Origin of the sequence: Methylovorus sp. MM2 (genome assembly GCF_001648895.1) — a bacterium.
Taxonomy (GTDB): Bacteria; Pseudomonadota; Gammaproteobacteria; order Burkholderiales; family Methylophilaceae; genus MM1.
Genome location: NZ_LXUF01000001.1, coordinates 1150650 through 1207067 on the forward strand (window position 1 = coordinate 1150650; position 56418 = coordinate 1207067).

At 46.3% G+C, this 56418-nt stretch carries 66 protein-coding genes and 2 tRNA genes (1 of these 68 cut by a window edge); 63 read left to right on the forward strand and 5 right to left on the reverse strand.

Annotated elements, in window-relative coordinates:
- The 8 genes from A7981_RS05435 to fae all read left to right on the forward strand — a co-directional run.
- A protein-coding gene (locus A7981_RS05435; RefSeq protein ID WP_067265084.1) for an ATP-grasp domain-containing protein crosses the window boundary here: on the forward strand, positions 1–107 show its 3' portion. The gene continues 970 nt to the left of window position 1, outside the view; only the last 107 of its 1077 coding nucleotides appear in the window; its start codon lies beyond the left edge, outside the window; the stop codon is at positions 105–107.
- On the forward strand, positions 100–1089 hold the full coding sequence (gene mch / locus A7981_RS05440) for a methenyltetrahydromethanopterin cyclohydrolase (protein ID WP_067265086.1): 990 nt from the start codon (positions 100–102) through the stop codon (positions 1087–1089). The genes A7981_RS05435 and mch overlap by 8 nt, the downstream gene beginning before the upstream one ends.
- A 34-nt stretch (positions 1090–1123) precedes the next feature.
- Positions 1124–2026 carry a RimK family alpha-L-glutamate ligase gene (locus A7981_RS05445; protein ID WP_088178024.1) on the forward strand — a complete coding sequence of 301 codons (903 nt, stop codon included), beginning with the start codon at positions 1124–1126 and terminating at the stop codon, positions 2024–2026.
- Positions 2023–2859 (forward strand): triphosphoribosyl-dephospho-CoA synthase, encoded by an 837-nt coding sequence (locus A7981_RS05450; protein ID WP_067265088.1) that lies wholly within the window; start codon positions 2023–2025, stop codon positions 2857–2859. The genes A7981_RS05445 and A7981_RS05450 overlap by 4 nt, the downstream gene beginning before the upstream one ends.
- Before the next feature lie 269 nt (positions 2860–3128).
- Positions 3129–4082 (forward strand): transaldolase, encoded by a 954-nt coding sequence (gene tal / locus A7981_RS05455; protein WP_067265090.1) that lies wholly within the window; start codon positions 3129–3131, stop codon positions 4080–4082.
- A 177-nt stretch (positions 4083–4259) separates the two neighbouring features.
- Positions 4260–4898 (forward strand): 3-hexulose-6-phosphate synthase, encoded by a 639-nt coding sequence (hxlA, locus tag A7981_RS05460; RefSeq protein WP_067265093.1) that lies wholly within the window; start codon positions 4260–4262, stop codon positions 4896–4898.
- Positions 4899–5028: 130 nt separating this feature from the next.
- Complete coding sequence (gene hxlB, locus A7981_RS05465; RefSeq protein ID WP_067265095.1) at positions 5029–5571, forward strand: 6-phospho-3-hexuloisomerase; 543 nt, start codon at positions 5029–5031, stop codon at positions 5569–5571.
- A 377-nt stretch (positions 5572–5948) separates the two neighbouring features.
- Entirely contained in the window at positions 5949–6485 is a 537-nt protein-coding gene (gene fae, locus A7981_RS05470; protein WP_067265098.1) for a formaldehyde-activating enzyme, read from the forward strand.
- Between the two features lie 100 nt (positions 6486–6585).
- Here the strand turns inward: fae and A7981_RS05475 are convergent, their stop codons facing one another.
- On the reverse strand, positions 6586–7293 hold the full coding sequence (locus tag A7981_RS05475) for a HisA/HisF-related TIM barrel protein (RefSeq protein ID WP_067265102.1): 708 nt from the start codon (positions 7291–7293) through the stop codon (positions 6586–6588).
- Positions 7294–7328: 35 nt separating this feature from the next.
- Between A7981_RS05475 and A7981_RS05480 the strand changes: the two genes are divergently transcribed.
- The 5 genes from A7981_RS05480 to A7981_RS05500 are packed head-to-tail and all read left to right on the forward strand — an operon-like array spanning position 7329 to position 11836.
- A complete protein-coding gene (locus A7981_RS05480; protein WP_067265104.1) occupies positions 7329–8336 on the forward strand; it encodes an ATP-grasp domain-containing protein in 1008 nt (335 codons plus the stop codon).
- Complete coding sequence (locus tag A7981_RS05485; protein WP_067265107.1) at positions 8329–9372, forward strand: hydantoinase/oxoprolinase family protein; 1044 nt, start codon at positions 8329–8331, stop codon at positions 9370–9372. Before A7981_RS05480 ends, A7981_RS05485 begins: the two co-directional genes overlap by 8 nt.
- A 10-nt stretch (positions 9373–9382) precedes the next feature.
- Positions 9383–10777 carry an aminodeoxychorismate synthase component I gene (gene pabB, locus A7981_RS05490; protein ID WP_067265110.1) on the forward strand — a complete coding sequence of 465 codons (1395 nt, stop codon included), beginning with the start codon at positions 9383–9385 and terminating at the stop codon, positions 10775–10777.
- Positions 10778–10805: 28 nt separating this feature from the next.
- Positions 10806–11432 carry a uridylate kinase gene (locus A7981_RS05495; RefSeq protein WP_067265114.1) on the forward strand — a complete coding sequence of 209 codons (627 nt, stop codon included), beginning with the start codon at positions 10806–10808 and terminating at the stop codon, positions 11430–11432.
- Positions 11433–11443: 11 nt separating this feature from the next.
- Positions 11444–11836, forward strand: a complete 393-nt coding sequence (locus A7981_RS05500; RefSeq protein ID WP_067265116.1) for a 4a-hydroxytetrahydrobiopterin dehydratase — start codon at positions 11444–11446, stop codon at positions 11834–11836.
- Here A7981_RS05500 and A7981_RS05505 read toward each other — a convergent pair.
- The 4 genes from A7981_RS05505 to A7981_RS05520 all read right to left on the reverse strand — a co-directional run bounded on the left by A7981_RS05505 (position 11833) and on the right by A7981_RS05520 (position 17953).
- On the reverse strand, positions 11833–14952 hold the full coding sequence (locus tag A7981_RS05505; RefSeq protein WP_067265119.1) for an efflux RND transporter permease subunit: 3120 nt from the start codon (positions 14950–14952) through the stop codon (positions 11833–11835). The two genes, A7981_RS05500 and A7981_RS05505, sit on opposite strands and share 4 nt — an antisense overlap.
- A 6-nt stretch (positions 14953–14958) precedes the next feature.
- Positions 14959–16023 carry an efflux RND transporter periplasmic adaptor subunit gene (locus A7981_RS05510; protein WP_067265121.1) on the reverse strand — a complete coding sequence of 355 codons (1065 nt, stop codon included), beginning with the start codon at positions 16021–16023 and terminating at the stop codon, positions 14959–14961.
- A 9-nt stretch (positions 16024–16032) separates the two neighbouring features.
- Complete coding sequence (locus A7981_RS05515) at positions 16033–17493, reverse strand: TolC family protein (protein WP_088178025.1); 1461 nt, start codon at positions 17491–17493, stop codon at positions 16033–16035.
- Positions 17494–17704: 211 nt separating this feature from the next.
- Entirely contained in the window at positions 17705–17953 is a 249-nt protein-coding gene (locus tag A7981_RS05520; RefSeq protein WP_067265126.1) for a hypothetical protein, read from the reverse strand.
- Positions 17954–18234: 281 nt separating this feature from the next.
- On the opposite strand from A7981_RS05520, the gene A7981_RS05525 reads away from it, so the two are divergent.
- The 50 genes from A7981_RS05525 (at position 18235) to A7981_RS05760 (ending at position 55882) form a co-directional block, all read left to right on the forward strand.
- Positions 18235–18319, forward strand: a tRNA-Leu gene (locus A7981_RS05525).
- Between the two features lie 209 nt (positions 18320–18528).
- The gene (locus A7981_RS05530; RefSeq protein WP_067265129.1) at positions 18529–20943 is read left to right on the forward strand and encodes a DNA-directed RNA polymerase; all 2415 of its coding nucleotides are present in this window, start codon (positions 18529–18531) and stop codon (positions 20941–20943) included.
- 114 nt (positions 20944–21057) lie between these two features.
- The gene (locus tag A7981_RS05535) at positions 21058–21327 is read left to right on the forward strand and encodes a hypothetical protein (protein ID WP_067265132.1); all 270 of its coding nucleotides are present in this window, start codon (positions 21058–21060) and stop codon (positions 21325–21327) included.
- Positions 21327–21545 (forward strand): hypothetical protein, encoded by a 219-nt coding sequence (locus A7981_RS05540; protein WP_067265134.1) that lies wholly within the window; start codon positions 21327–21329, stop codon positions 21543–21545. The genes A7981_RS05535 and A7981_RS05540 overlap by 1 nt, the downstream gene beginning before the upstream one ends.
- Positions 21542–21691, forward strand: a complete 150-nt coding sequence (locus tag A7981_RS12060; protein ID WP_165595540.1) for a hypothetical protein — start codon at positions 21542–21544, stop codon at positions 21689–21691. Before A7981_RS05540 ends, A7981_RS12060 begins: the two co-directional genes overlap by 4 nt.
- 11 nt (positions 21692–21702) lie before the next feature.
- Positions 21703–22383 (forward strand): ssDNA-binding protein, encoded by a 681-nt coding sequence (locus tag A7981_RS05545; protein WP_067265138.1) that lies wholly within the window; start codon positions 21703–21705, stop codon positions 22381–22383.
- A complete protein-coding gene (locus A7981_RS05550) occupies positions 22355–22792 on the forward strand; it encodes an endodeoxyribonuclease (RefSeq protein ID WP_067265141.1) in 438 nt (145 codons plus the stop codon). Before A7981_RS05545 ends, A7981_RS05550 begins: the two co-directional genes overlap by 29 nt.
- Positions 22789–22986 (forward strand): hypothetical protein, encoded by a 198-nt coding sequence (locus A7981_RS05555; RefSeq protein ID WP_067265143.1) that lies wholly within the window; start codon positions 22789–22791, stop codon positions 22984–22986. Before A7981_RS05550 ends, A7981_RS05555 begins: the two co-directional genes overlap by 4 nt.
- Entirely contained in the window at positions 22986–23426 is a 441-nt protein-coding gene (locus A7981_RS05560; RefSeq protein ID WP_067265145.1) for an N-acetylmuramoyl-L-alanine amidase, read from the forward strand. The genes A7981_RS05555 and A7981_RS05560 overlap by 1 nt, the downstream gene beginning before the upstream one ends.
- Positions 23427–23434: 8 nt before the next feature.
- A complete protein-coding gene (locus A7981_RS05565; protein WP_067265147.1) occupies positions 23435–23911 on the forward strand; it encodes a hypothetical protein in 477 nt (158 codons plus the stop codon).
- Positions 23908–24228: a hypothetical protein gene (locus A7981_RS05570; protein ID WP_131800939.1), complete on the forward strand. Its 321-nt coding sequence runs from the start codon at positions 23908–23910 to the stop codon at positions 24226–24228. Before A7981_RS05565 ends, A7981_RS05570 begins: the two co-directional genes overlap by 4 nt.
- A gap of 88 nt (positions 24229–24316) precedes the next feature.
- Positions 24317–24784, forward strand: coding sequence for a helix-turn-helix domain-containing protein (locus A7981_RS05575; RefSeq protein ID WP_067265153.1), 468 nt, complete (start codon positions 24317–24319; stop codon positions 24782–24784).
- Positions 24784–24984 carry a hypothetical protein gene (locus A7981_RS05580; protein WP_067265156.1) on the forward strand — a complete coding sequence of 67 codons (201 nt, stop codon included), beginning with the start codon at positions 24784–24786 and terminating at the stop codon, positions 24982–24984. Before A7981_RS05575 ends, A7981_RS05580 begins: the two co-directional genes overlap by 1 nt.
- Positions 24984–26618, forward strand: coding sequence for a toprim domain-containing protein (locus A7981_RS05585; RefSeq protein WP_082889215.1), 1635 nt, complete (start codon positions 24984–24986; stop codon positions 26616–26618). The genes A7981_RS05580 and A7981_RS05585 overlap by 1 nt, the downstream gene beginning before the upstream one ends.
- On the forward strand, positions 26619–27125 hold the full coding sequence (locus A7981_RS05590; protein ID WP_067265159.1) for an RNA ligase family protein: 507 nt from the start codon (positions 26619–26621) through the stop codon (positions 27123–27125).
- A 147-nt stretch (positions 27126–27272) separates the two neighbouring features.
- Entirely contained in the window at positions 27273–29156 is a 1884-nt protein-coding gene (locus tag A7981_RS05595; protein WP_165595541.1) for a DNA polymerase, read from the forward strand.
- Positions 29156–29380, forward strand: coding sequence for a hypothetical protein (locus A7981_RS12065; protein WP_067265162.1), 225 nt, complete (start codon positions 29156–29158; stop codon positions 29378–29380). The genes A7981_RS05595 and A7981_RS12065 overlap by 1 nt, the downstream gene beginning before the upstream one ends.
- A 2-nt stretch (positions 29381–29382) precedes the next feature.
- Positions 29383–29715, forward strand: coding sequence for a hypothetical protein (locus A7981_RS05605; protein WP_067265164.1), 333 nt, complete (start codon positions 29383–29385; stop codon positions 29713–29715).
- A 121-nt stretch (positions 29716–29836) separates the two neighbouring features.
- On the forward strand, positions 29837–30433 hold the full coding sequence (locus A7981_RS05610) for a hypothetical protein (RefSeq protein WP_067265168.1): 597 nt from the start codon (positions 29837–29839) through the stop codon (positions 30431–30433).
- On the forward strand, positions 30427–30684 hold the full coding sequence (locus A7981_RS05615) for a hypothetical protein (RefSeq protein ID WP_067265171.1): 258 nt from the start codon (positions 30427–30429) through the stop codon (positions 30682–30684). Before A7981_RS05610 ends, A7981_RS05615 begins: the two co-directional genes overlap by 7 nt.
- Positions 30681–30911, forward strand: a complete 231-nt coding sequence (locus tag A7981_RS05620; protein ID WP_067265173.1) for a hypothetical protein — start codon at positions 30681–30683, stop codon at positions 30909–30911. Before A7981_RS05615 ends, A7981_RS05620 begins: the two co-directional genes overlap by 4 nt.
- Positions 30912–31108: 197 nt before the next feature.
- Positions 31109–31945, forward strand: coding sequence for a hypothetical protein (locus A7981_RS05625; RefSeq protein WP_256365548.1), 837 nt, complete (start codon positions 31109–31111; stop codon positions 31943–31945).
- Entirely contained in the window at positions 31912–32334 is a 423-nt protein-coding gene (locus A7981_RS05630; protein ID WP_217234059.1) for a DUF3310 domain-containing protein, read from the forward strand. The genes A7981_RS05625 and A7981_RS05630 overlap by 34 nt, the downstream gene beginning before the upstream one ends.
- Positions 32335–32610: 276 nt before the next feature.
- Positions 32611–32961, forward strand: a complete 351-nt coding sequence (locus A7981_RS05635) for a hypothetical protein (protein WP_067265179.1) — start codon at positions 32611–32613, stop codon at positions 32959–32961.
- Positions 32945–33355, forward strand: a complete 411-nt coding sequence (locus A7981_RS05640; protein WP_131800940.1) for a hypothetical protein — start codon at positions 32945–32947, stop codon at positions 33353–33355. Before A7981_RS05635 ends, A7981_RS05640 begins: the two co-directional genes overlap by 17 nt.
- On the forward strand, positions 33339–33650 hold the full coding sequence (locus tag A7981_RS05645) for a hypothetical protein (protein ID WP_067265186.1): 312 nt from the start codon (positions 33339–33341) through the stop codon (positions 33648–33650). Before A7981_RS05640 ends, A7981_RS05645 begins: the two co-directional genes overlap by 17 nt.
- 108 nt (positions 33651–33758) lie before the next feature.
- A complete protein-coding gene (locus tag A7981_RS05650; RefSeq protein WP_067265189.1) occupies positions 33759–33959 on the forward strand; it encodes a hypothetical protein in 201 nt (66 codons plus the stop codon).
- Between the two features lie 9 nt (positions 33960–33968).
- Complete coding sequence (locus A7981_RS05655) at positions 33969–34172, forward strand: hypothetical protein (protein ID WP_067265191.1); 204 nt, start codon at positions 33969–33971, stop codon at positions 34170–34172.
- Complete coding sequence (locus A7981_RS05660) at positions 34173–35741, forward strand: portal protein (protein WP_082889217.1); 1569 nt, start codon at positions 34173–34175, stop codon at positions 35739–35741.
- Positions 35734–35859 (forward strand): hypothetical protein, encoded by a 126-nt coding sequence (locus tag A7981_RS12350; protein WP_256365543.1) that lies wholly within the window; start codon positions 35734–35736, stop codon positions 35857–35859. The genes A7981_RS05660 and A7981_RS12350 overlap by 8 nt, the downstream gene beginning before the upstream one ends.
- Complete coding sequence (locus A7981_RS05665; protein WP_082889218.1) at positions 35860–36672, forward strand: hypothetical protein; 813 nt, start codon at positions 35860–35862, stop codon at positions 36670–36672.
- A gap of 10 nt (positions 36673–36682) precedes the next feature.
- Positions 36683–36757: transfer RNA gene (locus tag A7981_RS05670), tRNA-Asn, on the forward strand.
- Between the two features lie 214 nt (positions 36758–36971).
- Positions 36972–37940 (forward strand): capsid protein, encoded by a 969-nt coding sequence (locus tag A7981_RS05675; RefSeq protein WP_067265193.1) that lies wholly within the window; start codon positions 36972–36974, stop codon positions 37938–37940.
- A gap of 59 nt (positions 37941–37999) precedes the next feature.
- A complete protein-coding gene (locus A7981_RS05680) occupies positions 38000–38782 on the forward strand; it encodes a hypothetical protein (RefSeq protein WP_067265195.1) in 783 nt (260 codons plus the stop codon).
- Positions 38783–38895: 113 nt separating this feature from the next.
- A complete protein-coding gene (locus tag A7981_RS05685; protein WP_067265199.1) occupies positions 38896–39864 on the forward strand; it encodes a hypothetical protein in 969 nt (322 codons plus the stop codon).
- 9 nt (positions 39865–39873) lie between these two features.
- Entirely contained in the window at positions 39874–40455 is a 582-nt protein-coding gene (locus tag A7981_RS05690) for a hypothetical protein (RefSeq protein WP_256365544.1), read from the forward strand.
- Positions 40455–43079 (forward strand): hypothetical protein, encoded by a 2625-nt coding sequence (locus A7981_RS05695; RefSeq protein WP_067265202.1) that lies wholly within the window; start codon positions 40455–40457, stop codon positions 43077–43079. The genes A7981_RS05690 and A7981_RS05695 overlap by 1 nt, the downstream gene beginning before the upstream one ends.
- 448 nt (positions 43080–43527) lie before the next feature.
- Positions 43528–44022: a hypothetical protein gene (locus A7981_RS05705; RefSeq protein WP_067265208.1), complete on the forward strand. Its 495-nt coding sequence runs from the start codon at positions 43528–43530 to the stop codon at positions 44020–44022.
- Positions 44023–44035: 13 nt separating this feature from the next.
- Positions 44036–45658: a hypothetical protein gene (locus tag A7981_RS05710; RefSeq protein WP_067265212.1), complete on the forward strand. Its 1623-nt coding sequence runs from the start codon at positions 44036–44038 to the stop codon at positions 45656–45658.
- A complete protein-coding gene (locus A7981_RS05715; protein ID WP_067265215.1) occupies positions 45658–49428 on the forward strand; it encodes a hypothetical protein in 3771 nt (1256 codons plus the stop codon). Before A7981_RS05710 ends, A7981_RS05715 begins: the two co-directional genes overlap by 1 nt.
- Before the next feature lie 64 nt (positions 49429–49492).
- Entirely contained in the window at positions 49493–50542 is a 1050-nt protein-coding gene (locus A7981_RS05720) for a phage tail fiber protein (protein ID WP_067265218.1), read from the forward strand.
- On the forward strand, positions 50539–50745 hold the full coding sequence (locus tag A7981_RS11995) for a hypothetical protein (RefSeq protein WP_131800941.1): 207 nt from the start codon (positions 50539–50541) through the stop codon (positions 50743–50745). Before A7981_RS05720 ends, A7981_RS11995 begins: the two co-directional genes overlap by 4 nt.
- A 7-nt stretch (positions 50746–50752) precedes the next feature.
- A complete protein-coding gene (locus A7981_RS05725; protein ID WP_067265221.1) occupies positions 50753–51028 on the forward strand; it encodes a hypothetical protein in 276 nt (91 codons plus the stop codon).
- Positions 51028–51309, forward strand: a complete 282-nt coding sequence (locus A7981_RS05730; RefSeq protein WP_067265224.1) for a hypothetical protein — start codon at positions 51028–51030, stop codon at positions 51307–51309. The genes A7981_RS05725 and A7981_RS05730 overlap by 1 nt, the downstream gene beginning before the upstream one ends.
- Before the next feature lie 120 nt (positions 51310–51429).
- A complete protein-coding gene (gene terL / locus A7981_RS05735) occupies positions 51430–53082 on the forward strand; it encodes a phage terminase large subunit (RefSeq protein ID WP_256365549.1) in 1653 nt (550 codons plus the stop codon).
- Positions 53083–54242: 1160 nt separating this feature from the next.
- Positions 54243–54365, forward strand: coding sequence for a hypothetical protein (locus A7981_RS12355; RefSeq protein ID WP_256365545.1), 123 nt, complete (start codon positions 54243–54245; stop codon positions 54363–54365).
- 2 nt (positions 54366–54367) lie between these two features.
- Positions 54368–54580: a hypothetical protein gene (locus A7981_RS05740; protein WP_067265230.1), complete on the forward strand. Its 213-nt coding sequence runs from the start codon at positions 54368–54370 to the stop codon at positions 54578–54580.
- Between the two features lie 123 nt (positions 54581–54703).
- Positions 54704–54943, forward strand: a complete 240-nt coding sequence (locus tag A7981_RS05745; protein WP_067265232.1) for a hypothetical protein — start codon at positions 54704–54706, stop codon at positions 54941–54943.
- A 568-nt stretch (positions 54944–55511) separates the two neighbouring features.
- Positions 55512–55655, forward strand: a complete 144-nt coding sequence (locus A7981_RS12070) for a hypothetical protein (protein WP_165595542.1) — start codon at positions 55512–55514, stop codon at positions 55653–55655.
- On the forward strand, positions 55652–55882 hold the full coding sequence (locus A7981_RS05760; RefSeq protein WP_067265241.1) for a hypothetical protein: 231 nt from the start codon (positions 55652–55654) through the stop codon (positions 55880–55882). The genes A7981_RS12070 and A7981_RS05760 overlap by 4 nt, the downstream gene beginning before the upstream one ends.
- Positions 55883–56418: the final 536 nt, after the last annotated feature.

Sequence of the window (56418 nt, forward strand, 5' to 3'; positions counted from 1 at the left end):
TGCTTGCGTATGCCGCAAGTGCTGAAGCAGCAAAAACACTGGCTTCTGCGCGAGTTGAAAGTTTAGAAAACGTCATAAAAGTAAAAAAGGTAGAACAAAATGAGTGAGACAGTAACGCAGTTGGATACCAGCAATTGGCCTAGCGTCAATGCATTGACTAACCCTTTGGTTAAATACCTTGTGGATAACGCTAAAGAGTTGCGCGTTGGTGTAGAAAAGCTTGCCAATGGTACGACGATTGTTGATGCCGGTATCAAATTCCCCGGTGGTCTTGAAGCTGGGCGTCTTATTTCCGAGATATGTATGGGTGGTTTAGGCCACGTTAGTCTACATAACTCAGCGACATTCAAGCATTGGCCATGGATGCTTTCGGTACACTCTAATAATCCGATCCTTTCGTGCCTTGGTAGCCAATATGCTGGTTGGAGTCTGGCGCATGAGAAGTTCTTCTCATTAGGTTCTGGCCCTGGCCGTGCATTGGCTGGCCGTGAAGAGCTATATAAAGAGTTGGGCTATAAAGATCAGGCCAATACAACCGCTTTGGTACTTGAGAGTGAAAAAGCGCCACCTATCGAAGTGATCGAAAAAGTATCGCGTGATACTGGGGTGCCAGCAGAAAACCTGACATTTATCTTGACACCTACTCGGAGTATTGCTGGTTCAATACAGATCGTAGCGCGCGTGCTTGAAGTGGCGATGCACAAGATTCACACTCTCCATTTTCCGTTAGATCACGTGGTTGATGGCATGGCGAGTGCGCCTGTGCCTCCACCTGCGCCTGATTTCCTGATCGGTATGGGGCGTACCAATGATGCGATTCTCTTTGGGGGTCATGCTCACTTGTTCGTTAAAGGTAGTGATGACGCAGCGGCTAAGCTTGCGAAAGAATTACCAAGCAGTTCATCACGTGACTATGGTCGTCCGTTCGCTGAAGTTTTCAAAAGCGTTAATATGGATTTCTACAAGATCGATCCGATGTTATTCAGCCCTGCTGCAGTCACCGTTACTGCACTTGATTCTGGTAAGAGCTTTGTTGGCGGTAAATTGGATGAAGCGTTATTGGATCAATCTTTCGGTTATAGCGCGTAAGGTTTAATAAGCGATCTAGGCTGGCGGTCTTGTTTTGATTGAACGCATTCCGGTATTTACGGATGACCCAGGCTGGCATGGAAGGCGCCTTGCACAGGCGTTTTCTGCACGTGGTTATGAGGCAGTCTTCATCTCACTTAAAGACTGCCATATAGCACTAACAGGCGATCAGCCATCCGTCGTTATTCCCGGGTTTGAAAATGCGTTGCCCGATTACGCTTTTGTGCGTGGCGTGCCTGGTGGCACATTGCAGCAAGTCATCGTTCGCCTTGATATCCTGCATGCACTTGAGATGCTAGGCGTAAAAGTCTATAACGATGGCCGTGCAGTTGAGCGTACTGTCGATAAGGCCATGACCAGCTTCCTGTTGCATCACCAAGGTGTTGCTACCCCCGCAACATGGGTTTGCGAGTCAAGACATCGCGCAAAGAAAATCATCGATACTGAGTTATCTTCTGGGCATACATTAGTCATCAAGCCTTTATTCGGGTCGCAAGGGCAGGGTGTCCGTAAGCTGGAGCATGGCTCCCCATTTCCGGTACCCATGGAGGATCATGTAGATGGCCTCTATTACTTGCAACGATACATCGATAGCGGTGAGGGGGCGTGGCACGATCACCGTGTTTTCATCATTAACGGCAAAGCTATCGGGGCTATGGTGCGTCATGGCAGTAGCTGGATCAATAATGTCGCACAAGGCGGACGCTGTGAACCGATCTCACATTTAGGCGATATCGCCCAAATCGCTGAAAGAGCAGCAGATGCTGTCAATATCGACTATTGTGGCGTGGACGTGATTCGCGATAAGCAGGGTAAGTTGTATGTGTTAGAGGTTAATAGTATTCCCGCATGGCGAGGCTTGCAAAGCGTACTCGATATGGATATTGCACAAATGCTGGTTGATGATCTGCTTACCAAATCAAGTATTGTTGAATGACGAGAGTGTCTATATCTGAGGCCTATAAAAATGCCTGTCTTGCAGAACTATCAGCCCTTAAACCCGGCAATGTGCATATTTTTGCTGATGGTCATGGCATGGTTGTGCAGGACTTTGTAAAAAGTGCGGAAGCTTCTTCTATTGCTATATCAATACCTGAGTTAAGTGTAGGTGCGCGCATCAAGTCTGCCATTGATGCCACTTGGGATGCTGTCAGCTGTAATACTAACCTTGGTATCGTTCTACTTGCCGCGCCATTAATTCAAGCCTATTCATCAAATACTCAGAGCACCCTGCGAATCACCCTTCAATCAGTCCTCAGCGGCTTGACTGTGGAAGATGCCTCTTTGGCTTATGAGGCGATTCTACGAGCATCCCCTGCAGGGCTGGGGGGTAGTGATCAACATGATGTTCGCGAACTGCCCCAAGTGACATTGCTAGAAGCGATGCGAGCAGCAAAAGACCGAGACCTTATTGCTATGCAGTATGCAAATGGCTATCAGGATATATTCGAGTTCGGGGTCACCCATTACCAGCGTGCGCTTCAGCAATGGGGTCAGCCAGTTTGGGCTGTTACGGCGGTTTATTTAGCTTTCCTATCGCATTTTCCAGATAGCCATATTGCAAGAAAATATGGGTTAGATGCAGCCAAGCAAGTCATGGCAGAGGCAGCGCAGCAAGCTAAAGCTTTTGCTGGCTTTGAAAACCCCAAAAAATATCAACGTGAGCTATTAAGGTTCGATGCCGATCTTAAACAGCGGAAATTGAACCCTGGTACCAGTGCGGATATGACAGTGGCTACTATCTTTGCTTTGGAGTTAGTCGCAATCTAAAGTGGCTATATGCAAACCATGTAAATGATGTGGCAGAGGGTGTAGTAATCTGAATTTTTGGGTTATACTCAAAGGCTGATTGAATTTAGACTTTATGCATGCCGAGTAATCTCTGAGTGTGCATTAAGCGTAGTTGCTTATTTTGCAACGAATTAGCTGGCTGTATCCATATTAATCTCCCAAAAGGAGATTGCCTGTCAGCGCTAAAGACGTCGTAATTCAGGCGCATTCCAAAATTTTGATTACATGATTTGTTAGAGGAGAAGTTTATGTCTAGCTTGCTAGAACAACTAAAAGCGATGACCACAATCGTTGCAGATACAGGTGATGTTGAAGCGATCAAAGCTGTTAAGCCTGTTGATGCTACAACCAACCCATCCCTATTACTGAAGGCTAGTACTTTGCCACAGTATGCACACCTGATCGAAGAATCGATTGCTTATGCAAAAGCACAAGGTGGTGATAAAGCCGCTCAAATTGAAAACGCAGCAGACAAGCTAGCTGTTTTGATCGGTATCGAAATCTCTAAAGCTGTACCAGGCCGCATTTCTACTGAAGTAGATGCACGTCTATCATTCAACATCGACAAAATGGTGACTAAAGGCCGTAAGCTGATTAAGCTGTATCAAGATGCTGGTGTTGGTAAAGAGCGTGTACTGATCAAGCTGGCTTCTACTTGGGAAGGTATCAAGGCTGGTGAGATTCTGGAAAAAGAAGGCATTCAGTGTAATCTGACATTGTTATTCGGTTTTGGCCAAGCGCGTGCATGTGCTGAAGCTGGCGTATTCCTTATCTCTCCATTCGTTGGCCGTATCCTTGACTGGTACAAGGCTAAGAACCCAGGTACAGAATACACACAAGAAACAGACCCAGGTGTGGTTTCAGTTCGTGCTATCTATGCTTATTACAAAGAGCATGGTTATAAAACAGTGGTTATGGGTGCTTCATTCCGTAACACAGGTGAGTTGATCGCTCTGGCGGGTTGTGACCGTCTGACTGTATCTCCAAACCTATTGCAAGATCTGGCAGCTACTGAAGGTACGCTAGTTCAAGTATTAAAAGATGGCGGCGCAAAATCTGCACCTCCAGCTCCATTGACAGAGGAAGAGTTCCGCTTCCAATTAAACGAAGATGCTATGGCAACTGAAAAATTGTCTGAAGGTATCCGCGGTTTCGTTGTTGACCAAACCAAGCTTGAAAAGGCTTTGGCAGAAAAGCTGTAATATTGCTGACGTAATTAGCGCTATATAATCAATTGACTATAGCGCTATTTGTTTTTTTTAGTAGTACCTGTGTACTTTATGATTGCTACACTTAACGTTGACATAACATTCCGTTACAACTTAAGATAGATTTCCAAACATAAAGTAACTAACTTTTTAACCAACTGGAGAAGTATCATGGCAAAACCATTAGTTCAAATGGCATTAGACTCATTAGATTTCGACGCAACTGTAGCACTTGCTACTACTGTTGCTCCACACGTAGACATCCTTGAAATCGGTACACCATGCATCAAGCATAACGGTATCAAATTGCTGGAAACTCTTCGTGCAAAATTCCCAAACAACAAGATCCTTGTTGACTTGAAGACAGCAGATGCTGGTTACTACGAAGCTGAGCCATTCTTCAAGGCTGGTGCTGACATCGTGACAGTACTTGGTATCTCTGACATCGGCACTATCAAAGGTGTAGTTGATGTTGCTAACAAGTACGGTAAAGAAGCACAAGTTGACTTGATCAACGTACCTGACAAAGCTGCTGTTGTTAAGGCTGCTGCTGCTGCTGGCGCGCACATCATTGGTGTGCACACTGGTCTTGACCAACAAGCTGCTGGTCAAACACCGTTCACTGACTTAGCTTTGGTTGCGGGCCTGAACACTGGTCTTAAGATCTCTGTTGCTGGTGGTGTTAAGCCTGCTACAGTTCGCCAAGTAGTTGATGCTGGTGCAACGATTGTTGTTGCTGGTGCTGCTATCTACGGTGCTGCTGATCCTGCTGCTGCTGCTGCAGAAATCACATCATTGGCACGTGCTTAATTTTTAAGCGCATGTAGTGAATTCAAAACCGACCCTTCTGGGTCGGTTTTGTTTTGTGCTTCACATATTGTTAAAATAAGCGTTTAGTTACACCGTCAATCATCCATTATTTCATTAGAGGTTTTCTATTATGTCTTCTCAACAACTTATCTTAGATAAAATCACCAACGTACTTAAAGCTACTCCAACGAATCTGGAAGCCGATCTGCTGAAGATTGTTGATGAGGCTGGCCGTATTTTTATCGGTGGCGCAGGGCGTTCAGGTCTGGTTTCAAGATTCTTCGCTATGAGATTAGTGCATAGTGGTTATAAAGTGAGCATGGTTGGCGAGATCGTCACGCCAAGCATTCAGAGCGGTGATTTGTTCATTGTTATTTCTGGATCAGGCGAAACAGAAACTTTGTTGCCACTGGTTAGAAAAGCAAAATCACAAGGTGCAAAGCTTGTTGTTATCTCAATGAAGGCTAAATCAACCATGGCTGATCTGGCTGACCTCGTTATCCCTGTTGGCGCTAATGATACTGATCTGTTTGCCAAGACGCATGGTATGCCAATGGGCACCACATTCGAGTTATCTACTTTGGTTTTCCTTGAAGCGACCATTGCCACTTTAGTTGATAAAAAAGGCCTGACTGAGGAAGGCATGCGCGCTATTCACGCAAATCTTGAGTAGTCTGCTGGTCATTAAATAGTCATATTCGTTTGCTATAGTTCTTATGCAAATGAATATGATGTGTAAACCGTAATTCACATTGTGTATTTAGTTATGTGAACTACGGTTTACTTTTGTGTACTAACCCGTACAATGAGAATACATCCTCGTAACTGTATTTTAAAAGCATTAGCGTTCGAACTAATTATCTTGCCTGCAAATCCCTATTTAGACCCCATGTATTTACCGCTTACCTTACAAAATTAGTCGGGTTTATGTATAATATATGCAAATTTTTTACAGATTAACGTTAAACAGACGGTGATCTAACTTACGGCACTGCTAACCAAGCTGTGCTACTTTTTGTTTCTACGGAAACTTTATATTTGGAGAATGAAATGGCTGTTATTGATCGCGTTTTAGTGGGTGAAGCTCTTGTTATTGACAATCGTCCTGACGGCAGTGGTCTTGACCTCTTGAATGTAGCTCACATTGACTTGATCATCGGGCCACGTGGTAGCGCTGCAGAAGATGCTTTTGTGCGCACACTGACCGACCAAAAGGAAGGCGTAAACGGTCTATTGGCTGTTGTTGCACCTAACCTGATGACCAAACCTGCTACTGTGATGTTCAACAAAGTTACCATCAAAAATGGTAAACAAGCAGTTCAAATGTTTGGCCCAGCACAACGCGGTGTTGCACTGGCTGTGATGGATTGTGTTGCTGATGGTACGATTCCAGAAGATGAAGCAGAAGACGTATTCATCTGCGTTGGCGTATTTATCGATCACAAAGCTGACATCGATGAGCGTATCCAAGAGTGGAACTATCAAGCAACTAAGCAAGCTATCAAGAGCGCTGTAGCTCGTGAGCCTAAGGTTGCTGATGTGTTGAAGGCATACAAGAACTCAGCACACCCGTTCCAAGCTAAGTAATTCAATAATTCGCCTCGTTTTAACGGGGCGTTATTATTTGAAAAAGCGCATACCATGTATTTGGTATGCGCTTTTTCTTTTGGTTTTAAAGTATTTAGTTTTACTGATTGGCGAAAACGGCCTCTAATTGTTTGGCTGATAAATCACCAGAATGCAGAGCGCTTGCGATTAATGCCCCTTGTATGCCCATCGACGTTAATGTCGAGATATCCGTAGCATCGCGCACACCACCCGCTGCATAGATTGCGCTGTGGGTGGATGCACTTAGTATCTCATTCAGTTTCTTCATATCAGGTCCTAGGCCACTACCGACATGATTAAGTGTCATGGCGATGACTTTTTCGGGCCAACTCGAACTATCTTCCAGTAGCTCTGGAGGTCCTTTGTAGCCAGTAGGCGTAAAGTCCAGCGATAATATCAATTGGTGTTGATAGACGCGCTTAATAGCAAGGTAGTTATCCATGCTTCTGAGGCTTTCAGTACCTATGACAAATTTGATCGGCAGGTCATGCCATTCATACAGGTCCGAGACTTCGCTAAAACCACTATCCAGCCATAACTCGATATGGGGAAAGCGCCGATTGATTGTTTTAATGGTGTCGTAATGGTGACCATTGCGCTGAATGCTATTCAGGTCGGCGATGTAGAGTTCTTTAAATGGGTATAATTCAATTAAGGATTGGGTGATATGCATAGGATCACTTGATGTACAAAGGGGGGAATTGATAGGTTGATAGTTTTTCCGGTCACCGCGTTTTGCGTGTACAACCTTGCCATCTAATAGATCTATAACAGGAATAATATTCAATTTATTTCGCTTAAAGCTGCCCAGGAAAGTATTGCTTGAAGATATTCGTTTGTGAATTCATCACCGGTGGGGGATTATACCGCGAGCCTCTGTCAACCTCTCTTGTAAAAGAGGGAGAGTTGATGCGCAATGCGCTTTTACGTGATCTGTCTGATATTCCAGAGGTCTATTTGACAACGACATTCGATTACCGATTATCGCCTCCGAGTTTTGTGCATAAAACCGTTCAGGTAGGCCTGCATGAAGATATCTGGGATATATGGGTAAGCATGACTGCCGAGTGTGATGCTGCTTGGCTGATTGCGCCTGAGACTGATGGCCTGTTATTAAAATTGACGCAGATGGTTGAAGAGCAGGGAAAAGTTCTACTCGGTTGTCATGCATATGCTGTTGAGGTGGCGAGTAGTAAATATAAAACCTGGCAAGTGCTTTCAAATGCGGGCGTGGAAGTGATTCCTACCGATGACGTCAATCATTGGCAACCAAATATAGAGGGTAGTTGGGTGGTTAAGCCTGATGACGGTACTGATTGTGAGGGAAGCCTATATTTTGAAACCTCTGCGTATTTGACTAGCTGGCTTAGTCAGAAAGATGATGAAGCCTTATCTGTTGTACAACCTTATCAACGAGGCCGTGCAGCCAGTATCTCGATGGTATGCAAAGATGGTGATGGCTGGCTGCTAAGCTGTAATAGTCAGAAAATCAACCTTGAGGTTTCTCAAGGGATAGGCAAGTTTTCATATTCCGGCAGTATCGTGAATGGGTTGGCAGAACATTGGACGCTATTTGAAGATTTGGCAAAGCGAATCGCAAAAGTGATACCGAGTTTGCGTGGCTATGTTGGCGTTGATGTGATTATGGATGAGCTGAGTCGCGATCTGCATGTGCTGGAGATTAACCCGCGTTTAACGACTTCTTATGTTGGTTTGAGGCAGGCGATTGACTACAACCCAGCACGCTTGGTTGTAGACTTGCTCTATAATGATGCTTTCTCACTCCCGCCAATCTCGCGAAATATCGTGGAAATCTCCTTAAATGCATGATCAAAATTCAGCATTGATTACCTTAGGCTGGGATGTCGGTGGCGCACACCTTAAAGTTGCATTGGTGAACACTGATGGTGTCGCATTGCAAGTGGTTCAGGTCAAATGTCGCTTGTGGCTGGGCATAGAGCAATTAGAGCAAGCTGTAGACGAAGTATTAGGGCAATTGCAGTATGCGGCAGGGCAGCATGTCGTCACTATGACGGGCGAGCTGGCCGATATATTCCCTGACCGCATCTCTGGCGTTATGCAGATTGCTGATGTGATGCGCCAGAAGCTTTCTGGGCAGGTCACATTTTATGCAGGCACATCTGGTTTTGTCGCAATTGCAGATGTCGCTTATAAGTCTGCTGCCATCGCTTCAGCGAATTGGCTTGCGAGTGCAAGTTTTTTGGCAAAACAGATTCCTCAGGCTTTATTTATCGATATTGGCAGTACTACTGCGGATATCGTGCTCTTGAATGAGGGGCACCCCTTTACGCGAGGTATTTCAGATGCGGAACGCATGAAGTCTGAGTCGCTGATTTATACCGGCGTTGTACGTACTCCTGTCATGGCGGTGAGTAGCCGAGTGCCATTCTTGGGTGAGTGGGTGACTTTGGCCGCAGAGTATTTTTCCACGATGGCGGATATATACAGGCTTACTGGCGACTTAAAACTTGCGGATGATATGGCCGATACGGCAGATGGTGCAGGAAAGACGGTGGAAGATAGTGCCCGTCGTCTTGCAAGAATGATCGGACATGATCTTGATGATGCCCCAATGAGTGCTTGGGTGGCTTTGGCCAATGCATTTAAGCAGCAACAGCTTAATCGTTTGAAAGATGCCGTATTGCGCCATTACTCATGTGGAATCATTGATGCGGATGCGCCCATGATTGGCGCAGGCGTGGGTCGTTTTCTTGTATTCGAATTGGCCAACCAGTTGAACCGTGATTATTATGATGCGAGTAATTTTATTCGCGCCCAAACTGATACCACTAAATATTGGGCGAGTGCCTGTTTGCCTGCTTACGCAGTAGCTGCGTTAAGGTAACCCTAATACGATGCTAAGCCAACCGACGTTGATACACGAGCTTACTTATTCCCCCGATAGTGCCATATTATTTGCGCGTATCGCTAACCAGCCTTGGGCAATATATCTGGATAGCGGCCGACCACAGAGTCAGTATGGACGCTATGATATTTTGACGGCTAATCCGTTTATTACACTATCGACGGTTGATGGCGAAACTAAGATTTCATCTGCGGATAGGGTCGATACATCATCTGCTGATCCATTTGCGCTATTAAAGACCACCCTTGAGGCATATAAAGTAACGAATAGCGGCTTGCCTTTTGAAGGTGGGGCAATAGGCTACTTTGGTTACGATCTGGCGCGTCGTTTGGAGCATATGCCATCATCTGCCTTGGATGGAGAGCACATTCCGCAAATGATGGTGGGAATATATGACTGGGCTGTTGTTGTTGACCATAAAACTCAAAAATCCTGTCTGGTTTCGCATGGATTTAACCCGGCTACCCATACCCAGTGGCAAGGTCTGTGTGATTTATTCGATGCACCGCTTGAAATACCTGAGTCAACATTTGAGGTTGTCTCGGAGGTGGTTTCAAATATGGATTTGCCTGCCTACGAAAAAGCTTTTGAGAAGATACAGCACTATATTCACGAAGGTGATTGCTATCAGGTGAATCTGGCGCAACGCTTTTCGGCGAGCGCTATGGGTAATGCTTGGACAGCCTACGAATACTTGCGTGAAATAAGCCCCGCACCTTTTCTAGCCTATATGAATCTGCCCGGATTGCAGGTGCTTTCTGCTTCACCAGAGCGTTTTCTGCAAGTCAGTGGGCGTCATGTCGAGACGCGACCTATCAAGGGCACACGTCCACGTGCCGCTGACGCTGAAGAAGATGCAAAGAATGCACAGGAGCTAGAGGCTAGCCTGAAAGACCGCGCAGAGAACTTGATGATTGTGGATTTGTTACGTAACGACATCAGTAAAAGCTGCGCAGTGGGCTCGGTGAAAGCCGAGCGACTATTTGCGCTTGAAAGCTTTGCCAATGTGCACCATCTTGTCAGTACCGTGACGGGTAAGTTGGCATCGGGCAATACAGCGATTGATCTGTTACGGGGTTGTTTCCCCGGTGGTTCGATTACCGGTGCCCCAAAACTCAGGGCGATAGAGATCATCGAAGAGCTGGAGCCTCACAGGCGTGGACTATATTGCGGTGCGATAGGCTATATCGGCTTTGACGGTAATATGGATACCAATATCACGATCCGCACGGCAGTTTATTCTGATGGCGAGATTCGTTTTTGGGCCGGAGGTGGTATTGTTGCAGATTCTGAAATGCAAAAAGAGTATCGCGAAACATGGGATAAAGCTTCCTCCATGCTTGAATTAATGCAGCATTTTGGCAAGAATAATAACGGCAGTTAGATATGCTTGAATCTGGGAGAAATATCGTATGTGGATAGTGAAACTGGGCGGCAGTCTTCTAGGGTCGCCTGAACTGAATGAATGGCTGGAAGTATTGGCGCATCATGGTGATGGCAAGGTAGTCATTGTTCCAGGTGGCGGGTTGCTCGCTGATGCAGTGCGTGAATCACAGCGTATGAGTGGCTGTAGCGATCTTGTTGCGCATAAGATGGCCGTCATGGCGATGGATCAGTTTGGTGTATTGATGTCTGGGCTTAATAGCGAATTAGTCACCGCATCGAACGAACTTGAGATTGCAGAACGTGGCTGGCAGCACCGTGCGATCGTCTGGCTGCCGAGTGAAATGGTGCTGGCTGACGAGACTATCCCTACTAATTGGCAGGTCACATCAGATAGCTTGGCTGCTTGGCTGGCAAGTAAGCTGAATGCTGAACATCTCATATTAGTGAAATCCGAACGCTTGGACCTTGACCAGATATCACTAGAGCGCCTGACAAAAGAAGGTTTCGTCGATGAGCATTTTGGTGACTATATCGTCGGCAAGACATTCAACACTTGGGTATTAGGTAAGCAGGATCACAATATTTTTCATGACAAATTATCAGAAGAGATTTTGACTGAAACTGGTTTGCCCGTCATGTGTTCCTGGAACTAAAGGAGAGCGATATGAACGATGTGACTGATAAACCAAGTGATGAACATGTGTATAGCCTTGATGAAATCAATGTTAAATTGGCGGCTGAACTTCCTCATTGGTATTTTGAAGATGGCTGGATTCGCCGTAAGTACAAGACCAGTGGCTGGAAGGGTACGTTAATGGTGGTGAATACGGTCGGGCATTTGGCTGAAGCTGCATGGCATCATCCAGATCTGACAGTTTCTTATGCGTTTGTCATCGTTAAGCTATGCACACATAGCGCCAAAGGCATTACAGATAAAGACTGGACGCTAGCCAAGAAGATAGAGGACGTCATCCAATGGCAACCGGGCAAAGAAGCTGGGGCGCTTGAAGGCACACCCAACGACGATGCTCGTTTCAAATATATCAAATACGATTAAATCGCTTCGCGTTTTTCAAAGCGTCCGAAGTGCAGCATGATGGTCGGCAGTATCAATAAGTTCAGGATGGTAGATGTAATGAGACCGCCTACAATGATCATGGCCATCGGCCCTTCGATTTCCTTGCCTGGCTGACCACTTCCTGCTGCTAAGGGTAGTAAGCCTAATGCCGTCACCAATGCGGTCATCAATATAGATGGCAAGCGTTCAGATGCGCCTCTTATGGCAGTTTCCAATCCCCATGTCATGCCTTCAGCATCTATCAGGTGCTGGTAGTGTGAGACCAGCATGATTGAATTGCGTAATGTGATGCCGAAAAGTGTCACGAAACCGACCATGGTGCCGAGTGATACCCAACCGCCTGAGAGTATCGCTGCCAGCACACCACCAATGAGTGCAAAAGGCAGGTTTGCGAAGGTCAGCAACAGATTGCGTAGTTGACCAAATGCGATATAAAGCATAATGAAAATGCCCGCAACCGCCAAAATCGAATGTACGATCAAGTCGCGTCGTGATTGTGCCTCTGCCTCTGCTGAGCCTGTGTAGGAGACGTAATTCCCCGGTGAGAGCTGCACTTCGGATTTGATACGCTTCTTTAATTCATCTGAGAAAGATTGGATATCGCGCCCCGTGACATTGGCTGTCACGCTTTGTATACGTTTCGCGCCTGAATGCAGAATCTTGGAGCGCCCGTTTTCCTGTGATATGTCTGCGATATCGCTCAGGCGAACCAAGCGGCCTTCATTATTGATCAAAGGTAATTTTGCTACCTGCTGTATGTTGTTGCGCGATTTTTCATCAAGTACGACACTCACGCCGATGACACGACTATTCTGGAAAACTTGCGCAACCGGCACACTTTCATAAGCTGCACGAATGTTATCGAGTACATCGGTGACCTGGAAGCCGAGCTGCAAGAGTTTCTCTGGGCGTAACCGTATAACGAGCTGTGGTGTGCCCGGTGGCGACTGAATCAGCACATCGTTAGCCCCTTGGATGCCGGAAATGACACCCGCGATCTTTTGTGCATCACGATCCAATGCATCCAGATTGTTGCCATAGATATTGATCACTTGCGATGCTGCATAGCCGGAGATGGTTTCTTCAATGCGTTCGGTCAAAAATGTATTGATCGCAAAATTGACACCAACAAACCCTGGTGGAGTAGGGCCGTCATCATCATAGCCTGAAAGCTTTTCTCGGATATCTTCGAGTATCCTGTTTTGCTCATCGCCGGATAATGCGCCGATCTCGATCTCGAATTCGCTGTAATGCGTGCCAAAAGTATCTGCGGCATTAGGTGCCCGGCCGACCCACTGGGCGACTGAGCGTACGCCACGAATGCTGCTAACCACCTCAGCGACTTTTTTACCAATGCGCAAAGATTCTTTTTCTGATGTTCCCGGCACTGCCGTCATGTGCATGATGTAGTGGCCTTCATACAAGTTGGGTATGAATTGGCTTTGGAACAAAGGCAGAATGCCTAAACCAATAGCGATGAACATGACGGTGACCGCAATAATCACCTTATATTGTTTTTCTATACGGTAAAGTAACTTCACATAGCCTTGTTTGATATAACGGATCATCGGTGAATCATCGCTTTCAAGCGCTGCTTTGCTGAGTAGCAGGTAACAAAGCGCCGGTGTTAAGGTTAAGGCAACGACCAATGAAGCGATAATCGCGGTGATGTATGAGATGCCTAGCGGTGCAAATAACTTACCTGCCACACCAGAGAGTGTAAGTAAGGGCATGAATACCAGTGCCACGATGATCGTAGCGTAGAACACAGAGCTGCGAACCTCGATTGACGCATCGAATACGACCTTGTATGCGGGCAAGGGCTGACTTAGCAACCGATTTTCCCGCAGTCGGCGAAAGATGTTCTCTGTATCGATGATCGCATCATCGACGACCTCGCCCAATGCAATGGCAAGACCACCAAGCACCATGATGTTCAAGCCGATATTAAAGTGATTTAGCACGACGATCGCGGTTAATAGCGAAAGAGGGATTGCCGTTGCGGAGATAAGCGCAGTACGTACATTGAACAAAAACATGAACAGCACGCTGATCACCAAGACCGAGCCAATCAATATATCGGTCTGTACGCCATCTATGGCTGTCTCAATAAAGTTAGCAGGGCGGAATAGCTTGCTGTGTAAGGTGACTTGTTCATCCTTGAGACTAGGTTCAAGCTCATGCAACGCTTTTTCGATCGCACGGGTGACGCCATGGGTATTCGCCCCTAGTTGGCCTTGTATGGAAAGGTAGATGCCATCATGCCCATCAATGGCCGCGGCGCTGATAGAGGGTGCAGCACCCTCTACTACGCGCCCTATATCGGTCAGGCGTATGGTTTGCCCATTACGATGTAATAAAGTCGTTTGCGCAAGTTGTTGAGGGGAGAGTGCTTGCCCTTCACTGTTGATGACGATGCGTTGATTACTGTTTTCTATAAAGCCGCCACCGCGTACACCGGTCGCTTTTTTTGCGGCCTCCATGACTTCTTGCAGTGAGATGTTGTAGCGCACCAGTTTCTCAGGGTCTACCTGAATCTGGAACTGCCTCACTTCTCCGCCGAATACGTTGACATCAGCTACGCCGGGTACTGCAAGCAGATGCGGCCTGATGGTCCAATCGACCAATGTGCGTAACTCCATCATTGTGCGCGATTGCGACGTGATGCCAATACCTAAGACTGTGCTCGCAGAAGAGGTAAGTGGGGTGATGTTTGGTGTGATGCCTTGCGGCAATCGGTTCGATAATGTTGCAAGGCTCTCTGCAATCACTTGCCGATTGCGATATACATCAGAGCCTTCTTTGAATATCACGGTGACAACAGACAATCCCGGTATCGATTGCGAACGCGTCATTTCGATACCCACCGTACCTGCAATGCTATTCTCTATCGGTTGAGTAACAAGTGACTCCACCAATTCAGCCGATAATCCCGGAGATTCCGTCTGAATAACGATCAGCGTGGGAGAGAATTCCGGGAACACATCCAGATTACTCTGTGAAAGAGTATAGATGCCATATAAGACAATCAGGCTCGCAAGGCCTATCACCACGCCGCTAAAGCGGATGGAGAACCTGATGATAGAGGCCATCATGCCGGTCTAGTCCTCATTCTCGTTCTTGATCTGGTATTTAAACTCTTCTGATAGCAATAACTGGGCGCCATTAATCACGATTTCATCAGATGTTTTAATGGTGCCACTATTAAACCAGCCACCATCTGTTTCATTCTCAGTACTGATCGGAAAGCGCATGAATTTATCATCCCCCAGCCTTTTATAAATCCAAGCTTTACCGCTATACCAGACCACAGCACTTGTTGGCACCATTACTCCATCAGCAGATTTCCCCGTCGATTGCATGCCAACACTCACACGCATGCCCGCGCGCAAGTCATCCGCTACTGCGCGATAGTAAAAGGTACGACCCTGAACTGTGTTATCTGTCTGTGCCGAGGTCGATACGAACTTTGCCTGCACCGCTTTGCCTTGAGTGCCTGTTGGCGTGACATTCAATGTGTCTCCCGCTTTTGGGTTTGCGCTCTCAAAGGGAAGGGTGATCTGTAATAAAACTTCTTTGTGCAGGAGCAAGTCTTGCATCATCGCTCCTGCATCCTGCCTAGTGATATCTGCTGCCAGTGCCTCACCCCATAATTGGCGTATGTTGTCGCGTATATTGTTCGCTAGGGTCTCTGCTGCAGCAACTTTTGCCTGGTCTGTCTTCCATGCTGATTCTGCTGCAATCACGGCACGATCCGAGATATTGCGATTATCCTGATTGAGTTGCGATAAACGCTGGTATTCCTGTTGACTATTTGAAAGGGATGCGCGCGCGATCTCAGCCTCTGCTTTTGCAGTCAGGTAACGTGTTCGTAACTCGATTAAGGGGTCGATGCTGACTACATATCCTAATGACGACAACACATTCTGGTAATGCGCAGGTTTTAACTGCGTGGTTTCAATGCCGCTTTGCACTTGAGATGCTGGAGTGACAGTGATTGTTGTAATGCCTGATTCAATATTGACGCGATTAGGCGACTCAATTTCCTCTTCTTGCCCATGTTTGTAGGCTTCGTATTCATCTTTGCCATAAAATACAATCACCCAGAACATCAGGATGATGATCAAAGCCTGCAAGCCGATGATGAGGGCCAATTTCCTATTCATATGCATTCCTTAGCGCTTCTCTATATTTAAACTTGCGCGATTGACGGTGTCTTCAATATTGATTGGTGAACTCACTTGGCTATTTAACGGGCGCTGTATGACGTCTTCAAGTCTGGCAAGCGCTCGTTGAGCCTTATAGCTTGTATTGATCAGGTTTTGCAGGGCCAAGATGTTTTCCAGTTTGGTTGTCGTTAGCTCAAGGCGATCAGCATAGCCCGCATCGAATTGATTTTGTATTTGGCGACTGCGTGCTTCAGTATCATCTAAAAATTGTTGTGCCTTAACTAACTCTTCCTGCGCTGATTGGTAATTTGCTTTGGCTTTTTCCAACTCGCTAATGATGTTGGCCTGCAATGCTTCAAATTGGGCCGCTTCAACTTCCCGTAGTGATTGAGCTTCTGCGATCAGTGCACGATTCTTGTTGATCAAGGTCAATAATCCACTTAATCCTAAAGACCATATCCTGTCGCCCTGATCATAGCTATAACCTGGGGAGGCGATAATGTCAGGATACTGTTTCGCAATCTCCAGCCGCAGTTTGGCTTCGGCTGCCGCATATCGTGCCAATGCCGCCCTAATATCGAGACGGTTTAGCAAGGCGGCTTCCTGAAATTCAGCATTCACCGCATCATCAAATACGATGGTTTGTTTTTTACTATTAAGTGCAGAGATCGGTACAGATTCAATATTCAATTGCTTGAATATTGCAAGTGGGAGTCCTGCATTGCCTGCAAGGGATGCTCGCAGTGCGGGGATTTGCCCTTGCACTGCTGCAAGCCCTTGCTGGGCTTTCTGCAACTGCAAACGTGCATTGCTGGATTCAACAGTAGATACCATGCCAGCTTTCAAGCGCGCATCCAGCATCGAGACGATATCCTGCCGCAAGCTTACTTCACTTTGCATTGCCTGAACCTGATAATCCGCATTGAGATAATCGATCAATGCGTTGATGGCAAGGCTGCGTACCTGCCACGCAGTTTGTGCGATTTCTATTCTTGCCGCTTCCGAAAGGTTGTTGGCACGATCGATTCTTGCCTCGCGTTTTCCGGCGGTCTCGATCGGTATGTCTATACCCAAACCGTATGTCCAAGGTGATACACCGCCATCACGCTGGCTATGGTTTTCCACATTGCTTGATATTGCCGGTATCGGGCGTTGGCGCGCAGTATTGCCGCTAGCCATCGCGGCGCGCCACTGGGCGCGGGCAACATCCAGTTGCGGATTAAAGAATAGGGCGACATAGGTTAATTCAGATTCACCCCATTGCGTGATCGGCAGACGATTCTCAGGGTAACCAGAAGCAATCAGGAATTCCCGAAACTCAACGCTGTCAGGGTCATGCTTTAAGTAGCGGGTTGCTATTTTTGAGGGGTCTATAGGTTTTGCCGTATAGGATTGAAAGCCGCAACTCACCAGCAATAGGCAAACAAAAGCAATGCCTGCACCATAAACCGCAGATGTTGCTTTCATGCCTTTCTCCATCGCCTGACCAAATCCGATAAGTAATGCGCTATCGGTTTGGTTGTAGATATTATTATCGTTTTCAATTTGCCTAGCCTAATCTACTTCCATGCGATATTACATGCAGAGTAAACAAGCGGCAATTTACAATTGATTTACATTGTGACAATCACGATAACGGCGATGGATTTTATACGGTCAAAATACTTTGGATGGGAGGTTAGAGCGCAATAGCCGCTTGAACTGAAGTCAGGGCATCCTGCAAAGATTCTTCTGTCAGGTTGTTGATACTTGCTGAAAGTAATTCAGCAGCCTCAATAGCGCCTTTAGGTAAATCGTGGCTATCAATCTCTGCAATCAGGCCAGCAGCAGCGCCAGTCACTTTAAGTAAAGCGTGGCGTTCTTTCATTAAAAGCTCTATTTCAGAACGTAACATGTTGATTTCCTGCTGATTGATCGTGCTATGCATAATTCGGTTTCCGTAACGCTTTATTGATAATGAATGGAGTACATCATGCTATCTGAAAAGGGGGTGTGTCAATCCGTTAATGATATTTGTCTTAAACAAGTAGTTTTCTCTAATCATAGAGTGCGCTACAATAGCGTTCTTGTCTAAACAAGCAAGGTCATTAACTTAGAAATTAAGTTTGCTTTGTGTATAAGCGCATGATGAAAATCATGCAGCAGATACCGAAAGTTAAATGTAAAATAAACCAGAATAATTCGTTAAGTCTGGCAAGTTTCTAAAGTGGGGATGTGGCGGAATTGGTAGACGCACTGGATTTAGGTTCCAGCGCCGCAAGGTGTGAGAGTTCGAGTCTCTCCGTCCCCACCAACCTTTGTAGTTAGCTCTGTGTCGTATTTGAGACAAAAGATAGGGATAAACACCCACTACAGGAGAGAATCATAGTGTTAATACTTTAAGTGTTACTTAAGGTGTTACCTAAGGTTTAACCCAAAGTAGTAAGTTTATTTTAGCCTCTTCAGGTTCAACCCTGTAGGGGCTTTCTTTTGTCTGTATCTATAACATAGGGAATAGTTGTAATGAACTTACATGAACGACAATTAGAATTAGAGGCTAACGCAGTTGGCTTAGGGATTGATAGATATAGAAAGGGATTAGAAGCACAAGGGGAAGCTCAGAAGACACCGGGTATGAAGCTCATAAGGGAAGCTATAGTCCCACTGGCAGATGCTATTAAGGCATTCGCTGAAGAAGCTAACTCAGGTCGTCCGGGCAGAGATATAGGTAGGGCTAAGTTCTTGACTCAGTTTCCACCACAGACAGTAGCGTACCTCACTGCTAAGGTGTGTATCAATGCTGTGAGTGCAAAGGGGCAAGAGAAGCCTGTACAAGGTGCTGCAATGACGATAGCTACCATGCTTGAGGACACTCTTAACTTCGACTTGATTAAAGAGAAAGAACCTAAGGTTTACTCTCGGTTACTCAATAAGATTAAGAATGGTTCAGGCAATGGTCACTATCAGCACGTCATAATGCGTAATGCTCAGAACAAAGCTAAGATTGATACGATCAAGTGGGGACGTTCAGAGAAGCTAGCATTAGGACTACACCTCATACGTCTTTTGGAGCAGGTCACAGGGTACATCGTCCTGACTCGTGCTACAGAAGGGCGTAATGACACGCCTATATACATCCTGCCTACACCACACATTCAGGAATGGCTAGAGAAGTCCCACGCTAAGTGCGAGCTGCTCAATCCAGTCAACATGCCTATGGTTGTGCCTCCTAGAGAATGGCAGCAGCCATACAATGGTGGCTACATGACTCGTGCCTTAAGCTATCCTTTGGTACGTGCTAGGAATCGTAACTTTATTGAAGAGCTGAAGAACTGGGATATGCCTAAGGTCTACAAGGCTATCAACGCTTTGCAGAACACTGGATGGAGAATCAATAAGGCTGTTCACTCAGTGATGACTGAGGTATGGGCTAGTGGTGGTATGTTGGGTGGTCTCCCACCAAGGGATGACTTACCTCTTCCAGCTCAATCCTATACCGACCCTGAAGCTAACCCTGAGGCACACCGTGAGTGGAAACGTAAGGCCGCTGAAGTGTATAACGCTAATCAGCAGCTACGTGGTAAGCGTAGGGTCATGGGTCATAAGCTGCGAATCGCTGATGAGTTCTCCCAGTATGACGTTATGTACTTCCCTCATGTAATGGATTGGCGAGGCCGTGTGTACCCAGTAGCAGCGTATCTTAATCCTCAGTCAGATGATTCAGGTAAGGCACTACTACAGTTCTCTGAAGGTAAAGCCTTAGGTGACAACGGAGCATTCTGGTTAGCTGTTCATGGTGCTAACTGCGCTGGTGTTGATAAGGTGAGCTTTGAGGATAGGGTACAGTGGGTTGAAGAACACCACACCGAGATCATAGACAGTGCTTTATCACCTCTCGATGGTCAACGCTTTTGGGCTGAACAGGATAGTCCTTACCAATTCCTAGCGTTTTGCTTTGAGTGGTTAGGGTACTCACTTCAGGGTTCTAACTATGTATCTCATATCTCAGTGTCTTGGGATGGGTCATGCAATGGTCTTCAGAACTTCTCAGCCATGCTTAAGGATGAAGTAGGGGGTAAAGCTACCAACCTTATCCCTAGTGATACACCTTCAGACATATATGCTGAGGTTGCAAGGGCAGCTACGCTTATCGTTGAGGGCTTTGCCTTAAACAAAGTAGAAGAGGCCGTACACTGGCGCGGAAAGATTACTAGAGGTATTGCTAAACGCCCAACCATGACCTTACCTTATGGTGCAGGTCGATATGGATTTAGTGACCAGATTATTGCAGAGCTGGACAAACTAAACGAGGGCAAGTCAGAGCCGTACCTTCAAGGTGATGACTTCCGCAATGCTACCTTCCTAGCTGGTGTCATGGAGGATGCTATTGGTAACGTGGTAGTGAAGGCTAAGGAAGCTATGGATTGGCTGAAGGAAGTAGCCAAGATTGCAGCTAAGGGTGGCCTACCTATTCACTGGACTACACCTAGTGGATTCCTTGTCGCTCAAGACTATCGTAAGCAGATTGGGAATCGTGTTGACACTGTTATTTGCGGTGTCCGCACTAAGCTCATGCTACAGGTGGAGAGTGATGAGCTTGACTCCCGTAAGCAAGCACAAGGTATCGCTCCTAACTTCGTTCACTCATTAGATGCCTCTCACTTGGTACTAACGATTGATCGCTGTGTGGATGATGGTATCACCAGCCTAGCAATGATTCATGATTCGTATGGTACCCATGCTGCTGATGCAGAGCGCCTCTCAGTTAACTTAAGGGAGGCATTCATAGACCAATACTCCGGTGATGTATTAGCTGGATTCATTGAGAACCTCAGGACACAACTACCACCCGAACTTATGGATGAGCTACCTAAACCGCCGACCTCCGGCACTCTGGACTTAGAAGGCGTAAGAGACAGTAAGTATTTCTTTGCCTAAATGTATTCCCTAAGTAATTAAATTCCCTTGAATAACAAGGACTTTTCAGCAGGAGGGGGATAAACCCCCACTGTTGGAATAAGAACCGTAAACCTCAAAGCACAAGGAGACCTGTTGCCGAAATTGAATACCGACAAACTGAACTCAACTGCGGCACATGCTGTAGCTGTAGCAGCGTTCAGAACAATCGACTCCCTTCAAGACCTTTCTAGGGAAATGCAAGTAAACGCCATAGCCGTACTCTTCAAGCTGTTATCTGAGGAGTACGGCCTTTCTATTTCTAGCCTCTTATCACGAGCTGACTTAATCATCAAAGACGCGGACAAGTATTACCACGCCGAGGTGAAAGCTCTTAGGGACTACATTCGATTGGAACTTAAATAATGTACTCAACTAAATCAAGACACCCTCTAATTCAAAGCCTATTACATATCGTCGCACTTTTGGCGGTCGGTTCAGTTGTCCCTTCAGGAAACCAGAAGCCTGAGTATCTCCGTAACGTTGGTAAGAACAAACAGTTACCAGATCACCGAGCTTATGAGCGTAACAAGTACGCACCTTGGGGACGTGGCGTAGCTGGTGGAAAGGCGGTGGCAGCATGAACTACCGTGACCACCTAGTAATGAGAGCGCGTTCCTTTTGGGGCAACGATGAGCAGCTACCGCTTGAGTTGTTCGCTGAAATGAACGCTGAAGGTATCGACATTGATGCTGAAGAAAATAAGTTTTACAACACTAACGCCGACTAAGGACATTCCACATGGCTGAAGATTCAAAACCAAAGCGCGAACGCTTACTGTCCCCTAAGGGTTCAGCAGTATATCCACGCTTAACTGTACCAGATACAAAATACAACAAGGATGGCGAGTACAACACTGGCCTCCTGTTATCCATTGATGATGCTTCAGACTTAATGGCAGACCTTGACGCTCGTGTCGATGCTGCCTTTGCTAAAGCTATCGCTGACAACAAGGGTAAGACCTTCAAGATCGTTAAGGGTAAGAAGACAGATATTGTCCGCAACTCTCCTTACGTTATTGAACTGGATGAGGACGGTAACGAGACAGGTAATGTCCGTTTCAACTTCACCATGAAGGCTACGTTCATTGACCCTAAGACAAAGGAAGTGCTGCAACGTAAGCCTACACTTGTCGATGGTAAAGGTAACGTAATCAAGGGTCGCGTCAATGTGTACGGTGGTTCAATCATCAAGGTTAACTACACACCGTCTGCATACGATTCAAACTTCGGTGTTGGCGTGAAGCTGTACCTCAATGCTGCTCAGATTATCAAGTTAGTTACAGGCGGTGGTTCTAACCACGGCTTCGGCGCTGATGAAGATGCTGAGTACGAGTATGAAGCTCCTGACAATGATTCAGGTTTCGGTAACGAGTCTAGTGCCGAAGCTCCTGATGAAGACGAGGAAGACGATCAGTTCTAAAAAGTTTGGTATCCGTAGTCGAGCAATCGCTGAAGGGTACCGCTCAGGACTAGAAGAAACCACAGGACAAGACCTCACTCTTCGCGGAGTGGGGTACACCTATGAAGAGCTAGTCATTGAGTACACCAAGCCTGAGTCTAAACATAAATACACACCTGATTTTGTCCTGTTACATAACGGCATCATCGTTGAAACCAAAGGTCGTTTCCTTTCGGAAGACCGTAAGAAACACATCCTAGTTAAACAACAACATCCACACCTCGACATTCGATTCGTATTCAGTAGCTCCAAGACCAAGATAAGCAAGACTTCTAAGACTTCTTATGCCATGTGGTGTGAGTCTAAGGGCTTCCTTTATGCGGACAAAAAGATACCTGAGGCGTGGCTCCAAGAGAAAGGTAAGTCATGACTTTAAAGGTCAAGAAGACAGCCAAAGGAAATGTAAAGATTACCTTAAGCATCACAGACGCTCTCCGTCTAAGAGAGCTTGTGAATATCAGCCATTTCATACCGCCACATCGGTACTGCAATAACGTGGCATCAATGACTGAAGTTGAACAGGTGTCTGACACACTCCATAGCAAGCTGAGTTTGATTTTGTAATGGCATCTAAGCCCCTCACTCCTGAGGCGGTGAAGTACCTCGCAGTACATTGTTCCGCAACTCAAACCAAAACAGATTTAACAGCAGCAGACATTGATGTGATGCACCGTAAGCGTGGGTTCCTAAAGATTGGATACCACTTCGTTATACGGCGTAACGGTACAGTCGAAAAGGGACGTGACCTGACGGAAGTTGGAGCGCACGTTGAGGGGTACAACTCACAGTCATTAGGTATTTGCCTAGTGGGTGGCGTAGATAAAGACCTTAAACCTGAGAACAACTTTACACCAGCACAATTCAATGCTCTGTCCGCTTTGCTCAAAGACCTCTCTCTGAAATTCCCTAAGGCTACCGTCCAAGGACACAGAGATTTTCCAAACGTAAAGAAAGACTGCCCTTGCTTCGACGTGAAGCCTTGGTGGTTAAAACATAAGGACTAAACAAACAAATGAATCCAACAACAAAGCAGGTGTTCGACGTAGGTAGCATTGTGGTAGCACTTGGAGGTGCTAACTATGGCAGCTACAAAGAAGGTGAAATGGGTGTAGTAACTGATATCGACCATCGTCCTTATCCTAAAATCCAATTCAAGACTTGGCATGGCTGGCCTATGGTTGGCAACGTTCGTCTTGCCACTCCAGAAGAAGTTGTCTTATTCCTAGAAGCCAAACTTAAAGATGCTCAAGCATGGGTAGCTAAAGCTAAGTGTATTCAACCTGAAGAGATTTTTGCAGGTGCTATCTTTAATTTCTACGGTGAAGATAGAGTGATCGTAGGTAGCTTAGGTAAGGGCTATCTAAGTTTGTGCCGCTCATCTTGCAATTTTGGCGGTGGTACAGTCTTTAAAAGCGCAGAAGAAATGGCAGATTACGCTAATTCGGCGGGGTATGAGCGCTCTGACAAAACACTTAAGGACTTCCTATGAGACTAAACCCTTTCGCTCTTAACGTCACAGGCGTAATGGCTTCCTTCCAGAAGACCGTTGACCGCCTCGATAAGATTGCTAACAAGCAAACTAAAGAGATCATTGTATTGGCAGCAGTTGGCGATAAGGTTAACTCCATTGCTATCACACTGTACTCCTTCATTGATCGTGCGGCTGAGTATCTCTACAACTTAGTAGTAGATGCTGAAGACGCTATCGAAGACTACATTGATGACAAGATCGCTGAAGCTGATAACGAAGCCCAAGCTGCTGAAATGTTATCCGAGAAGTTGAAAGAATCTTTCGGCCTCAAATAACCCTAGGCTAATACCCTCGCTAAGTTAAGACCCGCCTCGTGCGGGTTTTTCTTTTATACAACTACTACCTTTTTAGGAGAGTGTAAGCATGACAAACACAAACAAATTATCACCTCAGGTTCAAACCTTATTAACACACCTTCAGAAACACGGAAGTATCTCTAGTGCTGAAGCTGATACCGTTTACAAGATGCGCTCATTGCCTCGTCGTATCTGCGACTTGAAAGATGCAGGGTATGCAATCTCCCGTGAGCTTAAGAAAGACCCTACAGGTCAACGCTATGCGCGTTACACGTTGGTAGGTAGTCCAGCCCATGAAGCTAAACTTGTAGCCGAACCACAGCAGACACTACCCCTAGCAACTGAAGTAGTACCCCCAGTGTTACGTGTAGGTGCAACTATTCGTGTGACTGACCCCGTAGCTATGGAAGAGTACGAATCAGGAGATCAAGGAACGGTCGTTGAAGTTGACTCTGACGGTGCCGTATATGCAACCTTTGATACGATTGAAGGTAGGCACTTCCTGTTGTCCTTCGAGTTTGAGGTGATTGCTTAATGGTCGTACTCAATACCACTATGCGTCTAGCCTTTGCCCGTATCCCAGTGCCAGCTTTAGTAGCTCCCTTGGGTGATCGTATCATCCGTAGCCTTACCAAAGGTTCCGGTCAGTACAAACCTAAACGCTGCTGGAATGCTAGCCTTAGCTACCGTACCCACCAGAAGCTAGTACACACAGGGTTCATGCCACAATCTTAATGGCTGAATCTGATGCAGAGTACATAGCCAAAGAGCCTTGTCCTAAATGCAGCAGCAGTGACGCTCTCGCCCGTTATGCGGATGGGGGCGCACATTGCTTTAGTATGGGCTGTGGCTACCATGAGTTTCCTGATGGCAAACAATCAGAAGTAACCCTAGATAAATCCGAAGCCAAGGCTAAGGGTCTCATTAGGGATGGAGAATATAAACCTCTCCTGAAGCGTGGCATCACGTTAGAAACAGTTAAGAAGTGGGGCTATGAAACAGGTACCTTCAATGGTCGGCCTGTCCAGATAGCTAACTACGTTAAAGGCAATGCCCGTATAGCTCAGAAGGTACGCTTCCCGGATAAGGACTTCACGTTCTTAGGTGATGGGAAAACCTCAGGCCTCTATGGTCAACACCTATGGCGTGACGGTGGTAAGAAAATCGTAATCACTGAAGGTGAGATTGATGCACTTACTGTCTCCCAATTACAAAGCAACAAGTGGCCTGTAGTTTCTCTACCTAAGGGAGCGCAGGGTGCTAAGAAGTCACTCTCTCAAGAACTCCAATGGCTTGAGCAATACGAAGAGATCATACTGATGTTCGACAATGACGAACCCGGTAATCTTGCAGTAGAAGAGTGCGCCCCGTTATTCACTCCCGGTAAATGTAAGGTAGCTAGGCTTCCCCTCAAGGATGCCAACGAAATGCTACTGGCTAACCGAGGGTCTGAAGTAGTACAAGCGATATGGGATGCTAGGGTCTATCGGCCTGAAGCTGTCTTGTCTGTCATGGACGTATTCGATGTAGCAATCAAGGCTCCTGAAATGGGATTGCCTTGGCCTTGGGCTACACTCACTGCACTAACCTTTGGTATTCAACGAAGGACAGCCTATTACTTGGGCGCTGGTGTCGGTATAGGTAAGACCAACTGGGCGCAGGAACTACAGTCATGGCTAGTGAATAAACTAGGACTAGCTGTAGGTGTGTTCATGTTGGAGCAACCCTTAGGCCGTACCCTCAAAGGTATTGCAGGTAAGTTCACAGGCAAGGCTTTCCATAGGCCTGACGGTGATTGGTCTCAAGCTGAACTCACAGCAGCTATCCAAGACTTAGACAATAAGGTGTACCTCTACAATCATCCCACCAGCGGAACCGATTGGGACTCCATTAAGGCAGCTATCAGATACATGGTAGTCAGTTGTGGGGTCAAGGATATTTTCCTAGACAACCTCACAGTAATGGTTGCACACCTTCCGTCCTCTGAAGCTAACGATGAAGTAAATCGTATCGCTAAAGAAATGGCCGGACTTCTACAAGAGTTGGACTTCACACTGTACGGCTTCTCGCATCTTAATCCACCAGCTACAGGCGCAAGCCATGAGCGTGGCGGTAAGGTACTTGAGTCTCAGTTCACAGGTTCGCGAGGGCTTATGCGCTTCGGTCACTACATGTTTGGTATCGAGCGTAACAAAGACCCTGAGCTACCTGAGGATGAACGCAATGTGTCCACATTCGTATTACTTAAAGACCGCGAGTATGGAAACGTAGGCCGCTTTGAAATTACATACAACCCTAAGACTGATAAGTACCTAGAGCCTGAGCTGTTCGGGGACTCATCGTCTGATACTGAAGAGGAAATGTTCTGATTGGAATTTAAGGCATGGCCTAAAACACCAAGGCTTTCTAACGAAAGATACTGGGTGACAGAAAAGATTGACGGTACCAATGCTTGTATCGTAATTCAAGACGGTGAGTTTGCCTGTCAGTCTCGTAACAAATTTATAACTCCTGAAGATGACAACTACGGATTCGCTCGATGGGCTTACGCACACAAGGATGAGTTGCTGAAGTTAGGAGAAGGTTATCACTACGGAGAATGGTGGGGTAATGGTATTCAACGAGGCTATGATAAGGCTGGTAAACATTTCAGCTTATTCGATGTAGTCCGCTGGAATCCTGACAACCCTAACCGTCCTGATTGTGTAAGTGTGGTGCCGCTACTTGGTAACTTCTCTCCAGTAGATTTAGATGAGGTACTTCAGGACTTATCCACTAACGGTTCTAAAGCAGCTCCGGGATTCATGCGTGTTGAAGGTGTTGTCGTATTTAGTCAACTCACCCGCCAGCGCTACAAGGTAATCCTAGACAAGTAATTCTCCATAGTAATCTCCCCTCAAGCCTCATGCCGGAACAACTCTGGTGTGGGGCTTTCTTTTTGTAAAGGAATCACCTCTCTGGAAGTCCTACTGTTCGATACCGAAACCAACGGATACCTAGAACAAAGCACTGAACTACATTGCTTGGTAATCAAGAATGTAAATACAAAGGAGACAGTAAGGTACAACGATCAGCCGGGAGGTATTCCACTAGCGGTCGGCCTTAAGCGTTTAGAAGACGCTGAGATAATCATAGCCCATAACGCTATTGAGTTTGATGTACCTGTACTCCGTAAGCTGTACCCCAATATTAAGATAGACGACAAACGTGTCCTAGATACGTTAGTCATGGCTCGACTAATCTACCCTGACACCTATGACAAAGACCAGAAGCTAGTCCTAGCAGGTAAGTTAGATAAAGCCCTAGTTAAACGACACTCATTGAAAGCATGGGGTCAACGACTAGGCGAACACAAGGCTGACTATGACGGTGGTTTCGAGAGTTGGAACCTTCCGATGGAAGACTATTGTGAGCAAGACGTTCACACCTTAGGTGTCCTATATCTACACCTCCTGACGAAACAATGCAGCCCTAGCGCCTTACGCCTTGAACATGATGTTAGATGGATTATCACTCGACAAGAGAAGTTCGGTTTCCCATTCAATGTAGTTAAAGCAGCGGCACTATACGTCAAGCTATCCAAACGAAAGATAGAACTTGAAGGCGCATGTAAGGAAGTCTTTAAGCCTTTCTATGTGCGTGACGGTAAGACCTCTGAAGGTAAGGGCAGTCGCCGCACCCAAGTAGAAGAGCTAGGTCTTGACTATAAGCGTCCTCTTTACGAAGGCAAGGGTAAAGAGAAGAAGCAAGTAGGGTACTACTACAAGACTATGGACTACACCGATGGTGTCCCATATACCAAAGTTAAGCTCTTAGAATTTAATCCGGGATCCCGTGACCACATTGCTAACCGTCTGACTAAGTTATTCGGGTGGCAACCTAAAGAGTTCACCAATAGTGGGAAGCCTGAGATCAACGAAACTGTACTTGAAAGTCTCGTATATCCCCAAGCCAAAGTCCTACAGGAATACTTCTTAGTCGATAAGCGAATCTCTCAGTTAGCTGAGGGTAATCAAGCGTGGCTGAAGAAAGAGAAGGACGGAAGGCTGTACTGCCGCCTTAACACCATGGGCGCTGTCACTTCCCGAATGACACACTCCGAGCCGAACCTTGCTCAAGTACCTGCTGTTAAGAAGAACAAGAATGGTGAAGTCCTTTGGGGTGATGAAGGTTTGTATGGCGCTGATTGCCGCGAACTCTTTGAAGCTCCTAAAGGAATGGTCATGGTTGGGGCTGATGCCTCAGGCCTAGAGCTTCGAGCCTTAGCAGGATACATGGCTAAGTGGGATGGTGGTAAGTACATCATCACTGTATGCGAAGGGCGCAATGAAGACGGTACTGATATTCATACCGTTAACCAGAAAGCCTTAGGCATTGACAGTCGTGATACCGCTAAGACATTCATCTATGCGTTCCTCTATGGAGCTGGTGACGAAAAGATAGGTGTCACCTTATACAACTCCAAGGGTACCAAAGCTAGGCGGCAGGGTAGGGAAGCGAAGGATAACTTCACTAACCGTATTCCAGCTATCGGCAAACTCATTCAGGCTGTTCAGAAAGCAGCTAAGAAGAAGGGCTGGATTAAAGGTCTCGATGAGAGAGCTATACCTATCCGCTCTGCTCACGCTGCACTCAACACTCTCCTGCAATCCGCAGGGGCAATCATTATGAAGCGAGCCTTAGTAATACTCGATGACTCACTGAAGGTCTGGTGGGTACCGGGTGTTGACTATGAGTTCATGGCAAACATCCATGATGAATGGCAGATAGCTTGTATTCCTGAGATCGCTGATGAAGTTGGTCGCCTAGCTGTTCAAGCCATTAAAGAATCAGGTGAGTTCTATGACTTCAAGTGTCCCCTTACAGGTGAATACAAAGTCGGTACCAACTGGAAAGAAACTCACTAATGAAATGCAGCAGTAAAGAAGTGGAAGTAATCGCTAGAGCTTGGGAGGGAGGGTTCACCCTTCAGTCCAACTTCTACCGTGACAACGCAGTAACAGTAGCCCTTTGTGCAAGCGAAGGGTTCATCACCACAAAGACTTCTAAGGGTGGCTTCGGGAATATCTGGAGGCCTACCCCTAAGGGTCTCCATGAAGTATTCACTAAAACCAAACACCTGAAGGAATAACGATGACAACACCACGTAAACATGCGCGTCTAATTAAGGCTTGGGCTGACGGAGCCGAGATTCAGTATAGAAATAACATAGGCTCTGATTGGACAGACATATCGGCTCCTAATTTTCTTGATGACTTTGAGTACCGTATCAAGCCTAACCACACGGTGCTATACACGAGAGTTACTGGGTTTGCTGAAGTACCTTCAAGCCGCACTAGGCCGGGTCTTAAAAGTTGGGGTATCCGAAGCGGGAGAGCCTATGAGTTTAGCGACATCTCCGACAATCTTAAGCTGACTTTCAATGCCGACACTCACAAGTTGATAGCTGCCGAAGTCCTCATCTAATGAATCAAAACGATAAGTACGTAGCTGAGTATGCCGAAGGGTTTGCTCAGGGAATCGTATTCACTTTCATTATGGCTGTAGCAATTACTGGCCTAACACTTTTATTAGCACGAGGTACTTTATGAGTTTCGTTGAAGACACCAAAGAGCAGGTTAAAGCGTGGCAAGGTTTGATCGGGATTGCTGTAGCAAGTCTAGCCTTCTTGGTTATGACGCAATGCAACCACCCATTGCCAGCACCTACAGCTACACCACAAATCGCCATAGTTAATCCTGAGGTTAAACATGCCAAAACAATTGACGTACCACTTACCACCCCTAATAGAACGATCAAGGCTTATAGCTCCGAGGCCAAGGCAAATATCGCACTACCAAAGGATGTACTTGATGATGCTGCAAAATCCGTCACAAGCTCCAGTATTCTTAGCAGCTCGGAGTCTAGGCAAGTCGTCACTTCAGTATTGGATACTCAAACTGGAACAACAACGGCTTATGTATCAAGTGCAGCAGACCCTTGGTTCGCTACTGAAACCAGAGGGCAGTTCACAATCGACTACGGATTCAAACGCGGAACTCAAGGACTTGGGGTTAGCCCAGTTGGAAGAGCGAATTATCGCCTCGACCTTATACAAACCAAACGTATTCACTGGGGCTTATCCGCTTCAGCGTACACAGATGGTGATGCCTTCGTGGGAGTAGGAGGTAGCTACCGTTGGTAGAGGATATTTTAGGTAACGAACTTAAAGCGGGGGATACCTTCGCTTACTCCTTACCCCTCTACAACACAGCCATTGTGGTACGTGTCTACAAGCTACTGGAGATCACTGATACAGGTCGATTGAAAGCCGAGTGTATTCACACGCCATTGAACAGTGACAGAGCCTTAGGGTTTATCACTTCATTCCATGCCGACCAAGCAAAACTTAAAGCAGTGAAGCTATGGTTAACCTTTGAAGGAGACAAGAAGTGAGCTTTCCAGTACCGGATTTAGAAAACATTAAGCATGATCTTGATTCTATCCCGCCTTACGAATACACACCTGATGTGTTTATCCAGACGATCATAGGCGCAGTAACCTTAGCTGCCATTATTGGTCTCGTAGCTTGGGCGTGGCTAGCTCCTTTAGTCCTAGGTTTTACGGTAGCTGCTATTGGGGTTTCGTACCTAGTAGGGCGCATGGTGTGTTCTATTCACTGAATTAGCAGGATATTAAATAGGAAGTAAATGCAGTACATCATCATTGATAAAAACGGGAATCCTCTTACAACTGATAAGGGCGGTTCACGAGTAATAACCTACAGAGAATACAGAGACGCAGTAGCGGTCTGTAAAGATTTACCCAAAGGCTACGCTGTAGGAATCCTCAAGGAGAAAGCATAACCACAACACTCTTAATTGATGCGGACATTCTAGCTTATAGAACCGCCTCAGCTAATGAGAAAAGATATGATTGGGGTGAGGGCGTAACCTCTCACATAGTCAACGATGACTTTGAAGCTATCAAGAAAGACATTCAATCTGAACTTGATGATCTACTTCTAAGGACTGAAGCTGACGACTTTCTAATCTGCCTATCTGACGACAATTACAACTGGCGTAAGAAGGTTCTCCCTAGCTACAAACAACACCGTAAGAACTCCATACGTCCTGAGCTTCTGTACCCACTCAAGGATTACCTATTCGAGAACTACCCTAGCTACCGTAAGGAAACACTAGAGGCAGATGACGTTATGGGTATCTTGAGTACGCACCCTAAGTTGATCGCTGGAAAAAAGATCATCGTATCTGAAGACAAGGATATGAAGACGATTCCCGGATGGCTATTCAACCCAAAGAAAGACAAGAAGCCACGCCTCATTACTCCTGAAGCTGCGGATAGATTCCACATGTACCAAACCATCACAGGTGATACCACAGATGGGTACAAAGGGTGTCCTGATGTTGGCGATAAGGGGGCTATTGAAATGCTCGATAGTCCGTTCCTAATGGTTCCTTATGAATACGAGTTCCAAAGAGGAAAGCGCAAAGGAACTACTGAAGTTCGCTATGAGCAAGCACCAGCGCCTAGCCTATGGGAAGGCATAGTGTCTCTCTACGAATGGAAGGGACTTACTGAATATGACGCAATCACTCAAGCCCGTGTTGCAAGAATCCTGCGACATACCGACTACGATTTTAAAACAAAGGAAGTTATTTATTGGAACCCCGTAAAGCCACAGACAACGAAGTAGCTCAACATACAGCTTATCGTGGTCTTGAGGATGCATACGACACAAACAGTTTGAGTATTCCTGAACTAGCTGAACGTATGACATTCAAAGCTGTAAGCGCTATTCCTAACGGTGTATCCCTTGAAGAATATGTCTCCAAGTTAACACCTGAGCCTACACCTAAAGCAGCACCCTCAGCTCTTGACGTACAAGTATCAGGCACTCACTACAAGAACCTAAAGATTCAACCTGTGGAATACATCCACGCAAACAACATCCCCTTTGCTGAAGGCAGTGTCATCAAGTATGTGTCTCGCTGGCGCAACAAGAATGGGATTAAAGACTTGGAGAAAGCTAAACACTTCCTTGAGTTGTTGATTGAGTTGGAACGGCAGAACGGTACTGAGTAGGTGGAGTGGTTCCTAAACCCACGCTTATTTAATTACATCCTTATTGGTTTATTCCTTGTCAGTGCAATTCGTTGGGCTGTAGAGGGTAAACCTCATGACGTGATGTATTGGGTAGGCGCTTCAATTTGTACCCTCGCAGTAACCCTTAAATCTTGAGTAACACCAATCCCCACACCGGAGACCTACTAAGGACTAAACCCCCTAGTGAGGCCTACCGGAATAACTTTGATCAAATTTTCAGGAAGCAACCTGAAGAGACACCTAAGGAAAACACCGATGTTAAAGAAACTCTGGCAACACGTAGTAGCTAAGTTCAAGTTTGTAGCTGGAATCATCCAAGAAAAGATCGAAGCGTTCACTGTGTTTGCTAAAGACTTCATGGGTAATTCTGGAATTATGGAACAGCCTGAGTTCTTCTCATGGGCTGAAGTTAAGGCTGCTCCAGATCACACCTATAAAGAAACCTCTAAGGCTTTCGGATACCTCCTTCTTTCCGTGTTTAAAACAACCACAGAATTAGTCCAATGGATTGTTTGGTATGGCCTAGCGTTCTTTCTCGTTGGGTACTACACCGTTCGATATACGTACCGACTAGCGAAGGCGAAGGTTCGTGCTAGTTCTAACTAACAGAGGCTTTGAGCCTGTTCAGTGTCTGGAAGAGTTTAAGGCCAGCACTGTCCTTGATGTTCACCCTACGGGAAGCAGATTCATTTGTAATCCACCGCCGCTAACTACTGATGAAGACTACGTGGTTTACGTCCGAGACCTTCCTATCTTTGCTGCCTATGCAGAATCTTTAGGATGGGAACCGGATGCCGCTAATGAATATGAAGATGACGAGTTCAATTCCTTCCGTAAAGGTGAGTTCAACATAATTGTTACCGACAAATGCTCCTTCTTCAGCAGTATGGTACTCAGTACCCAAGTCTGTAAGAAACTAAACCTACTAAATAAGGCTGACCGCATTATGGTATTTGACGCTATCCAGAAAGGGGTTCTAACCATTGAAAGCAATTTATAAGAAAACGGCTTATGACAAGCTAGTGGAATTATTCATGGAAGCTGAGTATGAGCGTAGGCCTATCGACTACTTCTTAGTTACGCCTGATGAATGGGGCGAGATAATTGTTGATCGAAGGGCAGGAGCGTATGTGTCGTTGCCAGACTATATGTGCCGTGCTGATGTTTCAGCCCCTATCCGCTACGTTGATCTAAAGCCTAAGAGTGGTCACAGGTATGACTATAAGCGTTTCCTAATTCGCCACGAAAAGTTCATGGGTCATGACGTAGTAGTCGCACCTATCGAGTATCACTAGCAATCAATCACTTAAGTAACACCTAGGGGATAAACACCCACTGTAGGAATAAGAACACCTTTCCTATTACCTTTAGGTGTTACTTAAAGTGTCACTAAAGGAAACACTATGGATAAAGAATCCTTAGGGTCTCTAGTCTCTAACGAATTAATCGAACACCTCAATCACTTCTATCCGCTACGTGGAATCCAGAAGGGGCAATCCCTTGAAGATGCACATGCAGAAAGAGGGAACCGGGAAGTAATCGACTTACTGACTTCAGCACTAGCAGACTTCACCGCAAACTCAAGAATTATCACCAAAGGATAGACCGCTTAAATGTGTCTCCCAAAATCTAAATCCTACAAGGCACCAGTTATTGCTACTGCACCTGCTGAAGCAGCGGATGTAGCGCCTATGGCTTCACCTGAGGATAACACTTCAAGTTCAGATGTATCCCCCAATGTAGGTACTCGTAAGAAACTTCGTATCGACTTAAGCTCGGCCTCAACAGGCAATGGGTTAAACATCCCCCAAGGCTAAATGACCTCAGTTAATACTGAAGGCAAAACTAAAGCTAGGTACCAATTACTCAGTACAGGACGTGAAGAATATCTCGCTCGTGGTAGAGAGGTATCCAAGCTAACAATCCCGCACTTGCTCCCACCTTTGGGACACACTGCAACTAGCAGATTGCCTACACCTTACTCAAGCCTTCCGGCTCGTGGTGTTAACAATCTTGCTTCTAAGTACACGCTGGCTTTGTTTCCAGCTAACACACCGTTCTTCCGTTTGACCATTGATGACTTCATGTTGCAGCGCCTCACTAAGAAAGAGGGTATGCGAGCTGAGGTTGAAGAAGCTCTGAACTCTATCGAGCGTAGCGTTATGAATGAGATTGAAACCTCAACACTTCGCTCTTCAATCACAGAAGCCTTGAAGCATCTTATCGTGGTCGGCAACTCGTTACTCTATGTGTTACCTAAGGGTGGCGTTAGGGTATTCAGACTTGACCGATACGTAGTTAAACGTGACCCGATGGGTAATGTACTAGAGATCATCGTTCAAGAAGACCTATCACCGATGGAGCTTGAAGAAGAGATACGTAACTTCGTTCTCGAACAGTCCACCGATAGTGATAAGGGCGAGAGTCCTGATGACTCAATCGAACTATACACACACGTAAAGCGTACCAAGACAGGCTGGAGTATCTCCCAAGAGATTAACGGTAAGTTAGTCCCCGGTTCTGAAGGTACATACCCTGAGGATAAATCCCCATGGGTTCCTTTACGATACATTTCAGCAGCTAATGAAGACTACGGACGCAGCTTCGGAGAAGAGTACCTAGGTGATATTAAATCACTTGAGGCTCTCCGTAAGGCAATTGTCCAAGGCGCAGCAGCAGCAGCAAAGGTACTCTTTCTAGTTAAACCTAACGGAACCACTAAGGCTAAGGTCTTAGCTGAATCCGAAAGTGGAGACATTAAAGAGGGTAATAAAGATGACGTGTCTGTCCTCCAAATGGATAAGTTCGCTGACTTCCGTATTGCTCAAGAGACAGCTAAGACTATCTCTGAAGACCTATCCTTTGCATTCCAGCTTAATACAGCGATTCAACGTAATGGTGAACGTGTAACAGCAGAAGAGATTAGATTCATGGCTCAAGAGCTTGATGCTTCCCAAGGGGGTATCTACTCATTACTAGGTCAAGAGTTACAGCTCCCTGTAGTTCGACGCATCATGCACCAAATGGAACGCTCTAATCGTTTACCTACGCTTCCTAAAGGCTTAGTCAAACCTGCTATCACTACAGGTATTGAGGCTATCGGGCGTGGTAACGATCAAACCAAACTAGCGTCCTTACTAGCAGACCTGCAACCACTTGGCGAGGCAGCATTCAAGTACCTAATTATTCCTGACTATATCAAGCGTCAAGGGGCAGCTAAGGGTATTGATATGAAAGGCCTGATTAAGACTCCTGAGATGATTGATCAAGAAGGCCAGCAAGCTCAAATGGCAGCAATGATGCAGCAAGGATTGAACCCAATGATTAACCAAGCTGGCGGCATGATGAAACAGCAGCTAGCACAAGAAGGAAACCCTAATGGCTAAAGCCCAAACAGCTCAGAAAGATGAAACACAAGAAGTAACTACTACTGATACTTCAAGTGGTGTTTATGAACCAAAGGTAGTTGAACTGCCTGATGGTACTGTCCGGGAGGACTTCTAATTGGCGGGGGAAAATTCCCCTGTCATTGGTACCCCTGAGTACGATGCAGCAATGATCGCTAAAGCTGATGCCTTAGAGCCTCAGTCACAGCAGGAAGTAACATCCGAAGAAACAACTCAAGAGCAACGCCCTGAGTGGTTGGATGAGAAATTCAAGACTCCTGAAGAATTAGCTAAGGCCTACACTGAACTGCAAAAACAGTTAGGTGCCAAGACCAAAGAAGCACCAGCACAAGCTGAAAATTCTCAAGAGCAAACAACTGAAGAAGAACCTGAAGCCAACCCGGAAGGTACACCTGAAGCTGAACTAGCTAAGGTCGGTATCGACTACGGTGCATTGACTGAAGAGTTTGAAACAAGTGGTACCTTAAGTGACGAGAGTTACAAGGCGCTAGCTGATAAGGCTGGCTTACCGCGTGAATACGTAGACAGCTATATCGCTGGTCAAGCTGCCTTGGTACGTGAAGCTCAAACACGAGCTTTCGATATCGCAGGTGGTGAGGCTCAATACAAGGATATGGTTAACTGGGCTTCTGGCAATCTAACACCAGCCGAAGTTAAAGCCTACGATCAAGCTATCGAAGGTACGCCTGAGCAAGTTGCACTAGCTGTAGCTGGCCTCAAGTCTAAATTCGTAGCAGCCAATGGTAGTGAACCTAACCTAGTGTCTGGAGAATCTAATAGCTCTACAGGCGCTCAAGGCTTCGCTTCACGAGCTGAAATGACTACAGCAATGCGTGACCCACGCTACGCTAAAGATGCTGCCTATCGTAAATCGGTAGAACAGAAAATTTCTGTAAGCACAATATTCTAAAGTTTTAATTCCCTAGTAGCTCAGATGGTAGAGCGTCCGACTGTTAATCGGAAGGTCGTTGGTTCGAGTCCAACCTTCGGAGCCAAGTTTTAATAACTCCCCTAAGGCGTGTCCTTAGGCTCATTCCGGCAGTGCAACGCTGCTGGTCTGCAATTGTAGTACCCGCGACAGAAGCAAACAAAGCAGTTCTTAGCCTCCTGAGGGAGACAACTTTGTAGCGAGCTAGTGAGCAACTTGAGTGATTCCCATCGAACCGTCCTAGGTTCATATCATTTCAAATCTCATGTAAGGAAGTAATTATGGCTAATGCCAACGTAACCCGTTTAGGTCAAATCAATGGAGCTGGCGATACCGATGCGCTGTTCCTAAAAGTATATGCTGGTGAAGTATTAACTGCATACGAAACTGCAACCGTGACTGAAAGCCGTCACCGTGTCCGTAAGATCAATAGCGGTAAGAGCGCACAGTTCCCTGCAACTGGCAAAATCTCTGGCGGCTACCACACTCCGGGTAACGAATTAGTCGGTAAGACTGTAAACCAAGCTGAACGTGTAATCACTATCGACTCCTTGTTGGTATCTGATGCGTTCGTAGCGTCTATCGACGAAGCAAAGAATCACTATGACGTGCGTTCAATCTACTCCAATGAACAAGGTATCTTCCTTGGTAACAACATGGATAAGAACGTTCTACGTGTTGGTGTATTGGCGGCTCGTGCTGCTGCTACTGTAACAGGTGGCTTTGGTGGTTCAGCATTGACTAATGCTAACTATGGCTCTGACGGTGCTGTTCTAGCTGGTGGTATCTTTGCTGCTGCTCAGATCATGGACGAGAAAGACATTCCTGCAAGTGAGCGTTATGCTTACGTTAAGCCAGCGCAATACTACCTGTTAGCGCAAACAACTAACGTAATCAACTCTCAATGGGGTGGTGAAGGTTCTTACGCTGAAGGTTCAGTACGCCGTATCGCTGACATTCCTTTGGTTAAGACTAACAACTTGCCTAACGGCTTGAACTTAACTGATGACACAACCATCGCTGCTGCTGGTATCGACCCAACATTGGTACCTGCTGCTTATCGTGGCAACTTCACAAACACTAAGGCTCTTGTCTTGCACAAGGAAGCTGTAGGTACCGTGAAGCTGTTAGACCTCGGTATGGAAATGGCTTACGACATTCGCCGTCAAGGTACATTGATCGTAGCTAAGTACGCAGTTGGTCATGGCGCTCTTCGTCCTGAAGGCGCTGTAGAACTGAAGTCAGCTTAAGCAATAACAATTAAGGGATGCCCCCATAAAGGGTGTCCCTTTTTTTTACGAAAGACTAAATGACTCTTCTAGCAACAACAGCAAATGGCACAAGTAAGGTAGTGAACGTTCCTCCTTTCTTAGGCACACCTACAGTTAAAGTTAATGGTTCAGCAGCGGCGTTCACTCTACGTGATGAGACGACTATTATCTTAACGTTACTCCCTGCAAAGGATGACGCGATTACTGTAGATTACACTCCGGTATCTTCACCTTCAGCAGTTAATCCTAAGATTACCTATGCCGAATTCCGTACTAAGTTCTTAGCAGGGTTTGTAGGGACAGCAACCCTTACAGATTTACCGGGCGCACTGCAAGTGTTCTCTAACGGGCAGCGTTGGGTTCCCTTAGAGCCTATCGTTAATTCGGCTCAACCGATTACTTTAGCCGCAAATACCACTGAACAGGTACTAGCAAGCGTATCTCTTCCAGTTAATTTTATTGGAACCGATGATGCTCTTTTCATTGATTACATTAAACACAGTACAAATAGCGCTGGCTCAAAAACCGTAAGGTTCTACCTGAATGGTTCCCTAGTGTATGAAGACGGTGTTACCACAGCTTCTACAGGACGTGCCTTCTTTAAGGTTCTGTTTAAAGATTTAAATACAGCCATTGGACAAAATAGTTTCGGTGGGCCGGGCGTAGGTAGTGGATACGCTGGTAGCACGATCTTTACAGCAGCCTTTGATGCCTCCACTGTGAACACTCTCCAATTGCGGGGTGTTAAGTCGGTTGCGGGGGATGAGCTAACTTTAGATGGTTTAAGTATTCGCTTAGAAAAAGGTAAGCAATTTCCGTGAAGCGGCTATTAGCTTCGCTGAGTGGAGGGGTAATTTTCCCTCCCTCAAGTAGCTTTATTCCTGATGCTCCAACAGTAATTCGCGATACCTCATGGCACCCACCAGCATATTTCATGTATGAGAAGCTACCTAAGGCTCTCCGAAGTGTAGAACATTGGGCTTGCTCCGCTGGATATGGGGACAGTCCCGGTGCGTGGATTTACCCCGAAGCCCTTGATCTATGTGGGGGAGGGTTCGTACAGCAGATGCAGTGGAAAATGGTGGAGCCTACCCAAGGCAGCTATAACTTCAGCACAGTGCTATCAGCTTTGAATTGGATGGCTACTAACCGTCCGGGATTAAAGGTCATGCTGCGACTCAGGGATAAAAGCTATTCCCGCACTTCCAGTGTTTTCCTAGACGACACCCTAAGGAACCTACCAGATTACTTTGCAACTTTAGGCTACTACGATGTTTATCAATCGACTGTAGCTACGGGGTTTGGCGCAAAGCTATGGCTCCCTGAAGTGAAGGATAGATACTTAGCTTTATTGGAAGCTATGACTGCTTCGTTCGGAAGTCATAGCGCTTTCGGGGGAATCATATTTGATGAATGTACCCTCAGTATGAGCTATCCCGCACCAGCAGGGTTTGACCCTAGTATTACCTTGGCAAATCGTAAAGAAGTGCTACTACGAGCTAAGGCCTTATTCCAATCCAAAGTAATTCAACCTGTGAACTTCTTAGACACAGGCGATTACAGTCCTACCTCCTTTAGTGCTGCTGAAGGAAACTTTGTGGATTGGCTTGGCGATTCCAATATCAACGTATCACTTGTAGATACATGCCCAACAACACCTAGCTTCTCGTACTCAATGCATACAGCCCTGAGAAAGGGGTTAGGGTTTCCCGTAGATGCAATTATTGATGCCGGGCGCGTTTACCCACGCACGGATATGAGTGCCGGAGCGGAGCTAGCTAACGTCACTGAGAATTTTAGAGACATTACGAAATGGCTTAAACGTTATGAAAATATACGCCGTGTCTTCTGGCCTATTTCCACACAGAACACTTTAACGGCCTTAACCGCCGTTCTTTCCTAAAGGAGTCCCTTGGACAATCTAACACCCACAACCGAGTTAGAAGCTATTAATACTATGCTTGATTGCATAGGAGAATCTCCAGTGTCCTCATTGGATGGTACAGGTTTAGCTGATGTAGCTTCTGCAAAGCGTATCCTTCGTGAGACCTCTCGTGAGGTTCAGAATCGTGGATGGGACTTTAACTCGGAAAAGAATTACCCATTACCTCTAAGTGTGGATGGCTTCATTTACACACCTACAAATACACTTCGCATTGACACCACAAAAGAGTTTCAGGATGTGGATGTAGTACACCGAGGTTCACGCCTCTATGATCGCGGTAATCGTACCTATGTCTTCACTAAGACTATCAAGGTGGATTTACTTCTAGGCTTGCCCTTTGAAGAGTTACCTGAAGCTGCGCGACATTACATCACTATCCGGTCTGCTCGTAAGTTCGTTGATCGTGATATGCCTTCTGAAGCGGGACACGTCTATACACAGAAAGATGAAGACCTAGCCTTAGTGACACTCAAGGAAGCTGAAGGGGATACTGGCGATTACAATATGTTTAACGGTAGTAATTCCGTAGCTCGTATCTTGGAGCGTTAATGTCATTGATAAGTAGAATCATCCCTAACTTATTCAATGGCGTATCACAACAACCAGCAACACTTCGCACTACCTCTCAGGCCGAGCTGGTGGAGAATGCTTATCCCTCTATAGCCGTTGGCCTAGGGAAGCGACCACCTACAGAACATGTAGCTAAAATCTCCGATGCGGTACTGAGTAATGCCTTTGTCACTACACTTAATCGTGATGCAACTGAGCGCTATTCCTTGGTGATTACCGATGGTGTTATCAAAGTGTTTGACCTGTTTACAGGTACCGAGAAGACGATTAATCCTTCTTTTAGTATGGACTACCTCACTGGCATCAATGCTGCTGAAGACGTGTCTGTAGTGACTGTGGCTGATTACAGCTTCGTCATTAACAAGAAGAAGACCGTTAAGATGACTCAGGAGCTTTTCGGTAAGACATACGCAGGACAGACAATAACTTCCCTGACTAAGTATCCTTCAGTAACCCTTGATAACTTCGACTTTGAAGGTTCACAGGTGTTTTCAGTAACGTGGGAGTACATTGCAGGGACGAACGGTAACATTCAATTCCTAGCACCACTTAATGCGCCGGGCTTTGGGGTAGGTTCTAAAGTACGTTTAACGGCTGCTGGTACTGTTTATGATTCGAGGGTTAATACCTTATTGAATCGTGACTTCATCGTTACCTACATGCTTGATGATGCCTCAGGGTTAAGTGCCAAGATTGTTAAAGTGGTTTCACCTACCTTCTTTGGTAATGGGTCACAAACCTCAATCTCTATGGCTAACTTCTCGACACTGGCTACATATAGTGCGAAGGTAGTAACTAGCGCGGTTCACGGACTTACCGCTAGCAGCTTTGTACGTATCGAAGCTGCCACTCCAGAAGGATACAATGCGTCATCCGTAGTCTCTGCAATTCCGACAACCACATCCTTTGAGTATAACGCAGCAGTGCATGGCGCTTTAGACGTAGGCTCTGGCTCGATGCGGTATGTCGTGATTCAAGGATTTAAAGGCTCCAAGCAGAAGTTCTCCGACCTACCTACTTCAGGTCAAATTGAAGGGGACATGTGGAAGATCGCCGGAGACCCTTCACAGCAACGCTCAAGGTACTACGTTATGTGGGACTCTATTAACACGGTGTGGGTTGAATGCGCTGACCCAACTGTGAGTGTAGCCTTTGACCCTACTACCATGCCTCATAAGCTGGTACGGGAAGCGGACGGTACCTTTACCTTCACTGAAGTAGAGTGGGACAAGAGGTTAGTAGGGGATAATAAATCAATCCCTATCCCTTCCTTCGTTGATCGCACAATATCCGATACAGTCTTCTATCGTAATCGCTTAGGGTTCCTCTCAGATGAATCCTTAATCCTGTCACGCTCTGGGACTTACTTCAACTTTTGGGGTGAGACTGCTACAGCCGTGCTGGATTCTGACCCGATTGATATTACTGCTGCACACACTAAGGTCTCAATCCTAAATTGGGCAGTGGGCTTTAATAAGGCTCTCCTGCTGTATTCAGATTTAACACAGTTCCAGTTAGCTTCAGGTGATGTACTAACGCCTAAGACTGCAAAGCTAGAAACGGTGTCTGAGTTTGAGTCTTCAAATAAGGCTAGGCCTGTCCCTGCTGGTCAAAATGTATTCTTTACATTAGACAAGGGTACCTTCTCAATCATGCGGGAATACTATGTAGACGTGGATTCCTATACTAATGACGCTGCTGATGTAACGGCACACGTTCCTAAGTATCTCCCCGGAGGCATCTACAAGTTAGCCGCTAGTTCCAGTGAGGACATTCTGTTAGCTCTTTCCATGAAGGAGCGCAATGTAATCTATGTCTATAAATACTACTGGGGTGCAACTGAGAAGCTGCAATCAGCGTGGGTAAAGTGGACGTTCCCTGAAGGGGATACTATCCTGAATCTTGACCTGATTACTTCCACACTAAGTCTGACTATTCAGCGCAGTGATGGGGTGTATCTGGAAAAGGTAAATCTCCAACAAGGGGAGACAGTAGAAGCTGTAGGTCATCCAGTATATTTAGATCGCCGTGTAGAGCTTACAGGGACGTTTAACGCATCAACTAAACGTACCACATGGGCGCTTCCATACAGTGAGCCTGAAGCTCTTTCTGTAGTGTTAGCAGAGGGCTTTGATAATGCTGGTGCCTTGATTCCTTCAACACAACCTACCGCCACTACCGTAGAAGCCAATGGCGACCACACCTCAGGGAAAGTCTTGATCGGTAGGCCTTACACGAAACGCTATAGATTCTCAGAGCAATACCTTAAAGATTCCAATAATGCTGCTGTCCTAATGGGACGCTTGCAGATGCGAAGCATGAAGGTTAGCTACAGCAACTCAGGATACTTCCGAGCGGAGGTAACACCTAAGGCTCGTGAGAAGAATACCTATAGCTGGACAGGTAAGCGTATCGGCAACGTAGGCTTTATCTTAGGCCAAACCAATATTGAAGACGGCGAGTTTACATTCCCCATTAAAGCTAGATCATCGGAAGTCACGATTGATTTAGTCAATGACTCGCACCTACCTTCTTTCTTTAACTCAGCAGAATGGGCTGCAACATTTACTTCTAATACATCAAGGAGAACAGCATCTATGTAATCCGTGCCGCTGAGGTTTCTGATAGTGAAGCCTTAGCTAAAACTATGAGGCCTATTGATAGGCTTGAAGTCTCAGTGGAATGGGGCGATAGAGTCCTTGAAGGAGTACGTAAGGCAATACTACGCTCGACATTGTGTTGGGCTGTAGAGAACGAGAGGGGGGAGCTACTTACAGTGTTTGGGGTAGCCCCTCTCCCTCAAGACGGTGTGGGTAGTCCTTGGCTCCTAGCTACTACGCACTTTAAGGGTTACAGCAAGGAACTCCTTAGGAACTCCCGTAGGTATATCAACCTCATGAATCGGGCGTATCCCTTCCTTTATAACCGCGCACATCCAGACAACAAGGCTACCTTACGGTGGCTCCAATGGTGCGGCTTTGAACTTGAACCACAAATGGTTCCTGTAGGTATAAGCCAGACACTATTCCAACCCTTCACTAGGAAATTTTAATGTGTGACCCCGCCTCCGCAATGCTGGCTTTGAGTATTGGTACGACTGCGCTTTCTTTTATAGACCAAGCTAATCAAGCCGATGCTGCTACTGACAGTATTAAAGACAGTTACGAACTACAAGCCAAACAAGTACAAGAGCAGCAGAAACAGATCAATGCTAATGCTCAAGATGATATGTCCCAAAGAGCAAGAGAAGCAACCATTGAACGTGGGCGACTTAAAGCCATTCAAGGTGAATCAGGCTTAATAGGAAACACTGCCGACCGAATCATGAATGAGAGCTACTTCAATGAAGAATCAGACATAGCTTCTATCGAGTCTAACCGTGTCAATTCAATCAAACAATCAAGTCTGGAAGCACAAGGCCTAACAGCTAGGACGCAATCAGAACTCAATTCAATCAAGAGGCCTTCGGCTTTAAGTGCTGGCCTTCAAATTGGTACAGCAGTTGCGGGCTACAAACAAGCCACAGCTAAACCTAAGACACCCTAAGGAGCCGTAATACATGGTGCGTAAAGTACAGAACAGCTTAGAGGGAAACCGCGAGCTAGCAACAACATCCAATCCGGTTTCCACTAGGGTTGTAGCACGTCCAGTAGACACTTCAGTTACACCCGGCGATACCGAGCTTACACGTCTACTAGGTGCCTTATCTACTATCCGACCTTCATTGAATCAGTACCTAGCTAAAGAGGGTGACAATGAAGAGGTTGCAGGTAAGAATGACGCTCAGTTAGGGCGAGAGGCAGCTTCAGATAGTGCGCGATACCAACATGGGTATATGGGCATTAAGGGTAGTAATGATGCTGTACGGGACGTTGACGAGTTTAAGGTTCACCTAGAGTCTAACTTCAATCCTGACAATGACGACTTCGATACGGTAGCCCGTGAGTGGGTTACTAAGAAGTCTGGAGGCCTAACCGATAAGGGATACCTAGAGGGTTACGCTCCGATCATGAATGATGCCATTACCAAGATGAAGGTACAGGTAGCCGACCAGAAAGTAGCACTCGTTAAGGATGCTACTAATGCTCAAGCTATGCAGTTTCTTCAAACAGGTATGGAGGCCTTCGCTAATCGTGGTGAGCCTGTCCCTGAGACGTGGTTAGAGAACACTAAGAAATACTTTGGTGAGTCCTTTAAGACTTCGGGTACTGAGTTCAATGAGCTTCAGTTCTCTGCTGCTAAGAAAATTGGCGATGGGGGTAACTTCTCTATCTACGAGCAGTTCAAGCGTGACCGTCCTGATGGTACACCCGGCATGTACTACATTCCTAAATGGAAAGAACGTATCGACGCTGCTGAAGTGGCCTCTAAGCAACACTTTGTGACACTCTCTACCCAAGCTGAAGTAGCCGCAAAGAAAGACCGTGAGAAGCGTCAAGATTCAACCTTGGCTGACACCTTCACTGAAGCCTTAACGGGTGACTATGGTTCGGCTATGGCTAAGTTCAAAACTACCATTAAGGATAATCCTGGGCTTTTCTCTGCAAGTGATGTTTCAGAGTGGACAGGTAAGTTCTCAAGCCTCGCTAAAGCCTCCAATGCTGAAGAAACTGACTCACAGAAAACCTACGCTACAACACTCCTAGCTGGAATCTATGAAGGCAAGGTCGGTATCAAAGGTGTACTAGCAGCGGCTACAAGTGAGCAGGTGTCATACACTCAATCACGACAGCTTCTCGATAGTGTTAATACCTATCAAAGCCAGATGCGAGCCTTAGCTGCTCAGTCTGATAAAGGCGAACGTGCTATCTACAAGAGTCCTGAATATACCTCAGGTAAGGAATACCTCAATGGTGTCCTAAAGAGCCAAGCAACTATGACCGACCCCTTAGGTGAGGGTACGGCTCAAGACCGTCAGCAACGAGCAGAGGCAGTCCTTGAGTTCACTACTAGAGCAGCCAGCTTGGAACCTAAGGATGTACCTAAGTTACGTGATGAGATCGCTGACAGATACCTTAAGCGTAAGACCGATAGGACTAAAGAACCTATCAAACAATTCGATGGACGTATTCGATACGACACTCCAGCCCTAGCAGCGCAAGCGTACAGGGAAGGTAAGTTAACTATCGACCAACTCCGTACACACAACGACTATTTTAAACTAAAGGCACAACCTAAATAATGGATGATTCGATTGTAAGTGACCTGCAAGGGTCTCGTGAAGAGCGTCATAAGCCTGAGGCCGATGCAATCCTGCAAGAGCTTGATGCTATGTCCGCTCAACAGGAAGCACCCCAAGCCTCACCTACAGCGCGTCCTAGTGCTGCACCTCAAGTAGCTCCTACAGAACAGCCTCAAGGTACAACCTTAGGTGAAGCCGCAATGGATACCGGAAGGGCGCTATTGGGCGCTCCCCGTGATGCTATTCAGTCCGGTATTGATATGTACTATGACGGTGTTAACTATGCTTCAGAGAAGTTCTTTGACTACCGCTTCAATACACCCCAGTTACCTGAGGTTGGTGCACAAACAACTACAGGTGGCGCTATTGCACGTCCTTTGCTTCAGTTCTTTGTACCATTCAGTCTAGCCCTTAAAGCACTTAAGCCTATCAAAGGTGTGAGTGAACTATCTAAGGCAGCTACCGCTGGTGCAGTTACAGACTTCTCAGCCTTTGACCCACACGAGAAGCGACTATCTAACCTTGTGCTGGATATGACTGATGGCAACCCATTACTGGGTAAGGGCGTATTCCAATACTTAGCCGCTAGTCCAGACGATAGTAATGCTGAAGGACGCTTTAAGAATATGCTTGAAGGTCTTGGTGCTGGTGCTGCTGTAGATGGAGCCTTGAAACTCTTTAAGGGAGCTAGAGGTTACTTCCAAGCTAAAGGCCAGAACCCCGCTGAAGCTATCGAAACGATAGGCCGAGGTGCTACACCTGAGGGCGCACCTGTAGAGCAATCCATTGGTGAACAGATTGATGAGATTCATGGTGTCAAACCTGAAGAGGGTAAGGATGTAGTCAAGGTAGGCGGTGAACGTAGTGCTGCCGATATGGATGCAGAAGACGCTATCGCTGCTGAAATGCAAGCTAAGGCTGATGCTGAAGATGCGCTACCTCCGTCCGCTGTAGTCCAGCCTGAAGAAGCACCTAATGTAACTATCGAAGGTGATGCTGAGACTATTGACTCACTAGCAGAAGCCTTCCCGGATGCAGCTAGGGTTGAACAGCCTCAAGCTGAAGTTGCTGCTCTCGATATTAAAGACCCTGAGACAACGATCAAGACGTATGACCCAGTGGCCGATAAATTATCACGTCCTGAGTTTGCCTCCATTGCTCCGATCACACGTAAGGCTTCACCTAAGATTAGCCAAGCCAAAGTTACTGAGATCATGGATGCAGCAGGTAACGGGTCACTGAAGGATATTGCTGACAAGGTTGAGACTTCAGACTTTAACTTCGCTCACATTGATAACGATGAGGACATTACCTCGTTGATTGATGCCACTAGCAAAGTGTTTGAGAAAGAGATTAGCCAAGCCACAGGTGGCACACAGAGCTTCGCTGCTATTAAAGAGTTAGCTGAGACCTTAGGTACAAGCACCAGCTCCCTTAAGGAACTCTATGGAGACACTTCTAACTTGGCAGCGCGTGTAACAGCTAACCGTGTGCTACTTGCAGCTTCCGCTAAGAAGACCTCAGAGTTAGCTAGAGATGCTAGTACAGGTGATGCAATGTCACTGCTGGCCTTCCGTAAACAAGTCATGCTGCATAGCTCTATTCAATCGCAGATGAAGGGCGTACAGACTGAAGTAGCTCGTGCCTTGGGTGCTATGCGTATTCAAGCTAAGTCTTCAGACCTAGTAATCAATGAGGTGGATGACTTGCTGAGTTCCTTAGGTGGTCGTCAAGTGAACCTAGACTTCGCTAAGAAGCTAGCTACTACAACTGACCCTGCTAAGATTGCTGCTATGGCTCGTAAAGGGGCTATGGCTCGTACCCAAAATGCTGTATTTGAAATGTGGGTTAACGGTATCCTATCCGCGCCAACAACACACGTAGTGAACGCTGTAGGTAACTCCTTAGTCAGCTTAATGTCTGTAGCCGAACGTGGCACAACTGCGGCTATTGGTAAGGTATTCCGAGGTGGCGCTGATGATCGTGTGGCCTTGGGTGAAGTTCAAGCCCAGTTGTTCGGCATGGTCGAAGGATTGAAGGATGTATTTAGTATTACTGGCGAAGGTCTTAAGGCCATGCGTCAAGCCACAGGTGAAGCTGTAACAGGCAACCTAGCTGGTGCTAAGGATATCCTCAAGACCAATGAAGGTGAGTTTGGTAACGTATATCAAGCCTTCGTTCACGATACCCCAATCCTAGATAACGCATTGTTTGGCACTAAGGAGTTCGATTTACAGACTCCTGCTATATCTGCTGATGGTTTAGGTATTGATGTTAAGAGCTGGACAGGCACCTTAGCTGATGTACTAGGTACACTTATCCGTACACCGGGACGTGTCCTTACTTCTACCGATGAAGTATTTAAAGCTATCCATTACCGGGGTGAGCTGAAGGCTCAAGCCTATCGTCTAGCCAAAGGTGAAGGCCTAGAGGGTCAAGAGTTCATTGATCGCGTAGGTAACTTAGTGAGTGAGCGTGAAATGCCTATCAATGGTGATGTACTCTCAGGCATGGCTATGGATGCAGCCCGTAAAGGTACCTTCACTAACTCCTTAGGTGATGGCGGTAAGACAGTCCAAAGGCTTGTAAGCAATGTGCCGGGCGCTCGATATGTTCTCCCATTCATCCGCACTCCAGCCAACATTATGAATTACACATGGGAACGTACCCCTATGCTGAATATCTTGAATAGCCAGATGCGTGAAGACTTCATGGCTGGTGGTGTCCGTAGAGATACTGCTATGGCTAAGACAACTATTGGTGGTGCCCTGTACGCAATGGCAGCTCAGTTGTCCGCTGAAGGAGCTATTACAGGTGGCGGTGAGTCTAACAAGACAGCCGAACAACTTAACGGTTGGAAGCCATACTCGTTGAAGGTAGGGGACACATACTATGCTTTCAATAAGCTAGACCCTATCGGCATGATCTTCGGGCTGGCTGCTGACTTCTCTGATATGTCCGGGAATATCTCCAAGGGCGATACTGACAAGTTAGCTGGTGCCTTGATTATGGCTGTCTCTAATAACCTCTTATCTAAATCGTACCTAAGTTCAGTCTCAGATATTTTCACAGCAATTAGTGAGGATAAACGAACTGGAGAAGGTAAAGCTGTAGGCCGTTACTTGAACAAACTAACAGCTTCCTTCGTGCCGTTCTCTTCTCTAAATCGAGCTATACGCCGAGAGGACGACCCTACAGTACGTGAGGTATGGGACTTAATGGATAACGTTAAGAATGGTATACCGGGACTGAGCAAGACACTCTCGCCGCACCGTAACGTCTTTGGAGACCCAGTGCAGTACACCGGAGGTTTAGGGTTAGATATTGCCTCTCCTATCTACACCAGCAAGGAAAGCGATAACCCTGCGGCTAATGAGATTGCACGTCTGAATATCGACCTTCAGTTACCCGCTAAGACAATCTCCAGTGGGAAGGGCGCACCTCCTATCGACTTGACACATGAGCAGTATGATCGCTTCGTAGAGTTGGCAGGTAATGGCTCCAAGATTTTCCAAGGTAAAGGCTTCAAGGACTTCCTGACAGAGTACGTACAGTCAGAGCATTATCAGAATCAGACAGACGACCCTGACGATTACACCGGAGGTAAGCGCCTTGAGATTCAATCCTTGTACTCAGCAGCTAAGAGGGCAGCACTCTATCAAATGCTTGAAGAGAACCCTGAGCTTAATAAGCGGTACATCCAAAACCTAGAGAACACAGGTAACGCCCTTAAGGGTAGACCGATAGTTCCTATTCTGATTGAGCAATAAGCTCATATCTCTAGTCCCCTGAGGGTAACACCTTGGGGGCTTCTTTATTTTCACTAAAGGAAACATGGCTTACTCAAGAGTCTCATACCTTGGGGATGGCGTTAATAAGCTATTCTCAGTAACCTTCCCTTATATCGACCCTTCCCATGTAACAGCCCTAGTCGGTGGCGTGTCAGTACCTTTTACATGGATTAGTCCTTCTCAGATTCAGATCACTACAGCTCCCGGTGTTGCAGCCGCAATTGTCTTGCAGCGTAACTCCGTACCAGCAGGTAGGTTAGTAGACTTTCAGGATGACTCGATGGCAACTGAGGCCTTGTTCAATCTAAACTCAGATCAATTACTATTCGTAGCTCAAGAAGCTATTGATAGTAAGCTCGATGATGCCGTAGTAGCTTTGATTCAAGGCTATAGTGACGCAGCAGTATCCGCAGCAGCGACAGCATCCCTCAAAGCTACTCAAGCTACAGCCGCCGTGGCAGCTATTACCTTGCCTATCCCTTTAACTTCAGGCGGCACTGGCGCAACAACCGCAGCCGCAGCACGGACAGCCTTAGGTTTAGGTTCTGGTGCTACTAGGGCTGTAGGTGTTGCAGTTGGTAATGTAATAGAAGTGCTTACAGGAACTAAGTTACCTGTACTTGATGGTACAAACCTGACAGGTTTCCGACAAATCCTCCAAGACTCAACTGTAAGTGTGAACACAGTCCTGACAGGTACCGCCTTGATTCCTAGTGATGATACGATTCCTCAGAACACGGAGGGCTTCCAGCTTTTGACAGGAGCTATAACACCTACTGCAATAGGTAATAAGATTGTAGTGGAGGTGAATGTATCCCTTTCAAGTTCGGTGGCTAATCCCTTGGCGGTGGCTTTATTCCGTGATGCAGGGGTGGATGCAGTGGCAGTTGCTTCTTCAACTGGAGGTGTTAGTTCGATTGTAAATCCTTGTACTCGTTATGAGTTTACCGCCACAGCTACTTCAGTTATTAACTTCTATATCCGAGTAGGTGGAAGTGCTGCCGGAACTACAACTGTGAATGGTGGTACAGCTCTTCGTAGATATGGAGGGGCTTTAAGTTCTTTCATGCGTATGTATGAGGTCAAGGGATGACCCTAAACCATTTAATGGAAGCATTGCTGAGTCTTGTACCGAGTGCTTCCCTGTCCGTGTGGCCTGAAGAGCCTCCGTTCGAGGCCTCAGAAGACACTTCAGTAACACGTCATGATCGCTTCGGCTTCATCGTGTGTTGGGCTAATACCAACACTTCCCCTTGCCCTTCAGAAGAAGAGCTTTCAGCAGTAACAATCCCTTAGGAGAATCATGTTAGACAGCACCACCAAGGAACTAGGCTTACTCGCAGGAGTAGGAGCCTTAGTAGGCCTTGGTCAACTCCTTGTATCTAAGGAACCACTTACATTTCGCGTCATAGTGGGACGTGCAATCTGCTCTGGTGGCATAGGTTTAGCTGCTGCCTCAGCGGTAGTGTTTATTCCGGGACTCAGCTTAGGTGCCTCCATTGGTATTGCGTGTGTCCTAGCAAGCCTCGGCACCAGCGGTCTTGAGAAAGTAGTGCAGCGCATCACAGGAGGCGGTTAATGGCTAGTAACTCAAAGCTAACCCGAATCTTTAATGCACTTGCGGACACACTCGGAGATATTGTTGCTGAAGGTGTCCCCCTGCAAGACCCTGAAACTGGAAAGATCACAGTTCAACCAGCAGCCGCAGCTTACTTAGCTGTAGCTCGGCAATTCCTTAAGGATAACAACTATGAGGCTGACGCGGATAAACACCCCGGCCTGAAGAAGTTGGCTCAAACACTTCCTTTTGCTGGTGAAGAAGAACTTGCCCTAGCAGGTAAGGAACAATACACGCATTAACTAAGGATGCCCTATACAAAGATATAGGCTCACCTTAAATAATCACTCCTAGACCCCTTTGCGCGAAGCACTGGGGTCTTTTTTCGTTGTAAAGGATTAGAAATAGCAATCATAGAAGACATTGACCCCGTTAAAGCGGACTTTAGAAACTTCTTGTACCTCGTTTGGAAACACTTAAACCTTCCTGACCCAACACCAATTCAATATGACATTGCACATTATCTCCAACACGCACCTAAGCGCTGTGTTATTGAGGCTTTCCGAGGTGTTGGCAAATCTTGGATTACTTCAGCCTTCGTATGCTGGCTCTTGCTCCGTGACCCACAGACTAAAATACTTGTGGTGTCAGCTTCAAAGGGGCGTTCGGATGACTTCAGTTCATTCACTAAGCGTCTTATCGCTGATATGCCTGAGCTACAGCACCTTATCCCTAAGGACGGACAGCGTGACTCAATGGTCGCCTTCGATGTGGCACCAGCTCTTAACTCTCACGCACCTTCAGTTAAATCCTTAGGTATCACAGGGCAGCTTACAGGGTCACGAGCTGACGTAATCATTGCCGATGACATTGAAGTAGCCAATAACTCCTTAACTCAGATGCTCCGCGATAAGCTGAGTCAGTCTATTAAAGAGTTTGATGCCTTACTTACGACTAAACCTGAAGCTCGAATCATCTATCTAGGTACGCCTCAGACTGAAATGTCGGTCTATAACTCACTCCCTGAGCGTGGCTATGAGGTACGTATCTGGACAGCTAGGTTCCCAAATCCTAGCCAGATTGAAAAGTACATGGGAAGGGTAGCACCTTACATTACTGACGCTTTAGATAGAGACCCTGCACTAGCAGGTAAGACTTCAGACCCTAAGCGATTCACTGACATTGACTTAATGGAACGTGAGGCCTCTTACGGTCGTTCCGGCTTTGCCCTTCAGTTCATGATGGACACCAGCTTAAGTGATGCTGATAGGTATCCTCTGAAGTTAATCGACCTATTAATCTTTGACATTGATCGTGACGTAGCCCCAGTTAAACTTACATGGGCTGGCTCTCCTGAGTACACCATTCCGACACTTCCAAGTGTTGGCTTCATTGGCGACCGATACCAGCGCCCAATGTTTAGCTCCAAGGAGTTTACTGACTTCCAAGGTTCGGTAATGTCTATCGACCCTTCAGGCCGGGGAGCCGATGAGACAGGGTATGCAGTAGTGAAGATGCTTAACGGTATGCTGTATTGTCCTGTAGCTAGTGGCTTCAAAGGGGGATATGACGATGAAACACTCAAGTCCCTTGCACTCGTAGCTAAGAACCAGAAGGTTAACCTCATCATCATTGAGTCTAACTTCGGTGATGGTATGTTCACTAAGCTATTCACACCTTGGTTAGCTAAAGTGGGCTATACGTGTACGACCATAGAAGAACGTTCGGTAGGGCAGAAGGAGAGGCGTATCATTGATACTCTGGAGCCTGTATTGAATCAGCATAGGCTGGTGGTTAGTGAGAACGTAGCCAAGGAAGACCTTAAGACTGAAGACCCTAGGTATCAGCTTATGTTTCAGCTCACACGTATCACTAAGGACAGAGGCTCTCTTGTCAAAGATGACAGACTCGATGCTCTAGCTATCGCTGTGAAGTATTGGGTCGAGCAGATGGATAAGGATACCTCCACCAGCTTAGATGAGTACAAGACTCGAATGCTTGAAGAAGAGCTTGAGAGATTCGCAGACACCGTGTTCGGTCATTCAGATCATTCCCTCACATGGGCTAATGCTTAACACCTAAGGTAACACTTAGAGTCACACCCAAAGTAACACCATAAGATACACCCTAGGCTCGCGCTAAGGCCTCTACGACTGATTATTTATAGTCAGCTAGAGGTTTGCCTAGGGTGTATCTTTTTTTTCATTCCTTAGTGTTGGGACACTTAAGGTATTCCCCAATGTACTCATGGAGTTATTACACTATAGGGGGATAAACACCCACTGTAGGAGTATGTATATATCTTATAGTGTATAACTATAAGTGTTACCTATAGTGTTACTTAAGGTGTAACACTAAGTGTATGCTTAGATCACACTACAGATACTTATAGTGTGACTGTACCTCTCCTTAGTCTTTGCTTGAATTATTAATTAGCAACCTGATAAGAAGTAAGTCCTGATATTAGTATCACCTATAGGCTTAGAATCTACAGCACACACTTTAGTATCCCCATTGTGAGTGTTAGTGATAACGATTAGGCCATTACTGTAGGTAGACTGATAGCTAGCTTGAGGGCTGAACACCCATAGTGCTAGTATGATCGCTATAGTTGAACCGAGAATAGCTTGAGGTGTTGTCATTAGTTGTTCCCCTAGTTGTTAATGGGAAATATTTTACAGTAAAAATGTGAAACCCTATACGACCGTTGCGGCGCGGAATAAACCCCCCTCTGCCCCTCACCGTTTTGACCCCTTGGCACAGGCATTCCGTCTCACTTTGGTCTCACTTACGTCACACTAGATGCATAAGCCCATGATTTAAAAGGCCTCGCACTGGATAAAGTGTCCAGTTAGTAGGGCATAAGGTAACACTAATCACTATATCTTGTGGTTTACCTTGAGTGTTACCACTATATATTGTGCTTTATTGTTCTATATCCCATTATATCTATTTTTTTTCTTATCTATATATAGTATGCACACCTAATGTCACACTATCACCAACACCACCAGCCATCACCTCTAGCGCAATCTGTACCTCAATCACCATAGACAACACGGTCAGCCAGCTATTGATTGCCTGTATTGTTGCTTAAATGACACACCAAGTATTCTCTAAGTAATAATTAACTTGTGCATTAACTATTCTTTATGTAATACTTGAATCTCAGTAACACGAAACGACCTTAAAGGGTCTTTTTATCGGTTCTTACTATTACTTAGGGAATACTTAAATGACTACACAGACAGTTAAACACCTACAAGCCCAATGCGGAACGTTCGCTATTGCTAAACACTTAAAGAGCCAAGGCTATCCGCTGTATATGGCTATCCACTTACTAGCTAAGAAAGGTTAATCATGTCATTCATATTTATTATTAAACCCAATGTACCAACGCTGCCCGATGTTATCGGCGTAAAGCTAGGGGAGAAAGGCTACTGGGATTTCACAGGGTATGAGCCTGACGTGTTGCCTGAGGATGTAGCAGATAGTGCTTACTGTGGTTCTTTGTTTGGATGGGACGTCCCTGCCGCTCGCGTTGCAAAGAAGTATGCCGAGGCTAACCAATGAGCAAGAGACCTAACCAAATTAACCGTGAGGCAACTGACGGCGCTTTTATCGGGATGGTGCTGTTTATTATTGTCCCTCTCATTTTGATGTACTTAGCAATAACTTATTAAGGATTCTACGATCATGAGCAACACATATAACGGCTGGACTAACCGCGAAACATGGCTAATAAACGTATGGTTTGCCCCTGAATCGAAGGCTGACGTTCAAAACGCTAGAGAGCAAATCGAATCAGATATTGAAGGCATCCCTCAGTATCTTCAGGACTTCGTCAACGATAGTGCAATCAACTGGGATGAACTTGAAGCTCATTTTGAGGATGATGCTGAAGAGTCTGAGGAAGAAGAAGCGGAGCCGGATTAGTTCGCCTAAATGTATTCCCTAAGGAATAGTTCAGGGTGGCAATTTAAGCCTCTCACCAGCAACACGAGGGGCTTATGTGGCAATCCTGCCAAGTTGAAAGAGAGGTACGAAATGACGGAAAACAGACCTTCCTTGTACACACAGGCAAACAGTCTTTGTAACGAGATTGACGGCTTGATGGTTGATGCTTCCAAAGCCCTTGCGGGGTATCCATGCCGGAGAGAGTTTGAAGGCTTAGGAAAACTTCAGGAGGCCTTTACAGCAGCTTCAAGAGCTAGGGGCTTACTACTAGAGGCTGAAAAGGTGCTTAACAGTTCCACACTTCTTAAGGGGGTACCGGAATGATTAAAGCCATTGACCTGCGATTCTTTTCTCATTGCTTTAACGAGCAGGGAGAGCAGGAGATTGTGGAGGTTACTGAAGCCCAGTTTCTAGCACTTAAGGAGACACCTAACGCTTCAATCTCATACGCAAGGCACTCAGTACACACCAACGGAGTGCGACAAGTTTGTTTAACAGTGGACGTGGAAGACTGCCCACATTTAGAGGATTTAGAAAGGTTCAAATCATGAGATTCAAATTCGAAGTGACAACACCTAATGGGACGCTTAAAGGCTATCGTTTCGCGGACTCCTTAAGCCAAGTATCGGGCTGGCTCTGGAAGTTACGCCCTAACGCAATCTGTGTGCATGTGAAGAAGGTGACAGCATGAGCCAACGATACAGAGTAAGCCAGTACGCCTATGTGACTGTATACGTTGACGCTGACAGCCCTGAAGAGGCTTGCAGATTGATAGCTGACAGATACATCGAGCTAAAGGCGACTTGCTCAGGTGAAGAGCTGGAAGCGGATTTAAGCGACTGCATGGGCTTTGATGTAGATGAGGCTGACAACCCTAACAGCGAATCAGACACCTTGTACGAAGGAAAGGACTTCTAGCCGTGAAACACCTATTCGTAATGGTTCAAATCCCATCAACAAAGGCGTGGAGGTACGTTAAAGATTCACCTGAAGGCATACGCGAAGGTATCTATTGCATCAACGGCCTTCAAGGGGCTGAAGCACTGGAAAGATGCCGAGCTTTATACCCAATGCTTACTTTTGAATTGCGGTAATTGAGTCCTTCACTCGATACGCCTTAAGCAAACACTTAGGGCTTATCAGGGGAATGTCTCCCACGATCACCGGAAAGGATATTTATGGTTGATTTAGACGGACAAGCAATCCCTGTGTCTGTACCCAAGAAGTTAGCAGCGCTGGTTGCCTATTGGGACGATGAAAGGGGAATAGGTAACAGCCTGATAGTTACCACTAAAGAGGGGTTCGCTTTTGACCCCAATGAGAAAGAGCATGTAAGAGGTTTCGACACAGTTAAGGAAGCTATAACAGACCTTCACGATGTTGTGCCATGCACATGTGCCGAATGTTTAAAACCACAAGGGAGTAACACATGAACGAATCACTACTAAACGAAT

Excerpts from the sequence above, each read along its gene's own strand:
- mch (WP_067265086.1), top strand. The coding sequence starts at position 100 with ATGAGTGAGACAGTAACGCAGTTGGATACCAGCAATTGGCCTAGCGTC.
- A7981_RS05450 (WP_067265088.1), top strand. The coding sequence starts at position 2,023 with ATGACGAGAGTGTCTATATCTGAGGCCTATAAAAATGCCTGTCTTGCA.
- tal (WP_067265090.1), top strand. The coding sequence starts at position 3,129 with ATGTCTAGCTTGCTAGAACAACTAAAAGCGATGACCACAATCGTTGCA.
- hxlA (WP_067265093.1), top strand. The coding sequence starts at position 4,260 with ATGGCAAAACCATTAGTTCAAATGGCATTAGACTCATTAGATTTCGAC.
- hxlB (WP_067265095.1), top strand. The coding sequence starts at position 5,029 with ATGTCTTCTCAACAACTTATCTTAGATAAAATCACCAACGTACTTAAA.
- fae (WP_067265098.1), top strand. The coding sequence starts at position 5,949 with ATGGCTGTTATTGATCGCGTTTTAGTGGGTGAAGCTCTTGTTATTGAC.
- A7981_RS05485 (WP_067265107.1), top strand. The coding sequence starts at position 8,329 with ATGCATGATCAAAATTCAGCATTGATTACCTTAGGCTGGGATGTCGGT.
- pabB (WP_067265110.1), top strand. The coding sequence starts at position 9,383 with ATGCTAAGCCAACCGACGTTGATACACGAGCTTACTTATTCCCCCGAT.
- A7981_RS05495 (WP_067265114.1), top strand. The coding sequence starts at position 10,806 with ATGTGGATAGTGAAACTGGGCGGCAGTCTTCTAGGGTCGCCTGAACTG.
- A7981_RS05500 (WP_067265116.1), top strand. The coding sequence starts at position 11,444 with ATGAACGATGTGACTGATAAACCAAGTGATGAACATGTGTATAGCCTT.
- A7981_RS05505 (WP_067265119.1), bottom strand. The coding sequence starts at position 14,952 with ATGATGGCCTCTATCATCAGGTTCTCCATCCGCTTTAGCGGCGTGGTG.
- A7981_RS05510 (WP_067265121.1), bottom strand. The coding sequence starts at position 16,023 with ATGAATAGGAAATTGGCCCTCATCATCGGCTTGCAGGCTTTGATCATC.
- A7981_RS05515 (WP_088178025.1), bottom strand. The coding sequence starts at position 17,493 with ATGAAAGCAACATCTGCGGTTTATGGTGCAGGCATTGCTTTTGTTTGC.
- A7981_RS05520 (WP_067265126.1), bottom strand. The coding sequence starts at position 17,953 with ATGCATAGCACGATCAATCAGCAGGAAATCAACATGTTACGTTCTGAA.
- A7981_RS05530 (WP_067265129.1), top strand. The coding sequence starts at position 18,529 with ATGAACTTACATGAACGACAATTAGAATTAGAGGCTAACGCAGTTGGC.
- A7981_RS05540 (WP_067265134.1), top strand. The coding sequence starts at position 21,327 with ATGTACTCAACTAAATCAAGACACCCTCTAATTCAAAGCCTATTACAT.
- A7981_RS12060 (WP_165595540.1), top strand. The coding sequence starts at position 21,542 with ATGAACTACCGTGACCACCTAGTAATGAGAGCGCGTTCCTTTTGGGGC.
- A7981_RS05545 (WP_067265138.1), top strand. The coding sequence starts at position 21,703 with ATGGCTGAAGATTCAAAACCAAAGCGCGAACGCTTACTGTCCCCTAAG.
- A7981_RS05550 (WP_067265141.1), top strand. The coding sequence starts at position 22,355 with ATGAAGACGAGGAAGACGATCAGTTCTAAAAAGTTTGGTATCCGTAGT.
- A7981_RS05555 (WP_067265143.1), top strand. The coding sequence starts at position 22,789 with ATGACTTTAAAGGTCAAGAAGACAGCCAAAGGAAATGTAAAGATTACC.
- A7981_RS05560 (WP_067265145.1), top strand. The coding sequence starts at position 22,986 with ATGGCATCTAAGCCCCTCACTCCTGAGGCGGTGAAGTACCTCGCAGTA.
- A7981_RS05565 (WP_067265147.1), top strand. The coding sequence starts at position 23,435 with ATGAATCCAACAACAAAGCAGGTGTTCGACGTAGGTAGCATTGTGGTA.
- A7981_RS05570 (WP_131800939.1), top strand. The coding sequence starts at position 23,908 with ATGAGACTAAACCCTTTCGCTCTTAACGTCACAGGCGTAATGGCTTCC.
- A7981_RS05575 (WP_067265153.1), top strand. The coding sequence starts at position 24,317 with ATGACAAACACAAACAAATTATCACCTCAGGTTCAAACCTTATTAACA.
- A7981_RS05580 (WP_067265156.1), top strand. The coding sequence starts at position 24,784 with ATGGTCGTACTCAATACCACTATGCGTCTAGCCTTTGCCCGTATCCCA.
- A7981_RS05585 (WP_082889215.1), top strand. The coding sequence starts at position 24,984 with ATGGCTGAATCTGATGCAGAGTACATAGCCAAAGAGCCTTGTCCTAAA.
- A7981_RS12065 (WP_067265162.1), top strand. The coding sequence starts at position 29,156 with ATGAAATGCAGCAGTAAAGAAGTGGAAGTAATCGCTAGAGCTTGGGAG.
- A7981_RS05605 (WP_067265164.1), top strand. The coding sequence starts at position 29,383 with ATGACAACACCACGTAAACATGCGCGTCTAATTAAGGCTTGGGCTGAC.
- A7981_RS05610 (WP_067265168.1), top strand. The coding sequence starts at position 29,837 with ATGAGTTTCGTTGAAGACACCAAAGAGCAGGTTAAAGCGTGGCAAGGT.
- A7981_RS05635 (WP_067265179.1), top strand. The coding sequence starts at position 32,611 with ATGTTAAAGAAACTCTGGCAACACGTAGTAGCTAAGTTCAAGTTTGTA.
- A7981_RS05650 (WP_067265189.1), top strand. The coding sequence starts at position 33,759 with ATGGATAAAGAATCCTTAGGGTCTCTAGTCTCTAACGAATTAATCGAA.
- A7981_RS05655 (WP_067265191.1), top strand. The coding sequence starts at position 33,969 with ATGTGTCTCCCAAAATCTAAATCCTACAAGGCACCAGTTATTGCTACT.
- A7981_RS05660 (WP_082889217.1), top strand. The coding sequence starts at position 34,173 with ATGACCTCAGTTAATACTGAAGGCAAAACTAAAGCTAGGTACCAATTA.
- A7981_RS12350 (WP_256365543.1), top strand. The coding sequence starts at position 35,734 with ATGGCTAAAGCCCAAACAGCTCAGAAAGATGAAACACAAGAAGTAACT.
- A7981_RS05675 (WP_067265193.1), top strand. The coding sequence starts at position 36,972 with ATGGCTAATGCCAACGTAACCCGTTTAGGTCAAATCAATGGAGCTGGC.
- A7981_RS05680 (WP_067265195.1), top strand. The coding sequence starts at position 38,000 with ATGACTCTTCTAGCAACAACAGCAAATGGCACAAGTAAGGTAGTGAAC.
- A7981_RS05685 (WP_067265199.1), top strand. The coding sequence starts at position 38,896 with ATGTATGAGAAGCTACCTAAGGCTCTCCGAAGTGTAGAACATTGGGCT.
- A7981_RS05695 (WP_067265202.1), top strand. The coding sequence starts at position 40,455 with ATGTCATTGATAAGTAGAATCATCCCTAACTTATTCAATGGCGTATCA.
- A7981_RS05705 (WP_067265208.1), top strand. The coding sequence starts at position 43,528 with ATGTGTGACCCCGCCTCCGCAATGCTGGCTTTGAGTATTGGTACGACT.
- A7981_RS05710 (WP_067265212.1), top strand. The coding sequence starts at position 44,036 with ATGGTGCGTAAAGTACAGAACAGCTTAGAGGGAAACCGCGAGCTAGCA.
- A7981_RS05715 (WP_067265215.1), top strand. The coding sequence starts at position 45,658 with ATGGATGATTCGATTGTAAGTGACCTGCAAGGGTCTCGTGAAGAGCGT.
- A7981_RS05720 (WP_067265218.1), top strand. The coding sequence starts at position 49,493 with ATGGCTTACTCAAGAGTCTCATACCTTGGGGATGGCGTTAATAAGCTA.
- A7981_RS11995 (WP_131800941.1), top strand. The coding sequence starts at position 50,539 with ATGACCCTAAACCATTTAATGGAAGCATTGCTGAGTCTTGTACCGAGT.
- A7981_RS05725 (WP_067265221.1), top strand. The coding sequence starts at position 50,753 with ATGTTAGACAGCACCACCAAGGAACTAGGCTTACTCGCAGGAGTAGGA.
- A7981_RS05730 (WP_067265224.1), top strand. The coding sequence starts at position 51,028 with ATGGCTAGTAACTCAAAGCTAACCCGAATCTTTAATGCACTTGCGGAC.
- A7981_RS12355 (WP_256365545.1), top strand. The coding sequence starts at position 54,243 with ATGACTACACAGACAGTTAAACACCTACAAGCCCAATGCGGAACGTTC.
- A7981_RS05740 (WP_067265230.1), top strand. The coding sequence starts at position 54,368 with ATGTCATTCATATTTATTATTAAACCCAATGTACCAACGCTGCCCGAT.
- A7981_RS05745 (WP_067265232.1), top strand. The coding sequence starts at position 54,704 with ATGAGCAACACATATAACGGCTGGACTAACCGCGAAACATGGCTAATA.
- A7981_RS12070 (WP_165595542.1), top strand. The coding sequence starts at position 55,512 with ATGAGATTCAAATTCGAAGTGACAACACCTAATGGGACGCTTAAAGGC.
- A7981_RS05760 (WP_067265241.1), top strand. The coding sequence starts at position 55,652 with ATGAGCCAACGATACAGAGTAAGCCAGTACGCCTATGTGACTGTATAC.